We start from the raw sequence: 53,235 nt of genomic DNA, 5'->3' as shown, positions 1-53,235 counted from the left end.
TTCCCTCCCCCGGTTCCTCCTCACTTCCCCGATCACTTCAACGCCAACACCAACCGTATGCAGGAAAGCGGCGCGCCGATGCGGTCCGGGCGGTTGACGGCCGCTTGCCCCAGAGCGTCGTAGCAGCGTTCGAGCAGAAAGCTTTTGAGCAAAAGCAGTCTGGCCCGGCGCGGCGGCAGGATGCGCGAATCGCCGACGGCCGCGGCGTAGGCCCCGAAGAAGGCGCGGGAGACGGCCTCGGCCCAAGGCCAGGCCCAGCCGGCGCATCGGCCGCTGTCTTCGGGGTGGGCGGCGGCGTGGCGACTGACGCCCTCCTCGCCGGCGGCGTAGAAGGAGTAGAACATGCCGGCCACGTCCCGCAGCGCCGAGCGTTTGAGCCGGCGTTCGCCGAGCGTGCGCCTGGGGTCGCCCTCGAAGTCCACGATCACGAAATCCTTGCCCGTAAAAAGCAACTGCTCCAGGCGGTAGTCGCCGTGGATGCGGATTTTGATCGTATCCACCACGCCGGAGAGCAGGCCGGAGATGGCGGCCAGGGCCTCACTTTCCGCCTCGATGATGCGCGTTGCGTCCTCGCGCAGGGCCGCCGGCACCGAGCCGAGGTGCTTGGACAGGAGGTTGGTGGCCTGACGGATGCTGTTGCGGATGGCTTGATAGACCGAGCGTTGGTAGAGTTTGGTAAAAGGCTCCGGTTCGAACGCCCCGCCGCCGCTAGAGAGCGCCAGATGCATTCCGGCCGTGCGCCGGCCGAGAAGCCTGGCCATCTCCAGATAGAACTCGTCGGCCATGCCGGCCAGGGACTTGGCCATGCCGAAATCCAGCATGTTGCCCGGGGCCGGGGTGTCGGCGTCCTCGGGCATGGCCCGGCGCTGCTCGAAATAGCGGGTGAGGTGTTCGAGGCTGTAGCCGTAGGCGTCCCGGGCGTCGGCGATGTATTCCTGCACCGTGGCCACCACCATGGGTTCGGCCCCGGTCTTGGGGCGGTACTCGAGCACGCCGGCCAGGGTCGGAGCATGGTCGAAGCCCACCGCTCCCAGATGGCGCAACAGCTCGGCCTCGGGATGGGCCCCGGAGTCCAGCGCGCCGTAAAATTTGAAGAACAGTTTGCCGTCGTAGGCCATGATGACGTTGTTCTGGCCGTCGCGGAACATATGGGAAGGCGGGCAGGCCCCGTCCGAGCATAGATCGCGGGGAAAGCCCGGCTCGGGCAACGCGGCCAGCACCCCGGCCGGACCGCGAAGCCTGGCCTTGCGCTTAAAGGCCTCGGGCCACCAGGCGCGAAGCTGCGGCAGGGCGAAGCCGTTGACCAAGGTGCCCTCCCGGCCGGCGTGGGTGATGTGGGCCACCACGGCTTGCGGATCCTCCCGGGCCACGACGACGGCATCCTCGCCGGAGGCCAGGGCCAGCAAAAACGGGAGGGTGCGGGCTTCGCCGGTGATGGCGTGGGTTTCGACCAGAAGCAGCCAGGCCAGAAGCCCGCGCGGCCCGACGGGCGCGGCGTCGAGGATGTCCACCCGCTGGGTGGCGGGCAGACGCACGCCGGCAAGCCCGGCCCGGCGGGCGTGGCCGGGCAGCAGATCCTCGGCCAGGATGGCGCGTTCATTGGGCCCCAGGATGCTTTTGAGGGCCTGACCGAATTCCACATGGGGAGCCGGGGCGGCGTCCATGGCCACGGCGGCGTCCTCGCGCGTGAGCCGCAGCCAGTAGTAGTCGTACTGCCCGAGCGGCAGCACGTACGGGGCCTCGGTTATGGTCGGAAACTGCGTGCCGGAAAAGACGTCCACCGGCGACGCCCCGGCGAAGCGGGACAGGTCGAGGGAGGCCACCTGGGAAAAGCGCGACAGGTTGACCACGACCAGGATCGTCTCCTCCTCGTGGCGGCGCAGGAAAACGAGCACCTTGTTGTTGTCCGGACGCAAAAATTCGATTTCGCCGCGTCCCATGGCCGGCAGGCGTTTGCGCAGGGCGATCACCCGGCGCATCCACCACAGAAAGGAGGACAGGTTGGCCTCCTGGTTCTCCACGTTGACGGCTTCGTAGTGGTATTGCGGATCGATGACCACGGGCAGGTAGAGATTCTGGGGATTGGCCCGGGAGAATCCGGCGTTGCGGTCCGGGCTCCACTGCATGGGCGTGCGCACGCCGTCGCGGTCGCCGAGGTGGAAATTGTCGCCCATGCCGATCTCGTCGCCGTAATAGATGATGGGCGTGCCGGGAAAGGAAAAGAGGATGAAGTTTATGAGCTCCATGCGGCGGCGGCTGCCGAGCATCAGCGGCGCGAGCCGGCGGCGGATGCCCAGGTTGATGCGGGCTTTGCGGTCCTTGGCGTAGACCCGGTACATGTAGTCGCGCTCCTCGTCGGAGACCATTTCCAGGGTCAGCTCGTCATGGTTGCGCAAGAACATGGCCCACTGGCAGTTTTGCGGAATGGCCGGCGTCTGCTCCATGATGTCGAGGACGGGAAAGCGGTCCTCCATCATGAGCGCCATGAAGATGCGGGGCATGATCGGGAAGTGGTAGGCCATGTGGCACTCGTCGCCGTCCCCGAAATACGCCACCGCGTCCTCGGGCCATTGGTTGGCCTCGGCCAGGAACATGCGGTTCTTGAACCGCCCGTCCACATGGGCCCGCAGTTTTTTCAGAAACGCGTGGGTCTCGGGCAGGTTTTCGCAGTTGGTGTCCCGGCGCTCGTACAGATAGGGCACGGCGTCCAGGCGCAGCCCGTCCACGCCAAGGCCCAGCCAGAAATCCATGACCCGGGTGATTTCCTTGCGCACGCGCGGGTTGTCGTAGTTGAGGTCGGGCTGGTGCGAATAGAAGCGGTGCCAGTAGTAGGCCCCGGCCTCGTGGTCGTAGGTCCAGTTGGAATATTCGAAATCCTTGAAGATGATGCGGGCCTGCCGATACTTGTCCGGGGTGTCGTTCCAGACGTAGTAGTCGCGCCAGACCGATCCGGGGCTGGCCGCCCTTGAGCGCTGGAACCAGGGATGGTCCTTGGAGGTGTGGTTGACCACGAGTTCGGTGATGACCCGAAGCCCCCGGGCATGGGCCTGGCGCAGGAATTCCTTGAAATCCTTGAGCGTGCCATAGTCGGGGTGGATGCCGTAATAGTCCGCGATATCGTAGCCGTCGTCCCGCAGCGGCGACGGATAAAAGGGCAGAAGCCACAGGGTGTTGACGCCGAGGCTGGCCAGGTAGTCCAGCCGGCTGGTCAGGCCCGGGAAATCGCCGACGCCGTCGCCGTTGCCGTCCATGAAGGCCTTGATGTGGACTTCGTAAATGACGGCGTCCTTGAACCAAAGCGGATCGTCCGCGCCGGGGAAGGGCTTTCGGGGCATGGGTGCTCCTTGTCGTTGACTGCCCCCAGTATACAGGGCGCGGGGGTTTTTTCCAGTCCTTGCCGGACCTAGCGGGCAACCACCACCACATCCACGCGCTCCGCCCCGGCCAGGCGCAAGGCGCGCGCGGCGGTTTCCACGGTGGCCCCGGTGGTCATGACGTCGTCGACGAGCAGCGCGGCCCGGCCGGAGACGATCTCCGGCGCGGCGGCGAAAGCGCCCTGGATGTTGCGCAGTCGCTTTGAGCCGGGCAGCTGGCTTTGGGGGGTGGTGTCGCGGATGCGGGCCAGGGCGTTTACGGCGACGGGCCGGGCCAGCCGGCGGGAGAGCTCCCGGGCCAGTTCCAGGCTCTGGTTGAATCCCCGCCAGGCAAGGCGTCTGGGATAAAGGGGCACGGGCACGATGACATCCGGCCCGGCCGGGTCCATGGCACCGGGACCGGTGCGGGCGGCGGCGCGCGCGTAGGCGTCGGCGGTCAGTTCCGCCAAGACCCGGCCCTGGCCCAGCCGGCCGTGGAATTTGAACCCCAGCACCATGTCCCGCAACAGCCCCTCGTAGGGACCGTGAAAGGCGAAGCCGTCCCATGAGCGGCCCTGGCGCAGACACTCGGGGCAGAGCTGCGGCGGCGCGGCGGGATCGGCGGCAAGCTCGCCGCACCGGGGGCAATAGCCGCCCAGGCGCGGGGTCAGACGCGCGGCGCACAACGGGCATACCGGATGCGGTCCGTCCCGGACCGGCAGCAGGCCCGAACAGGCCTGGCACCGGTCGCAGGCAAAAAGCATGGCCCGGGCGAGCCACCCGGCCAGACGCGGCAGCCCGGCCCTAAAAAGCCCCATGGGCGGCATCCCGGCCGTACCCGGCCGCCTGTTTCACGGCGGCGACGTCGCCGGCCAGATCGCCCGGCGCGTCATAGCCCCGAAACAGGCACGGCTCGGCCAGGGCGCGGTAAAAGGGCCAGAGAAAGTACTTGAGGCTGAGCAGCGTCCCGGCAAAGAGCTTTTCGCCCCGGGGCCGGCCGGCGACCAGCAGGACACGGACGTCCGGCAGGACGGACGGCTCGGCCTCGCCGGCCTCGCCAGCGGAGCGCACGGCCCAGTGGCGCTGGGCCCGGTCGATGAACGCCTTGAAAAGCGCCGGCACGTGGTAAAAGTAGATGGGCGAGGCAAAAGCCAGAAGAGGGGATTCGCGGACATGGGCGAAAAGCGCCTCGGCCGCGTCGCCTTCCGTATCCAGAGGACAGCGGTGGCCGGCAGCGAGGCAGGCGCCGCAGCCCCGGCACGGGGCGATACGTTCGTCGCGCAAGGCCACGACCTGGGCCGCGATGCCTTTCTCCCGAAGCCCCCGGGCAAAGGCCAGCCCGGCCGCGTCGGCATTGCCGCCGGGTCTCGGACCGCACAAAAACACCGTGGCCGCGGGACCGGGCGTCACCGGGCGTACTCCGAAAAAAACGGGTTGTGCCGCATCTCGTCGCCGACGCTCGTGGCCGGACCATGGCCGGGATAGACCAACGTGGCCTCGGGCAGGACGAAGATCTTTTCGCGCACCGAGGCCATGAGCTGGTCATAGTCGCCGCCGGCGAAATCCGTGCGGCCGATGGAGCGGTAAAAAAGCAGGTCCCCGACGAAAACCGTGCCGGCCTCGGGAAAATAATAGGACAGGCTGCCCGGGGAGTGCCCGGGGGTGGCCAGCACCCGGCAGGGTTGGCCGAGAAACGTGCGCTCGCCCGGAGCGATGGGCTCGTAGGAGAACTCGGGCACCTGGGGCAGGCCCATGAATCCGCCCCGGCCGATTTCGATTTCCAGAAGCGACGCGTCGGCGGCCCCGGCGAAAACCGGCGCGCCGAACGCCCCGGCCAGCTCGCCCACGCCGTACAAATGGTCGCAGTGCAGGTGGGTGAGCAGCACCGCCTCAAGGGCAAGCCCTTTTTCCTCAAGAAATTGCGCCACCGCCGTGGGCTTGCCGCCGACATCCACGGCAATGGCCGCGCTGCCCGCGACCGCGATGTAACAGTTGGTCTCCAGGGGACCTATCGGAAACGTCTTGATGTCCATGCCGCATGACCCTCCCGTGCGATTTGCCGCGACTGCCGGCCCGTGGTCGAAAACGGCGACCCGGCCGCCCGCGCCGGACGCCGCCTGCGGCAAGCAGTGCCGTTTCCGGACGCCCCCCGTCAAGAGGCCGCGCCATGCCGCCTGGACCGCGCTTGTTTTCCCGCCGCGTCAACGGTAGAGAAAAGCCCCATCCAGACAGTCAGCAAGGGAGCGGCAATGCCGGCGGCATCCGTCACACAGCGTGACCTCATCGCAAACGAACAGTTTCTCCGGGATGTTTTTTCCCGGTTCCTTTCCTTCAAAACCCACAGCCTTTTTTTCCCCCGCGACGATGACGGGCTTATCGCCGGCTTCGGTCCGGGCCACGACCAGGCCGTGCATCTGCCGGCGGAACGCAAGGTGCTCGTTCCCCTGGCCGCCTCGGACAGGCTGCTCGGTGTGTTCGTGGCCCGAGGGGCGAGCCTTGGCGCGCCGCGTACCATGCTGGCGCTTTTGCCCCGCATCGCGGCCATGGCCCTGGAGGAAATCCGGCTGCGCCATGCCGCCACAAGCGACGCGCTCACCGGCCTTGCCAACGCCGACGCCCTGACCTCGGTCCTCACCCGGGAGATCGAGCTGGTCCAGGACCGCATCCTGCCGGGCTCGGCCAGTCTGGTCGATCCGGGGCTCACCGGGCTTCGGGGCGGATTCGGGCTCGTGGTCCTCGATGTGGACCATTTCAGCCGGCTGGCCGCCCGGCACGGCTTTGTCGCGGCCGAGGGCAATCTGGCCGAAGCCGGCGCGCTGCTGCGCCGCCTGTGCCCCGAAGGCGGGCTGGCCGCCCGGCTCCACGACGACCTTTTCGGGCTTTTTCTGCCCGGGGCCACGGCCTCGCGCTGCCGGGAGGCGGCCGAGGGCATCGTGCGGGAGGTCTCGCGGCTGACCTTCGAGACCCCGGCCACCGGGGAAAGCCACGCCCTGACGGCCAGCGCCGGCTGCGTGGCCTATCCCCAGGACATGCGCGGCGGCCAGTTCGTGGCCCCGCCGGCCGAACAGGCCCGGGTGCTCTTGCGCAAGGCCAAAAAAGCCCTGGCCGTGGCCAAGGACCTCGGCCGCAACCAGGCCATGGCCTTTCACCGCATCCTGGCCGAGGGCGGCGTGGTGCTCGAGGCGCTGCCCCTGTCGCGCTATGCCGTAAGCCTCGGCCGCTTCGTGGACGCCGAGGCCGGACAACGCTTCCTGGTCTGGTCGCCGCGCCACGAAGGGGCCCACGACATCCGCAAGTCCGACGGCGAGCGGGTCTCGGGCCGCTCCCCCACCATGATCAAGGGCGAAATCGCCCTGTTGGAGGTGGGCGAGGACCTGGCTTTCGCCGAAACGCTCCAATGCAACGATCCGGGCTGGGCCATCGAGCCCGGGGACCGGCTCCTGCTCGCGGCCGACTCCGACGAGGCCGGCCATGCCGCCGCGCCGGACGGTCCGCCGAAAAAGGATCCGGCCACCGGCCTTTTCTCCCACGCCGATTTCCTGCGCCAGACCGCCGCCGACCGCGAAAAGCGCCAGACCTTTTCCATGGCCCTGGTGCTGTTGCCCGATCCGGCGTCCGAACCGCGCGCCGGACGGCCGGCCGAGGCGGACGTGGCCGAAGCGGCGGCCGTGTGCCGGGCCCATTTCGGCCAGGCGGCCGTGGGCGGCCGGTTCAGCTCGTCCAAGCTCGTCTTCTACCTCCCCGACCGTGAGCCGGCCGGACTGGCCGAGGCCGCCGAAGCCGTGCTGGCCGGGCTTGGCGAACGCCTCGGCGGCACCGCGGCCGTGGGCGTGGCCGGGTATCCGTTTCTCAACCACACCCGGGCCGATGTGCCGGAAAATTGCCGCAAGGCCCTGGACCACGCCCTGCTTTTGCCGCGCGGCCCCAAGACGGCCGTCTTCGACACTTTGTCGCTGACCGTCAGCGGCGACCGCCATTTCGCCATGGGCGACATCTACGCGGCCATGGAGGAATACAAGCAGGCGCTTTTGGCCGACGAGGGTAATACGCTGGCCCGCAACTCGCTCGGCATCTGCCTGGCCCGGCTCGGCCGGCTGGATACGGCCCGGGCCGAATTCGACCGGGTCATCGGCCGCGACGCCAAAAACACCATGGCCCTGTACAACCTCGGCTGCGTCTGCCGCCGGCTGGGCGAAAACGCCGCCGCGCGCAAGGCCTTCCAGAAATGCCTGCGGGCCAATCCCGGCCACATCTACAGCTTGCTGCGGCTCGGGCGCATGTCCGAGGAGGACAAGCGCTTCACCACGGCGCTCAAATATTACAAGCGGGCCATGGCCGCCCCGGGCGGCGCGCCCCTGACCCTGCGCCACCTGGCCCGGCTGGCTTTCAAGCGAGGCCGCAACGAGGAAGCCCGGGAACACCTGCACCAGGCCCTGCTCCACGACCCCAAGGACGCGGTGTCCCTGCACCTGATGGCCAAGCTCTACCTCAAGGAAGGCCAGGACCCGGCCATCGCCGAGGCCATGGCCCGGCAGGCCGTGGCCCTGCGGCCCGAACGGACGGAATTCTGGCAGGCGCTGGCCCGCGCCCTCACCGCCCAGGGACGCGACGGAGAAGCCCGGGACGCCCTGGCCCGGGCCGAGGGCATCTAATAGGAAAACGCGCGGCCGCAATCCGACCGCGCGTTTCTTTTACAGCCGCCGCGCCACGTTAGCGGGGGCGCGGACCGAAGTGGGGGTGCGGACCGACAGGCCCGGGGCCGATGGGCCGGGGGCCGACCGGCGGCAGCACGGCCACCGGACGCGGCCGAGCCCGATACGGACGCGGCGCGACCCATACCGGCGGCGGCACATAGGCCGGGGCCACGTAGACCGGCGGGGGCGGCGGCACATAGGCCGGAGCCACATACACGGGCGGGGGCGGCGCCACATAAACCGGGGCCGGGGCGACGCCGACATAGAGGGGAACGCTTACGGCAAACCCCGGACCGGCCACGGTCAGGGCCTGGGCGACACCAGCCATGGCGACCAGGGAACAAGTCAGGATAAGGGTGCTCAGAAGACGCTTCATGGCGTGCCTCCTTCAATGCGTTTCCTTTTCCCAAGCCAGAACCATGCCAACCGAGCCGCCTCGCGACACCAATTACAACATACTGTCTTTACAGCATTATCTTTAAATCACTCCAACACTCCGCCGCAACGGACCGCCGGACGTTCCGTTTGTTGCACATCCTGGTTACGTTTGTTGCCCACATCGCCGATATGTCGACAATCCCTTGCCCGGAAGGAAAGAAGGCGTTATGTATCGATCAAGATCATCCGGGAGAAGACCATGTCCATATCGGAGCGCATGTGGGAACGCGCCGCCTACCTGACCCACTACGACGGCAGCTCCACCGCCGACATGGTGGCGGGGCTGGCGAACGCCCACGCCGCCATCGAACGCCTCTCCCCGTCCATGGGCTCCAACGTGCCGGACAACACGCCCCACGCCATCACCACCGGCCCCATCCTCGAAACGGGCCTCGGCGCCATCCTGCGCACGCGTATTTAAAGAGAGAGAAAAAAAGAATGCGAGAGGGGAAACCCTTTAAAAAGGGTTCTCCCCTCTCGCGCTCTCCCCTTCCTAAACTTCCTAACGGTTACAGGGCGTACACATAACATCCTGTAACCGTTAAAAGTCTTTGGAAGGGGGCCCGGGGGAAACCTTTCTACAGAAAGGTTTCCCCCGGTTCTTCCCGCATCCTCAGTCCGTAGCCGCGGCCGGGTCCTTGGCCTTCTTGAAGACGATGAGCGGGCAGTTCTTGCAGATGTCCGCGCCCGGGAACGGGTGGCCGATGCGGGTGATGGCCGCGCCGCCCTCGCGCTCCTTGCGGGCCTTGAGCCGGGCCACCACGCGGCCGATATCCTTGCCGGGAATGGCCACGTTGATCTCGCCGCGCTCGGTCTTGCCGGCGTTGTAGCTGCCGCTGCAGGCCAAAAACACGTTGGCCTCGCCGGAGTTGTAGACGTAGACGTTGCCGGCGCAGGCGGCCGAGTTCATGGTCATGTTGGGGCGCAGGGGATGCTTGTCCATGACGGCCATCCAGTCCACCACGAGGTGGTAGGCCTGCATGTTGTCGCAGTAGAAATGCACCACATCGGGCGGAAAGGCGGCGTCGGCCAGGGGCGAGACAGCGGCGGCGAGCAGTCCTTCCTTCATGCGCGGCTTGCTGCGCACGAAACGTTCGGCCTGTTCCAGGCTCTCGCAGTACTTGATATGGCTTTTGAATTCAGCCGCGTCGATGTCCTTCCAGCCGAACACGCATTTGGCGTTGGAGCAGCCCAGCTGTTCCTTGCCCATGAGCACGGTGATGCCTTCCATGCGCGCGCCGATCTCGGCCTGGCAGAAGGTCAGCGCCTTGGCCGGCAGGTAGTAGGAGACGCGCTCCTTGAAGTCGTCAAGCTCGGCTTGATCGAAAAAATATTTGACGGCGATGGGATAGTGCATGAGCCGCAGCTCGTCCATAAGCACGTGCTGCATTTCCTGATACGAAAGTTCTTCCATGACGACTCCTTTAGTATGGTAATGCAAGGAAAAACGCCCGGGCGTCCGGACTTGCGCCGGCGGCGCCGCGCCATCGGGCGACCGTAACGGCTTTGCGATGCTAGGGGAGGTAGCGATTTGGGCAAGGCACTGTCAACAACAAAGCGGCCTTGCCTGATTTATCACGTGAGGGGTGTTGCTTGAGGCCCGGGTCAGCAGCATACTTGTGAATTTCGGCACAAGCATGCTGCGATTATTGCGTTGCCGGAATACGGACAACCGCTGCTATCTTACGCTGATCCGGCATACACGGACACCATTTATACATAAAGCGTGATTCAGACATTGGGATACCCCACGGTCTGGGCCAGGGTGATGCGACTGGTCGCCGGCAGCCCCATGGCCGAGGCCAGGGCCGCCGTGTCGATGCTGGCCCGCACCACCGTGGCCAGGTCCATGGCCGCGCAGTAGAGGTAGACGTTCTGGCTGACAAAGCCCGTGTCCGTGCCGGCGTAAAAGAGCTTTTCCTCCGGCGTGGAGCCCGCCACCTTGGCCATGTCGGCCACATAGACGAGGTCGACCGGGGCCGTGGCGGCAAAGGCCTGCTTGCCGGTGGCGGCGCGCAGGTCGGCGTCCTTGACGCGGCTTAAGGCATGGTCCTTGGGCTCGTAGAGAAAAAGCCCGTCCGCCTTGGCCACGTAGACGGCGATTTCCTGGCGGTTCATGGCAGTGGGCGCGGTGTGCTTGCCGATTTCCGGGCGGTTGACGCCGTTCGCCGCCCACAAAAGGCCGGACAGCACCGCCTCGGGCAAGGGCCGGGCATCGAACTGCCGCCGGCTCTGCCGTTTTTGGAGCGCCTCCTCCAGGGTCTTGCCCCCGGGGATGGCCGGCGGGGGAAGCGCGACGCCGCTCGCGGCCAGACCCAGGCCGGGCGTGCCGCAACTCGCGGCCATGACGCCCGCCGCCAAGAGAAAGGTTCTGCGATCCATACGGGCACTCCTTGGACGCTTCGCGTCCTTGATTGCCTCTTAACGCCGGAGGTTCCGCCCGGCAATCGGAATCCGGCCCCCTTGCCTGGGCAGGGGAAAAGGACCATACCTTAAACCAGACGGCGAAACCTCCAACACCCGCGACCATCATGCCCGACCAGCCCGCCCCACGCGCCTCCCCTCTCCCTTGCGACGCCGGGTCCATGCTCGCCGCCCTGTGGGAAGCGGCCGGCGATATCGTTGTCGTCATCGACGCCGTGGGCCGTCTGGCGGCCATCAACGAAAGCGGCCTGCGGCTGCTCGGCCAAACCCGCGAACAGGCCGTGGGCAGCGACTGGTTCGATCTGGCCCTGCCGCCCAAGGACAACGACAATGCGCGCATTTTGCATCGCGCCCTTCTCGACGGCGAGTTGTCTCCCAAGGACCTGACGCAAAATCAGACCATCCGCACGGCCCTCGGCTGGCGGCGGTTGCGCTGGGGGCTGGGCCTCATCGACGGCCCGGACGGACAGCCGGCCATGGTGCTCGCCTGCGGGCGGGACGTGGACGCGCAGAGCCAGCTCGAAGCGGCCGTCCGGGAAAAGGAAGCCGAGTACCGCGACATCCTGGATGCGGCCAACGACGCCATTTTCATCCAGGACCCGGCCACGGGCCAAATCCTGGACGCCAACGAGCGCGCCGTGTCCCTTTATGGCTACGGCGTGGACGAACTGCGCCGGATAACGCCCGACGGCTTGAGCGCCGGCACTCCTCCCCACACCGGCGCGGCGGCCCTGGCCAAGCTCGACCAGGCCCGCCGCGGCCAGCCCCAGCTCTTCGAATGGCTGGCCCGCGACAAGACCGGCCGGCTTTTCTGGACCGAGGTCAACCTGCGCCATGCCGTGGTCCGGGGACAGGACCGCATCATCGCCGTGGTGCGCGACATCACCGAGCGCAAAAACGCCGAGCGGGCCTTGCGGGAGAGCGAAAAGAAATTCCGGCAACTGGCCGAAACCATCGGCGAGGTGTTCTGGCTGGCCTCCCCGGACGTAAAGCGCATCTTCTACGTCAGCCCGGCCTACGAAACCCTCTGGGGCAGGCCGCCGGTCAGCCTCTACGCCTCCCCGCAATCCTGGCTCGACAGCGTGCACCCCGAAGACCGGGACAAGGTGCTCGACCACATGACCCGCCTGGCCTCCGGCCCGCCCGCCCGGGGAATTTTCCCCGATTTCCGCGTGGTGCGCGACGACGGCAGCGTGCGCTGGGTCCAGGCCCGCTATTTCCCCGTGATCGGCGACTCCGGTGGGGTCTCCCGGCTCGCCGGCACCCTCGAGGACATCACCGACCGGGTCCAGACCCGCCTCGAGCTGGAGCGCGTCAACGAACGCCTGGAAGACATGGTGCGCAAACGGACCCAGACGCTCAACCGCATGAACGAGGAACTCATCCACGAAGTGCTGGAGCGCCGTGAGGCCGAGGCCTCCATGGCCCGGGCCAAGGAGGCGGCCGAGGCGGCCAGCCGGGCCAAATCGGCGTTTCTGGCCAATATCAGCCACGAAATCCGCACGCCCATGAACGGCATCCTCGGCATGGCCCAGATCCTCGGCCAAACCGGGCTCAGCGACGACCAGAAGGAATTCCTCAAGGATATCGAAGGATCGGCCTCATCGCTACTGGCGCTGATAAACGACCTCCTCGACTTCTCCAGGATCGAGGCCGAGCGCGTGGAGCTGGCCCACGAGGCCTTCGGCCTGCGCGCCGTGCTGGCCTCGGTGGAAGCCGCCATGGGCGCGCCGGCCCGGGAAAAGGGGCTCGAACTCTCCGTGGACATCTCCCCCGACGTGCCGGACATGCTCCTTGGCGACGCCGACCGCCTGCGCCAGGTGCTGACCAATCTCGTCGGCAACGCCATCAAGTTCACCGACCACGGCGGCGTGGTGGTCCAGGCGCAGTGCGTGGAAGCCTGCCGGCCGGCCGAGGCGATCACGCGCGGCATGCGCCAGGAGCTGCTCTTCTCCGTCAGCGACACCGGCATCGGCATCCTCCCCGAGGACACCTCCCGCATTTTCGAGGCCTTCACCCAGGCCGACGGCTCCTACACCCGGCGCTTCGGCGGCACGGGGCTGGGGCTGGCCATCACCCGACGGCTGGTGGCGCTCATGGGCGGGGAACTCGGGGTGGACAGCGTGCCGGACCAGGGCTCGGTGTTCACCTTCTCCCTGACGTTCGAACTGGAACCGCTCTCCCCCCGACATTGACGGGGCGTAGAAAACGTGCGCGAGCGGGGGCCCTTTATAAAGGCCCTTGCCTCGCGCGCGCCTTCCCTCCCCGATCCTGCTTTCCGAAGAATGGTGTCGCGCGGCCGCCTACCGCCGCAGCCGCTCCACGGCGCGCTGGATGAAGCAGTACAGCGCCGGCACGAAATAGACGCCAAGGATGGTGGCCGCGACCATGCCGCCGAAGACCGCCGTGCCGAGGGCATGGCGGCTGGCCGCTCCCGCGCCGGTGGCGACCATCATCGGCACCACGCCGAGGATGAAGGCGAAGGAGGTCATGAGGATCGGCCGAAACCGCAGCCGCGAGGCCGAAACGGCGGCCTCCTCCGGCGCATCCCCGGCCTCCCGGCGCATCTTGGCGAATTCCACGATCAGGATGGCGTTCTTGGCGGCCAGGCCGATGAGCATGACCAGCCCGATCTGGGCGTAGACATTGTTGTCGAGCCCCCGCAGCATCTGCGCGCCCATGGCCCCGAACACCGCCAGCGGCACGGCCAGGATGACCGCGAAGGGCACGGCCCAGGATTCGTACTGGGCGGCCAGGACCAGAAACACCATGACCAGGGCCAGGGCGAAGATGTAGATGGACTGGCTGCCGGAGCGGACTTCCTGGAAGGCGATGCCGGTCCAGTCGTAGCCGAAGCCCTGGGGCAGGTCCTTTTGGGCCAGCCCCGCCATGGCGGCCAGGGACTGGCCCGAGGAGAACCCGGGCGGGGTCGCGCCGGAAATCTCCACGGTCCGGAAAAGGTTGTAGCGGCGGATGTATTCCGGCCCGCGAATGGACTTCGTCCGGCCAAGGGTGCTTAAGGGCACCATCTCCCCCTCGGCGGCGCGCACGTAAAAGCGCTCGATGTCGCGCGGACTGGTGCGGAAACGCGGCTCGGCCTGGAGCATGACCCGGTAGGTGCGGCCGAACTTGTTGAAGTCGTTGACGTAGAGGCCGCCGAGATAGGTCTGGAGCGCCTCGAACACGTCGCTTGGCGGGATGCCGAGGGTCTGCACCTTGTCGCGGTCGAGGTTGTAGAAAAGCTGGGGCACGTCCACGCTGAAGTCGGAAAAGACGCCGGTCACGGACGGCAGCCGCCGGGCCGCGTCCATGAAGCCATAGGCCACCCTGGCCAGCTCCTCCACCTTGCCGCCGGCGCGGTCCTGCAACTCGAACTGAAAGCCGCCGGTGGTGCCGAGGCCGGGAATGGGCGAGGGGTTGAAGGCCATGACCACGGCCTGCTGGATGCCGGCAAAAAAGCGCCTGGCCCGGTCCATGGCCGCTTCCAGGGAGAGCTCCGGCGTTTTCCGCTCGTCCCAGGGCTTTAATATGACGAACAGGGCGCTGGCATAGGAGCTGTAGGTGGCGGTCAGCAGGTTGTAGCCGCCAAGGGACAGGACGTCGGCCACGGCCGGGTCGGCGGCGAGGTGTTCCTCCATGCGCTTGACCACCGCCTCGTTGCGCTCCAGGGACGCGCCCTCGGGCAACTGGGCGTTGACGATGAAATAGCCCTGGTCCTCGTCGGGAACAAACCCCGTGGGCACCGTGGTCAGCAGCCAGTAGGTGCCGCCGACAAGCGCCCCGAGGGTGACGAGCGTGACGAGAAAGAGCCTGATGGCCGCGCGCACCCCGGCCGTGTAGCCGTTGGTGGTGGCGGCAAAGAGGCGGTTGAAGCCGCGGAAAAATGCCCCGAGCGGCCCCTTGGGCGTGCCGGCCGGACGCAGGATCAGCGCGCAAAGCGCCGGCGAAAGGGTCAGGGCGCAGATGGCCGAGAGGGCCACGGACACGGCCAGGGTCAGGGCGAACTGCTGGTAGAGCCGGCCCGTCACCCCGCCCATGAAGGCCACGGGCACGAAGACCGAGATCAAAACCAGCGAGATGGCCACGACCGGCCCGGCCACCTCGGCCATGGCCGCCTTGGTGGCCTCCCGGGCGGGCAGCCCCTCGTGGTCGATCTTGTGCTGCACCGCCTCCACCACCACGATGGCGTCGTCCACGACAATGCCGATGGCCAGCACCAGTCCGAACAGCGTCAGCGTGTTGATGGAAAAGCCGAAGAGCTGCATGAAGGCGAAAGCCCCGACCAGGGACACCGGCACGGTGAGCATGGGGATGAGCGTGGCCCGGGCGTTTTGCAAAAAGACGTAGACCACGAGCAGGACCAGAAAAACGGCTTCGAACAGGGTTTTTATGACCTCGTGGATGGAGGCGTTGACGAACTTGGTCGTGTCGTAGGGAATGGTGTAAGCGACGCCGGAGGGGAAATAGGTCGCCTGCTCGGCCATGATGGCCCGGATCCGCTTGACCACCTCCAGGGCGTTGGCCCCGGGCAGCTGGAAAATCTGGATGGTGCAGGTGGGCTTGCCATTCAGGCGGGTAAAGGCGGTGTAGCTCTGGCTGCCGAGGTCCACCCGGCCCACGTCGCGCACGCGCACGAGCTGCGCCCCCTTGCCCGAGCGCACGATGATGTCGGCGAATTCCTCGGGATCGGCCAGACGTCCCTTGACCTGGACCGTGAGCTGGAACTCCTGGCCCGGCGGAGCCGGGGGCATGCCGATCTGGCCGGCCGGGGCCTGGACGTTTTGCTGGCGGATGGCGTTGGCCACGTCCGAGGCGGTAAGCCCCAGGCGCGCCAGCTTGTCCGGGTCGAGCCAGACCCGCATGCTGTAGTCGCGCTCGCCGAAAACGGCCACATTGCCCACGCCCGGCACCCGGGCCAGGGCATCCGTAATATTTATTTTTGCGTAGTTGTTGAGAAAAAGCGTATCGCGGCTACCGTCCGGGGAATTCAGGTTGATGACCAGCAGCATGTCCGGGGACTGCTTTTTGACCGAGATGCCGCGCCGGACGACTTCGGAGGGCAGGCGGGAATTGGCCAGGGCCACGCGGTTTTGCACGTCCACCGTGGCCAGGTCGAGGTCGCGGCTGATGTCGAAGGTGACGTTTAAGACCATGCGTCCGTCGTTGGAGCTGACGGAATTCATGTAGAGCATGTCCTGGGCGCCGTTGACCTCCTGCTCGATGGGGGTGGCCACGGACTCCTCCACCACCTGGGCGCTGGCGCCGTCGTAGGTGGCCGTCACCTGGACCGTGGGCGGCACGATCTGGGGGTACTGGGCGATGGGCAGGGTCAGGATGCAGATCGCCCCGACCAGGGTGATGACGATGGACAACACGGCCGAAAACACGGGCCGCTCAATGAAGAAATTGACCATGACCGTTCGCCCCCCTCAGGCTTGCGTTCCTGCCACTCCCCCTCTCCCCGGCCCAGGCAATACGCCCCATACTTTTGCAAGCGATCGCCGCATCTTCCCTTCCATCCTCCACCAATCGGCCGTCGACGCATTCCCCTTGAAAAGTTTTTGGGGAGGGTGGGGGTCCGGGGGAGGGAACCCCTTTTTTCAAAAAGGGGTTCCCTCCCCCGGCTCCTTACTCTTTTCCTCCCCCCTCCTTGGCCGGCGGCGGCGCGACCTTGACGACGACGCCGGGGCGAACCTTGGTCACGCCCTCGACCACGACCACATCATCCGGGGTCAGGCCCGAGTCGATGACAAAGGAGCCGTTCTGGCCGCCGCCGATGGTCACGGCCTTGGCCTCGATCTTGTTCTCCGGGCCGACCACGTAGACCGACTTGCTGCCCTGGACGTCGACGATGGCCCGCTGGGGCACGAGCAACGCGCCCTTTCTGTTTTCCAAAAGCACCCGGACCTTGCCGAACTGACCGGGCTTCAGGATGCCGTCGGGGTTGGGGAACACGCCGCGCACGCCGAGGGTGCCGGTCTTGGCGTCCACGGCCCGCTCGGCCATGTCCGCCTCGCCGGCCAGGGGATAGACCGAATCGTCGGCCAGGATGAGCGTCAGCGGAAAATCCTGGGCCTTGCCGCCGTTGCCGGCCTGCATGGCCTTGACCAGCTCCAGGTAATCACGTTCGCTGATGGAGAAATCGACGTAGATGGGGTCGGTGGAGGATATTTCGGCCAGAAGCGTGTTGTCGCCCTTGCCGACCAGGTTGCCGACATTGACGAAGGCCTTGCCGATGCGCCCGGTGATGGGCGCGGCGATCCGGGTGTAGCCGAGGTCGCGCTCGGCCGTTTCCACGGCGCTCTTGGCGCTTGTCACACCCGCTTCGAGCTCGTGCTGCCGGGTGAGCTTGGTATCGTATTCGTCGCGGCTGACCGCGCCCTGCTTATAAAGCTTTTCGAAGCGCGTGAAATCGACCTGCGCCCTGGACAGAAGCGTCTGCTGCCGGGCCAGCTCGGCCCGGGCCTTTTGCAGGCTCTCCTGGTACTGGCGGGGTTCGATGACAAAAAGCAGGTCGCCTTTTTTCACCATGGAGCCTTCGGTGAAGAGCCGCTCCTTGAGATAGCCCTCCACCCGGGCCCGGATGTCCACGTTCTCCTTGGCCGCCAGCCGTCCCACATATTCGGCGTAAACCGGCACGTCGGCCACGACCGGCTTTTGGGCCGCGACCATGACGGCCACGGCTTGCGGCGCGGCGGCCTTCGTCTTGTCGGCGTCCCCGTTGCCGCAGCCCCAAAGCAGGAAAAGACCCAACACCGCCGGCAACAGACAGGCAGGAAACGGGACCGGAATGCGACGCGGGCTCGGGGGCATGCGCAACTCCTTGTTTCGAAAATACCAGGAAAGAGACTTTATGCTTCGAATACGGCATTTTTCCGTATTCCGGCAACCCCCGGCCGCAACTGTTTCCAACATCGCCGAAAATGCCCTTCGCGGCATGGGCCGGCCTGGGCGTTTCCCCGGCGGCAAGATCGCGCATTTTCCCCTCCATCGTGGGAAACGACGCGCGCGCGACGAGGTCGTCACGGATAAACCGCCTCCCGTGACGGTTTACTCTATCGGGGAAAAAACATAGAAAATGAACGCAACCCATAACCCGGGAGACAACCATGCGTCGCATCATCGGCATCGCCTGCATCGCGGCCCTGACCCTGTGTCTTTGCGCCTGCAACGGCCTCAACGCCATCGGCCCCAAGGAAGCCACAGGAAAGCCCTCGGTCTACGCCAAGGTCGTCAAAGCCCCCGACCCGCTGCTTGTCGGCTGCTACGTCAGAAGCCGGCCCAGCGAGTACAACCGGCCCAACAAATACGAGTTCTGCCTGGTGAAGGAAGGCGACGGCTACGCCATGCTCTACTACGTGATGGACGGCAAGACGCTGGCGACGTTCAAGGATTGGACCGGGGCCGTCATCAACGGCGACTCGGTCACGGCGGAGTACGACGGCTCACGTTATTTCGTCAAAGACGGCAAGGTGTGGCAGATGACCACCACCGGCGGACCGCACCGCATGCTGCGTATGGACTAAGCGGCGCGAAAAGGCGAGGATGATCGGACGAACTGCCGGTGTGCCTGACCTCCAGGCAAAGGGGAAAACATGTCCGGACGGATGTGGGTGTTTTTGGGCGGCGTGGCTTGTTCCCTGCTCCTGGGCGTTTTGGCCGGCTGGCTTTTGGACGCGCCGGGGACGGCCCTGCTCGGCGGGGCCTTTCCGGCCGCCGTGGCCGTTGCCGGCGGACTCGTCGCCGCGCGGGAACGGCGCAAGACCCTGGTGGGCCTGGAAAACGTGCTGGCCGACATCGAGGCCGGACGCACGCCGGCCGAAGAGGCCGCGCCGCCCGAACTGGCCGGGGCAATCGCCGCCCTGGCCCTGTCCTCCCGCACCACGCGGGGCTTTTTAAACGGCATCACGAGCGGCCTGCCCATCCCCTTCCTGCTCGTCGACCCCGACGAACGCACGCTTTACACCAACGAAGCAACCATGCGCATGCTCGAGATCGACGCGCCGCCGTCGAGCCAGACCGGGCGCACCCTGGCCGAGGTCTTTTACAACGAAACAGGCCGTGAAACCGTGGTCGGCAAGGCCATGCGCCAGGACATGGTCTTCTCCAACAAGGAAGTGACCATCACCGGGCACAAGGGCGGCCGGCGCAACGTCTTCTACAACGTCTTTCCCCTCAAGGACGCGGCCGGGACGGTCATCGGCGGGCTGTGCCTCTACCTCGACGTCACCGAGCTGCGGACCAAGGAGGACACCCTCTGCCGGCAAAACGAGCGCACGACGGCCCGGGCGGCGAGGGCCGGCGAACTGGCCGGCGACCTGGCGGGCACGGCCAAGATCCTGACCGAGCGGGTGGACCAGGCCAGCCGGGCCGCCCGCGACCAGCGCGAACGCCTGGAGCGTGTGGGCGAGGCCGTGGAGCAACTCGGCCGCTCCTCCCGCGACATTGCCGAACAGGCCGGCCAGACCGCCGCCGCGGCCGGCCAGACCCGGGAACGCGCGGCCGCGGCGGCGGACGTCATGGGCAAGGTGCTCGCGGGCATGCGGCAACTGTCCGAAAAGGCCGGCGACCTCGGCGGCCACATGGAAACCCTCTCCGGCCAAGCCAAGGAGGTCGGCGGCATCCTGGACGTCATCTCCGACATCGCCGACCAGACCAACCTGCTGGCCCTAAACGCCGCCATCGAGGCGGCCCGGGCCGGCGAATCCGGCCGGGGCTTCGCCGTGGTCGCCGACGAGGTCAGGAAGCTGGCTGAAAAGACCATGGCCGCCACCAAGGAGGTCGGGCGCAACGTCACGGCCATCCGCGACAGCGCCGAGACCAACAACCGGGTCACCGGCGAGGCTGTGGCCCTGGTCGCGGCGACCACCGGCATCGCCGGCGAGGCCGGAGAGGCGCTCAACGCCATCCTGGGACTGGCGGATACGACCTCGACCCATGTGCGCGCCATTGCCGAAGCGGCCGCGTCGCAGACCGCCGCCGGCGACGAGGCCGGTCGCCATGGCGGGGAAATCGCCGGCGCGGCCGCCGACACCAGCCAGGCCATGGACGCCTCGGCCCGGGCCGTGGCCGACCTGGCCCGCGTGGCGGCCGACCTGGAAGCGCTTTTCATCGAGAACGACGCCATCGGATGACACTCGCCTCCTTTCAGGCTATGAGGCTCCCATGTGGGAGACCATTCTTGCTTTCGTCCTGCTTTTCCTGATTCTAAGCGTATGTTTATGGTTTTTTATCCGCCAAAGCGTACGCAAGCGCCATGACGTCATCGCCCCGGGCAAATTCGATTTCGACGCGTTCAAAGCCCGCGAGATCAACCGCCGGGGCATCCACGACAGGACCCGTTTCGGCAACAAGCATTAACCGTAAAGGGGCCGTCCACACACACGGCCAGGGCCGAGGCCGGCGCGCCCGGGCAAGGCCGTGTTCCAAGGAGTCCGCCATGTTTCGCTGCCGCGCCTTCGTCCTTTTCGCCCTGCTGCTTTTGGCCGCGCCGACCGCCGTCCGGGCCGAAGCGCCGTCCAACCTGGCCGGCGTCACCCTCGGCGACACGGCCAAAAGCTACAGGGGCCGCCTCACCATCGCCCGGGAACGCCCGGTCAAAAACGCCCCCTGGGTGCGCCGCATTCCCCTGAGACCCGACAAGTATTTCGCCTCGGGCTACGTCCTGGTCGGCACCTGCGCCGCGCCGGGGCGGGTGGCCAGGATCAAGGCCCGCTACCGGGACGGGAACCTGGATTTCTTCCGCCGGATCAGCGGCGATCTGCTTGCGCGCTACGGCGACCCGACCGAATACAAGGGCGAACTCGACGGCCGCATCATGGGCAACAAATGGGGCTTCACCGATCCCTGGACCCGCCCGGTCAGCCTCATCGTGCAGCACGTGGAGGGCGAGGACCCGGAAACCGGCGCCGGCAACACCATCAAGCTCACCAACTGGGGACTGCTCGAAGCCGAGCGAGCCTGCTGGCAGGAGCGCCACCCCGCGCCAACCCGCAAAAAAAAGGCCACCGGCAAGGACCACGGCTATATTCCCCGATAAGCTTCCCCGGACTTGCCAAACCGGGACGAAACGTGTTTACCATGTCGCCAAACCACTACGAGGTGCAGCATGAGCATGGTCGACTTGTTTCAAACGGCTGACTGGAAAAAGGAAAAGCACGTTCCGGTGATCGAATGCCCGGCGCAGGTCCCAGGGGACGGCTTTTTCGACGTGCGCGTCTCTCTGGGCAAGGAAATCGCCCACCCCAACACCACCGAGCACCACATCCGCTGGATACGGGTCTATTTCAAGCCCGAAGGCGGAAAGTTCGCCTACGAGGTGGGCAGCTTCGAGTTCACCGCCCACGGCGAGGCCGTCGAAGGCCCCAACACCGGCCCCGTCCACACCTTCCACGGCGTGACCTTCTCCATGAAGACCACCGCCCCCGGCACCCTGACCGCCGCCGCCTACTGCAACATCCACGGCCTGTGGGAAGCCTCCCAGGTCATCAGCCTGGCCTAAGCCTAGCAGCCTGGGGGAGGCCCTTTCTGAAGAAAGGGCCTCCCCCAGCCCCCCCAAAGATTTTTAATAGTAACAGTATGTTACCCGTACAACATCCATAAAGGCATAACATTGGGAAAGGGAGCGCGCGCAAGGGGAGATCCCGTTGTAAAGGGTTTCCCTTCGCTCGTCCTGACAGGAGTATCGCCATGGAATACGTACACATTCCGGATACGGATCTGACGGTTTCCCGGGTGGCGCTCGGCACCTGGGCCATCGGCGGCTGGATGTGGGGCGGCAGCGACGAGCGGGAGGGCATCGCCACCATCCACGCCGCCCTGGACGCCGGGGTCACCCTGATCGACACCGCCCCGGTCTACGGCTTCGGCCGGTCCGAGGAAATCGTGGGCAAGGCCCTCAAGGAATACGGGCGCCGCGATAAGGTGCGCATCTCCACCAAGGTCGCCCTGGCCTGGAAGGACGGCCAGGTCAGCCGCGACGCCAGCCCCGCCCGCATCGAGGCCGAGGTCGAGGATTCGTTGCGTCGGCTTGGCGTCGAGACCATCGACATCTATTTCGTGCACTGGCCGGACGGCAAGGTGCCCTTCGAGGAAACGGCGGCCGCCCTGGAGCGGCTGCGGCTGTCGGGCAAGGTGCGCTGCGTCGGGGTGAGCAACTACGACCCGGCCCAGATGGAGGCCTTTCGCGGCCGGGGCAGGCTGTCGTTTTGCCAGCCGCCCTACAACCTGTTCGAGCGGGACATGGAAACCGCCATCCTGCCCTACTGCAAGCGGCACGGCGTGGCGCTCATGACCTACGGAGCGCTTTGCCGGGGGCTTTTGTCCGGGACCATGGGGCCGGACCGGGAATTTACCGGCGACGACCTGCGCCGGTTCGACCCCAAATTCGCCATGCCCCGGTTCGGGCAATACCTCGGCGCGGCCGAGGCCCTGGCCGCCTGGGCCAGGCAGCGCCACGGCAAGGAACTCCTCCCCTTCGCCGTGCGCTGGGTCCTGGACCAGGGCGTCGAGGTGGCCCTGTGGGGCGGCCGCCGGCCGGCCCAGATGGCCCCCATCGGCGACATCTTCGACTTTGCGCTCACGGCCGCCGATTTCGAGGCCGTCAACCGCATCCTGGCCGAACACGTGACCGACCCCGTCGGCCCGCAGTTCATGGCCCCGCCGGAATAATCCCCGGTTCGCCGGCAGGCCGCCCCGGGCTCCGCGCGGCCTGCCCCACCAGCTTGAAGGATGAGGATTCTCCATGCAGCCCAGCATCTTCGACGACAGCCTGAGGACCGGCTTTGAGGTCATCGACGAGCAACACCGGATGTTTTTGGACATGCTTTCCGAACTGGGGGAGCAGATACAGGCGGGGCACCATCGGCAGGGCGTGCTGAACGCCTTCCAGGGCATGCAGGCCTATGCCGACGGGCATTTTACCGACGAGGAAGCCACCATGGCCGGCTACGACTACCCGGATCTCGCGGACCATCGCCGCCAGCACGACACCTTCCGTCGCATGACGCGGGACCTGGGAAAGCGCACCGGCGAGGGCCCGGGACTTTTGTCCCTGGAAACGCTCGAATACCTGGGAACCTGGTTCGTCGGCCACATCCGCAACGACGACCAGCGCTTCGCCGCCTTCGCCCGGGAACACGGGCCGCGTGCCTGACGCCGGGAGGCGCTTTCGCGCTAAGGCGATTTACCGAAACGCGTCCATGCCGTACCATGCCGTGGCCCCGCCTTTCCGCCACAGCCAAGGAGGACGCGCATGGCCGCAGACCGGGTCGCCGAGGAAAAACGCTACGAGCACCTCAGTCCCTTCGAGCTGAAAAACAAGCTGGCCGATCTGGCCAAAACCAACCATGAGAAGATGATGATCAACGCCGGCCGGGGCAATCCCAACTGGATCGCCACCGCCCCGCGCGAAGCCTATTTCCTGTTCGGCGGCTTCGCCCTGGAGGAAGGCCGGCGCGTCATGACCCGGCCGGGCATGGCCGGCGTCCCCGAGCGGGGCGGCTGCGGGAAAAGGCTTTTGGCCTACTGCGACGCCAACGCGGACAAGCCCGGGGCGCGCTTTCTCGCCGACGCCTGCCGCTTTGCCACCGACCGGCTCGGCCTTGACGGCGACGCCTTCGCCTACGAGATGGCCGACGCCATCCTGGGCGACCACTATCCGAGCCCGGACCGGGCCCTGCCCCTGACCGAAAAAATCGTCCGGGCCTATCTCGACACCGTGCTCTTCGACGGCCGTCCCCCGGCCGGCGGCATGGACCTCTTTCTCACCGAAGGGGGCACGGCCGCCATCAGCTACCTTTTCAATACGCTCAAGGAAAATGGCCTGCTCACGCCCGGCGACACCCTGGCCATCGCCACGCCCATCTTTTCCCCCTACCTCGAGATTCCGCCCCTGGCCGACTACGCCCTGACCAGCGTGCGCGTCGCCATGGACGAAAACCTCGGCTGGCAGTTCCCGGAAGCCGAACTGGAAAAGCTGGCCGATCCGGCGGTCAAGGCGTTTTTCCTGGTCAACCCGTCCAACCCGCCCTCGGTCAGCCTTTCAAGGGAGTCCCTGGAGCGCATCGCCGACCTCGTGGCCACCCGTCGCAAGGACCTCGTGATCCTCACCGACGACGTCTACGGTTCCTTTGTCGACGGGTTTACCTCCCTGGCCGCCCTGGCTCCCCGAAACACCATCCTGGTCTATTCCTACTCCAAGTATTTCGGTTGCACCGGCTGGCGGCTCGGGGTCATCGGCATCGCCCGGGACAACGCCCTCGACCCCATGATCGCCGCCCAGCCCGAAGCCAGGCGCAAGGCCCTGCGGCAACGCTACGCCTCCATCACCACCGATCCGGACGGCTTGCGGCTCATCGACCGACTGGTGGCCGACAGCCGGGCCGTGGCCCTAAACCACACCGCCGGCCTGTCCACGCCCCAGCAGGCCATGATGGTCTTTTTCTCCCTGGCCGAACTGCTTGACGCCGGGGCGCGCTATAAAAAGGAGGCCCAGGGGCTCCTGGCCGAACGCTACGCCGCGCTCTACCGGGGCCTCGGCGTCGCGCCGCCGGCCGACGGCCCCGGCTGCGCCCGCTACTACGCCACCATCGACATCCACAAGCTGGCGGCCTCGCGCTACGGCCGGGACTTCGACGACTGGCTGCGCGAGACCCACGAGCCCATCGACTTCGTCTGGCGGTTGGCCCGGGAAAAGGACGTGGTGCTCATGGACGGCGGCGGCTTCGCCGGCCCCACCATGTCCGTGCGCGTGTCCCAGGCCAACCTGGACACGCCGCAGTACGAACGGATCGGCCAGGCCGTAAGCGAGCTGCTCGAGGACTACAAACGCGAGTGGGACGCGAGGTAAGAAATGAAAAGAAGAGAAATGCGAGAGGGGAAACCCTTTAAAAAGGGTTTCCCCTCTCGCGCTCTCCCCTTCCGAAATTTTTTACCGGAAATCCATGTTGGGAAGAGGCACACCGGGGAGACACAAGGCACACGATTTTACAACCCCGCGTGATGGATTGCTTTTTTTCCGCACCCCTGGGACAAGACGCGCCAAGGGAGGAAGCGGTATGGACACGACGCAATCCGAAACCTACGCCCGTCTGCTCGAAGAGGCGGGCCGCTTTCACGGCGACGTCTGCCGGGGGATCAGGATCGGCACCCGCATGACCATGGCCGGCCTGCGGGAGATCGGCATCGCCGACCCCAAGGGCGCGGACCGCAAGAATCTGATCGTCTTCGTGGAGATCGACCGCTGCGCCACGGACGCCATCATGGCCCTGACCGGCTGCCGGCCCGGCAAGCGCACCATGAAGGTGCTCGATTACGGCAAGATGGCGGCCACGTTCGTCAACCTGCGCACCGGGGCCGCCGTGCGCGTGACCGAGCGCGAGGACGGCCCGGACAAGGACGCCGCCCCGGCGCTTTTGGCCACGATCCCTGACGAGGCGCTTTTCCGCCTGACCCCGGTCGCCGTTCCCCTACGCCCCGAGGACCTGCCCGGCCGGCCGGTGCGGGCCTGCCTGTGCGCGCGCTGCGGCGAATCGGTCCTCGACGGCCGCGAAATCGTTTTCGGCGGGGAGACGCTGTGTCGGGCCTGCTTCGAGGGACGCAGCTATTATTCCCCCTCGGCCTGACGCCGGGTTGCCAAAGCCTCCCTCCGTACCCCTTGTGACATTTGCGTCCGCATTATTGCGATTCCGGTGATTATACGTTACGGCCCGGAGGTCCGCTGCCACGGACGTTTGTTCATTTTTTCACAGGGGGAATCATGAAACGTCCGCTGTTGTTCGCCGTCATCGTCGTCAACGCCGTCCTCCTCATCGCAAGTGCCTTGGCCGGCGGCATTCTTTCCTATTGCCTCCTGGCTCTTGCCTTCATCCTCGTCTCGGGCTTTTTGTTGTGGGTCCAGGGACGATTGGAAGCGACGTTCACCCGCATCGGCCACATGTTCGCCTCGGTCGCGTCGGCCACTTTCGACTACGATCTGGAGGACGACCCCGTGCTTCGCGTCGACGCCCTGCGCGAGACCGTCGAGCCTCATGAAAAGGCCATCAAGGAACGCCTGAGCAAGGACGAGGCCATGCTCGGCAACATCATCACGCCCATGGCCATTGTCGGGGAAGACGGCAAGATCAAATGGGTCAACGAGCATATGGTGCGCCTGACGGAAAACGAGGGCACGCCGGAGAGCCACGTGGGCAAGAGCTTTTCCCGTTTCTTCTACAACGAGGAATGCGATACCGTGGCCGACAAGGCCATCCGCGAACGCTCCCGCCAGAGCTCCAAGACGGAATTCGACACCCACAAGGGCAACCGCAAATACATCAGCATTTTCGCCACCCCGATCCTGGACTTCGACGGCAACCTCATCGGCGGCTTCGTGTCCGTGGCCGACTTCACGGGCGTGGTGCTCAAGGAACGCACCATCACCGAACAAAACCACCGCATCGCCCAGGGCGTGTCCGAAGCCACGGCCGTGGCCGAGTCCCTGGCCGAAGCGGCCGAACAGATGACCAGCCACATCGCCCAGTCCACCGAGGGCATGGAAGAGCAGCGCGCCCGCACGGCCGAAGTGGCCACGGCCATCGAAGAGATGAACGCCACCATTCTCGAGGTGGCCAGAAACGCCGGCGACGCCGCCGCGACGGCCAGCAAGGCCAACGCCATGGCCACCACCGGCTCGGATCTCGTGGCCAAGGTCATAAGCGTGATGGAGTCGGTCAACGTCAAGGCGGCCGGGCTCAAATCCGAAATGCAGGACCTCGGCGGCCAGGCCCAGGGCATCGGCCAGATCATGCAGGTCATCTCCGACATCGCCGATCAGACCAACCTGCTGGCGCTCAATGCCGCCATCGAAGCGGCCCGGGCCGGCGAGGCCGGACGTGGTTTCGCGGTCGTGGCCGACGAAGTGCGAAAACTCGCCGAAAAGACCATGACCGCCACCAAGGAAGTGAGCAGCTACATCCAGGCCATTCAGGAAAGCGCCCGGCGCAACATGTCCGCCACCGACGAGACCACCCAGGGCATCGAGGACGCCGACAATCTGGCCCACGAAGCCGGCGACGCGCTGCACCAGATCCTCAATTTCGTGGAAAAAACCTCGGATCAGGTGCGTGGCATCGCCACCGCCGCCGAACAGCAGTCCGCCACCTCCGAGGAGATCAACCGCTCCACCGACCACATCAACCGCATCGCCGGGGATACCGCCGGGTCCATGACCCAGACCTCCTCCGCCGTGACCAGCCTGGCCCATCTGGCGGCGGACCTCAAAACGTCCATGACGCGCATGCGTTTGGAATAGCCGTTTTCCTTCCGGATGGACCCGGTCGGCGCGGCCGTCCGGGCCATCGGATGCCATGACGATATCAGGGGCGCGGGAAACCGCGTCCTTTTCTTGCGCGGCCCGGCCAAAACGTGCACAATGCCCGGAAATATGGGCGGCTTGCGTCGGCGCTGCCTCGCCACAGGAACCACACTGCCAAGGAGTCCCCATGCCCAAAGCCACCAGCTTCACGCTTTTCAGCGGCGGCGCCCAGGGCGCCGAAGCCGAGTTCGGCCGCCAGGCCGAGAGCTACGGCGTCCAGGAAGTCAACTACACGTTCGAAGGGCACCGCATCGAACGCACCCGCGGCATCCGCGTCCTGACCCAGGAGGAACTGGCCAAGAAGGACGTGAGCCTCACCTACGTGTCCAAGCTTTTGGCGCGCAAATTTTCCAACGGCCCGCAGATCCGCATGGTCCTGCGCACCATCATGCACCAGGTCGACGCCGGCCTGGAGATTTTCGTGGTGGGAAGCATCCAGGAGGACGGCACGGTCAAGGGCGGCACCGGCTGGGGCGCGGAATTCGCCAAGATCTGCAACAAGCCGCTTTACGTCTTCTGCCAGCAAAAGGCCGGCTGGTTCACCTGGGAAAACGACGCCTGGACCGCAGTGGCCGCGCCGACCATCACCCAGACCCATTTCACGGGCACCGGCACCCGCTTTCTCGAGGAGTCCGGCAAGACGGCCATCGCCGACCTGTTCGCCCGCTCCTTCGCCTAAAATCGCGCATCCCGGGGGAGGCGGACGCGTCCGTTTCCCCCGGGACGAAAAGAGCCCTGCCCCCCACCTCGCCGGCGGCGTCGAAGGCCCTGCCGACAAGCCGATCAGCGTCCGTCGAACGCGTCGAGATGCGCGAAAAAACGCGCGGCGTCCGTTGCGTCGTTGTAGCAGTGCGGCGACAGGCGGATGCGCCCGTTTCGAAGCGACACGGCAACATTGGCGCCCATCAGCGCCTTGTACAGGCCCGGGGCGTCGGGATGCTCGAACACGAGAATGCCCGAGCGCTCCCCGGGCGTCAGGGGCGAGGGGACGCAAAGCCCCCTTTCGGCGAGCCCGGCGGCCAGGATGTCGGCGATGGCGAAAATGCGGCGGGCGACCTCTTCCCGGCCGAGCTCCTCGAACAAGGCAAGCGACGCGCCGTAGGCGGCGATACCGGCGATGTCCTGGGTCCCGGCCTCGAAACGGCCGGCCCCGGCCTTCAGGCGAAAGGTCATGCCGAGTTCCTCGGCGTCGCGCATGGAGCGCCAGCCGGCCATGACCGTACCGAGGGCGGCATCGGCCCCCGGCGCCACGTAGAAGATGCCGAGCCCCATGGGTCCGAGCTGCCATTTGTGGCAGCCGGCGGCCAGAAAATCCACGCCCAGCTCGGCCACGTCCGTGGGCAGCGCCCCCAGGCTCTGAATGGCGTCCAGACAATAAAGCGCCCCCGCCTCCCGGCAAAGCGCTCCAAGTTCCGCCGCCGGCAGGCGCACGCCCGTGGTCCAGTCCACCGTCGCCGCCACCACCAGTTTACACCCCGGGATCAGCTTTCGCACCGCGTCCATGTCCAGGCGGCCGTCGTGCTTGGGCAGTTCCACGACGCCCACGCCGTGATCGGCCAGATTGTCGAAGGGAAAGCGCACGGTGGGAAAATCCGGCCAGGTCACGGCCACCTTGTCCCCCGGCTTCCAGTCGAGGCCGCCGGCCACGAGCGACAACCCGTGGGAGGTGTTACCGGTAAAGGCCACCCGGTCGGGCGTGGTCCGAAGGAGCCGCGCCGCCCCTTCCCTGGCCGCGGCCACAGCCGCCTGCCAACGGAAATAATCGGCCGAGCCCCGCCGCCACCGGTCCTCGTACACGGCCTGTCCGGCGGCGCAGGCGCGCCCGGGCAGAGGCGAGACGGCCGCATGGTTGAAATAGACCGCTTCGGCCACAACCGGAAACTCCTCACGCAACCGGGCCTGATCCATGACGCCTCCTTGAAACAAAAAAAGGAAAGAGCATGCGAAAGGGGAAACCCTTTAAAAAGGGTTCTCCCCTCTGCGCTCTCCCCTTCCTAAATTCCTTCATTCTTGCGGCGCGGTACTCAATTAAACCGCCAACCACAATAAAAAAAATGAAATAGCGGCAGGTTACTATGAAAAGTCTTTGAAAAGGGGTTTGGGGGAAACCTTTCTGAAGAAAGGTTTCCCCCAGCTTCTTCCCTAAAAACGCTCGAAATCGTCGTCCTTGTCGTCGAGGTCGATGCCGACGCCGCCCGAGGCCTTCTTGGCGCCGGCTGCGGGCGCCGGCTTCTTGGCGGCCGATCGGTGGGCGGCGGGCAGCGCCTTGACCGTCCGGACCTGCCGGCGTCCCGTGCCGTCCACCCGGAAGAAGGCCATGGTGCTTTGGAGCTGCTCGGCCTGGCTCGAAAGCTCTTCGGAGGTGGAGGCCATCTCCTCGGAGGCCGAGGCGTTTTGCTGCACCACTTGGTCGAGCTGCTGGATGGCCTTGTTGATCTGGTCGGCCCCGGAGTTCTGTTCCTGGCTGGCGGCGGCGATTTCCTGCACAAGGTCGGCCGTGCGCTGGATGTCGGGCACCATCTTGGTCAGCATGGAGCCGGCCTGTTCGGCCACCTGGACGCTGGAAGAGGACAGCTCGGAGATTTCGGCCGCGGCCGAGCCGCTGCGTTCGGCGAGTTTTCTCACCTCGGCCGCCACCACGGCGAAGCCCTTGCCGTGTTCGCCGGCCCTTGCGGCCTCGATGGCGGCGTTTAAGGCCAGCAGGTTGGTCTGGCGGGCGATCTCCTCGATGATGGAGATCTTTTCGGCAATGTTTTTCATGGCCGCCACGGCCGAGATAACGGCCTCGCCGCCCTCACGGGCGTCCTGGGCCGCCTTGACCGCGATGGACTGGGTCTGCTGGGCGTTTTCGGCGTTCTGCTTGATGTTGGAACTCATCTGTTCCATGGACGAGGAGATCTCCTCGACGCTGGCCGCCTGTTCCGTGGCGCCCTGGGACATGCTCTGGGCCGAGGCGGAAAGCTCCTCCGACCCGGAGGCCACATTTTCCGAAGCCGACTGCACCTCGGCCACCACTTCGCGCAATTTGCTCACCATCTCGTTGAGCGAGGCGGCCAGAATGCCGATTTCGTCCTTCTGGTCGATGTCGAGCAGGCGGGTGAAGTCCCCCTGGGCCATGGCCTTGGCGAAATCCACGCCCTTGACCACCGGGCCGGTGATGGCCTTGGTCAGGAAAATGGCGATGAGAATGCCGAGCACAAGCGCCACGGCCAATCCGCCGAGCATGATCGTGGAGGCGGTGGACAGGCTGGCGACAGCCTCGTTGGCGATATGCTGGGTAGCGTCGAGGGCCGCCTTGGCCGTTGTCACGGCCGCTTCCTGCACGGCGTTGCCGGCTTCGAGGCGCTTGACGGCCAGCTCCTGCAACACCTTGTAGATATCCAGAAAATCGCTGAGCGCCTGCCGGTATTTCGCGGAAGCGTCCTTGATGGCCGCCAGTTGCCGCAGGTTGGCGTCTGCGCGGGTCTTGGCCCGAAGCGTTTCGACGGCCTGATCGAGGGGCGTAAATCCTTTGATGGCGTCGTCGATGAAGCGCGGCTCCCGGTAGAGCTGGCCCCGGTAGTTGTTGACCCGGATGGCCGTGACCTGGGTAAGAATGCCGTCGATGCCGGCCACCTTGTTGGCGCGGTCGCGCAGGGCATCGGCGGGCATTCCCCGGGCGATCTCGTCAAGCAGCGCCTTGGCCTGGCTCTCCTGATAGGCTCCGGTATTGCGCACGAACTCGCCGGCCGCCGCATCCAGGTTGCGCCGCACCCCGGCCAACGCCTCCAGGCGCGACGACGTGTCCGTAATGAGTTTTTCGTATTCCGCCACCTTGACCTGGGCCTTGCCCACGTCCTCGCGCAGCTTGGTCAGGTCCGGGTACTTCTCCGAATGCGCTTTGGCCTCGGCCAGCGCGCGCTTCAATTCGGCGAAACTGCGCAGGCCGGCGTCGAGATCCTTTTTATCCTCACTATATCCGTACGCACGGATATCCAACATCACCTGCGCGGCGGCCCGTTCGAGCTGGTTGGCGATGGCGACTTCCGGGACATATTCCTGGGCCAGCCGCGTGGACTGTTTTTCGACACTGTTCATGTTGACCACGGCCATGCCGCCGAGCACGCAGGCAATGAGGATCAACAGTCCGAAGCCGATGGTGATCTTGACGCCAAGTTTCATGTTTTTCACGATCATTCCCCCGATGCTTGCGTTTCCCGAATCCCCGACGGACATGAACCGCGCCTCCCTTCAACGGGCGCGGGCGCTGTGAACCGCGCATCTTCAGTATTTGTCTTATTTCGTTGCTTGTTGCAATGCCAATCGCATCTTTTTCGAAGCTGTGGACCACCTCCGCAATTTGCCGTACTGTTCCAAATAGGACTGAGATATGCGTTTTCCCAAAGAGATAGGGCTGGCCTTTCGTCTGGCGGGACGGGAATTGCGGGCCGGTTTCCGGGGATTCGGCATTTTTCTGGCCTGTCTGGCCCTGGGTGTCGCCGCCGTGGCCGGGGTCAAAAGCCTGGCCGCCTCCTACCAGGCCGGGCTGGCCGAGGACGCGGCGTCGCTTCTGGGCGGCGACCTGGAAGCGGCCCTGTCCCAACGGCCGGCGACCGCCGAAGAGCGGGCCGCGCTTTCCCGGCTGGGACGCGTCTCCCACCTCGTGTCCATGCAGATCATGGCCCGGCGCGAGACGGCGGCCGGCCCGGCCGCCCGGACGCTCGCCACCCTGCGGGCCGTGGACGGGGCGTATCCGCTCTATGGGAGCGTGGAATTGCGCCCGCCCATGCCCCTGGCCTCGGCCTTGGCCGTACGCGACGGGCGGCCCGGCGCGGTCGTCGCGCCGGAACTGCTCTCACGCCTTCGCCTCAAAGTCGGGGACACGATCCTTGTGGCCGATGCGGCCTATGCCGTGCGGGCCGTGCTCGAACGCACGCCCGACGCCGCCGGCGGCCTGACCGCCCTGGGGCCGCCCCTGCTCGTGGCCGCGTCCAGCCTGCATGCCGCCGGCCTGGACGGCCCGGGAAGCCTCACCCGCCACTTTTACCGCCTCCGTCTCCCGGCCGGGGAATCCGCCAAAAGCGCCATGGCCGCCCTGCGCCGGGAATTCCCCATGGCCGGTTGGCGGCTGCGCGACGCCGCCGCGGCCCAGCCCGGGCTCACGCGCTTCATGGACCGGCTGGCCGCCGTCACCGCCCTGGTCGGCCTGGCCGCGCTGCTTTTGGGCGGCATCGGCATCTCCCAGGCCGTCTCCGGCTATCTCGACGGCCGCACGGCCTCCATCGCGGCCATGAAATGCCTGGGCGCGCCCCGCCGTCTGGTCGTGACCACCTATCTGCTCGTGATCGCGGGGCAAGCCGCCTGCGGCATCGCCGTGGGCCTGCTTGTCGGGGCCCTGGTTCCGGTCGCGCTCGGCCCGCTGCTCGGCGCGCTCGTGCCCGTGCGCTTTCCGCCCGGCCCCTATCCCGGCGCGCTGGCCCTGGCCGGAGGCTGCGGAGCGCTGACCGCCCTGGCCTTTTCCCTGCCCCAGCTGGCCGCCGCCGGCCGCGTGCCGCCCCTGCTCCTTTTTCGCGGCTACGACGCCCCGGACCGCCCGCGCCTCGGACTCACCGCCCGTCTGCCGGGCCTTTTGTGCCTGGCCGGGCTTTTCGCCCTGGCCGTCGTGTCCACCCCGGACCGGCGGCTGGGGCTCGGGTTCGTCGTGGCGGCCGTGGCGGCAACGGCCCTGTTCTGGCTTTTCGCCGGACTGGCGGTCTTTCTGGCCGGACGCATCCCGCGCCGCCCCGGAATCCGGGGACTGGCCCTTCGCGCCATATCCCGGCCGGACAACCAGGTGGGCCGGGTGCTGGCGGCGCTCGGACTCGGTCTTTCCACCCTGTGCGCCATGATTCTGGTGGAAGCCAATTTTCGCGCCGCCTTCACCGAAGACATTCCCCGCACGGCCCCGGCCTTTTTCTTCGTGGACATCCAGCCGGACCAGCTGCCGTCGTTTTTGCAAACAGCCCGGTCCGTGCCGGGCGTCAGCCGCGTCGAGACCTCGCCCATGGCCCGGGGACGCATCGCCGAACTGCGCGGCGCGCCCGTGGCCGAGGCCCGCGTGGACCCGGACGCCCGCTGGGCGGTGCAGGGCGATCGCGGACTCACCTATGCCGCGACCATGCCCGAGGGCACGCGCATCGTGGCCGGGAGCTGGTGGCCAAAGGACTATGCCGGGCCGCCGCTCGTGTCGGTGGATGAAAAAATCGCCGCCGGGCTGGGGCTTTCCCTGGGCGACACGGTGACCGTCAACGCGCTCGGCCGCGAGATCACGGCCACGGTGGCGAGCCTGCGACGCATCAACTGGCTGTCGCTCGGCATCAACTATGTCTTCGTCTTCTCGCCCGGGGCGCTCGACGGCATTCCCATGACCTGGCTGGCCACAGCCTATGTGGACAACAAGGCTTCCGGCGATCCGGCCGAGGCGCTTTTCAATGCCGTGACCGGGCGCTTCGCCAACGTGACCGCCATCGGCACCGGCGACGCCTTAAACGCGGTGCTGGGCGTGGCGGACAAGGTCGCGGCCGCCGTGACCGTCGCGGCCGGAACCACCTTATGCATCGGCATGCTGGTGCTGTTGCAGACCATGGCCGTGGGCATGCGGCGCAAAACCTACGAAGCGGCCATCTACAAGGCCTGCGGCGCGAAGCGGCGGGATATTCTGGCGGTCTTTCTGGGGGAAAACGCCCTGCTCGGGACGTTGGCCGGGTGCATGGCCCTGGCGATCGGCGGCGGACTGGCCTGGGCTTTTGTGGCCTTTTTCATGGACCTGCCGTTTCGCTTCTTCGCCGTGCCGGCGCTCCTGACGGTCGCCACGGCGGCGGGAGTCACGCTGACCCTCGGCATGGCCGGCCTGTGGCGCGCCCTGGCGGGCAAGGCCTGGCCGTATCTGCGCAACGAATGATCGGTCGGCCGCGCCCCGGCCGCTCAATCATGTTCCTTCTCTTCCAGGTAGGCCTTGAGCTTGCGCCGGGCGCGAAAGGCCCGAACCTTGACGTTGACCTGGGTCATGCCGGTCATGCCCGCCACTTCTTCCACGCTTTTTCCCTCGAGTCCCAAAAGCGCCACCAGCAGCCGGTCCTTGGGACCAAGCACGGCCATGGCCGCCTTGAGCCGACGCCTTGCGTCGCGGGCCTCGATCCTGGCCTGGTCGCGCTCGTCGGGCAGCGATTCCTCGATCCCGGCCACCATATCCACGTCGGATTTGCGCCGCCGCAACCAGTCGATGCAGGTGTTGGCTGCGATACGGTGCAGCCAGCCGCGAAAAACCGCTCCGTTGCGCAGCGTTCCCAGATTCAGGTAGGCTTTGACGAAGATCTCCTGGGCAAGATCCTCCATGCCGTCGGGGTCGTCGCAAAAGCGCGAGACGAGATGCAGGACGCCGGGCTGGTGCCGGGACACCAGGACCGCGAACGCCCGCTGATCCCCTTGGGCGGCGGCGGCGGCCAGGGAGCCGTCGTCGATCCCCTCGAGTTTCGTCAGAAATTGTCCCATGCCCGCCAGCCGTCAGCACGACCGGCTGTGGGCCGAGGCCGCACCCGTCACCCCGTCCATGCCGCAAGTCCCTCCTCGATGGCGCGGACAGAAGCCCGCACTGCCGTCTTTGGCGCGGCAAAGAGGCCTTCGGTTACACCCCGGCTCGACAGAAAGGCCCCGGAACGCTATTTCCCGGGCGCGGCGGACCATTTTTCCCGCCAGCATCCTTCACGGAGGCCGCCAATGCCCCTTGCCGACGACCGCAACATCTACCTCATCGGCCCCCGGGCCTCGGGCAAAACCACCCTGGGCAAACGCCTGGCCGAACGCCTCGAACGGCCGTTTACCGACCTCGACGCGGCATTTTGCGAAAAATACGGGGAAACCATCGCCGACATGGTCGGCCGCGACGGCTGGGACGCCTTCCGCAAGGCCGAAGCCGCCATCCTGGCCGAAACCGCCGGGCAAACGGGACAGGTGGTGGCCACGGGCGGCGGCGTCGTCCTGCTGCCGGAAAACCGCGACCTGCTGGGCAAGGGGCTGGTCTTCTACCTCCAGGCAGATCCGGAGCGCCTGGCCGAACGGCTCATGGCCGACTTAAACGAGGAACAACGCCCCAAATTGACGCAGCTCGGGCTGCGCGAGGAAATCACCGCCACCCTGGCCGAACGCGAACCGCTCTACCTGGCCTGCGCCCACGCCAGCCTGCCCGAACGCCCCGTGGACGAGCTCCTCGAATTCGCCCTGCGCGCCCTAACGGCCTGGGAGAGGGAATAGGGGATAGGGGGAGAGGAAAGAGACTTCCCGGGGGGACCCTTTTCTGAAGAAAAGGGTCCCCCCGGACCCCCCCTCCAAAAGACTTTTAATAGTTACAGACAATTACCGTCACAGCGTCTGTAACCGTTGAAAGTTTTTGGGAGGGGAGAGCGCGAGAGGGGAACCCTTTTTTCAAAAAGGGTTCCCCTCTCGCACACTCTTCTCTCTTCCCCCCAATTACCTGGCGCAGAAAATGGCGGGGTCGTCGATGAAGGGCGTCACCGTGTACTGGCCTGTGGATTCGATCACCGAGCGCCAGTAGTCCGAGGCGATGTTGAGCTTCTTGCGCCGCAGCGTCACGAGGTCGAGGGGCAGGTGGACGTAGCGGCCGTAGAGCTTGGACACCACCATCCCCGTCTTGCCGGCCATGGCCGCGTGCACCGCGTTTTGCCCCAGAAAGCCGCAGTAGACCCGGTCGTTGGCATTGGCCGGGACCGACCGGACGATATAGCTCGGGTCGATGAATTTGAGCGTCATGGGGATGTCGCGGTCGCGGAAATACGACTCGATCCTGCCGGAAAGGAATTCGGCGATGTCGCCGAGCACCGGGTTGCCCGAGGCGTCACGCAGCCCCGTGTCCGGGAGCAGGTCCTGCCCGGCGCCCTCGGCCACGACGATCACGGCGTGACCGCGCCGGGCCAGACGACTCTCCAGGGACGGCAAGAGCCCATGCTCCCCCTCCAGGGCAAAGGGGTATTCCGGCACCAGCACGTAGTTGACTTCCTTGAGCGCGAGCGTCGCCTGGGCGGCGATAAACCCGGATTCCCGGCCCATGAGCTTGACCAGGCCCACGCCGTTTAGGGCTCCGATGGCCTCGGTATGGGCGCAACGGATGGCCTTGGCGGCCTTCTCCACGGCCGTGTCGAAGCCGAAGGACTGGGTGACGAGGTTGATGTCGTTGTCGATGGTCTTGGGCACGCCGATGATGCTGATTTTCGAACCGCGCCGGCTGATTTCCTCCTGGATGCGCCGGGCCGCCTTCATGGACCCGTCGCCGCCGATGACGAAAAGCATGGCGATGTTGAGGCGCTCCAGGGCGTCGGCGATATCCTCGGGACGCTGGGGGCCTCGGCTCGAGCCCAGGGTGGTGCCGCCGAACTGGTGGATGTCGGCCACGTTGGCCGAAGTCAGTTCCACGGGCTCGTGGCCGTAGGATTCGATGAAGCCTTGCAGGCCGAAACGGATGCCGAGCACGCCGGCCACGTGGTAGTTGTGGTGGGCCTCCATGACGATGGCCCGGATGACGTCGTTTAAGCCCGGGCACAGTCCGCCGCAGGTGACGATGGCCGCCTTGACCTTGGACGAATCATAATAAATGCGGCTGCGCGGCCCGGCCAGCTCGAAATCGGCGAAGCACGGCCCCGAGCCCGAGCCGAATTCGCTGGCGTCGAGCTCCATCCTGGCGCGGCTGTCGTCGGCGAAGCGGCAATAAGGCAGCGGCGAAGGAATCTTGGCCGGCCCGAGAACCGGAATGGACGTGTCGATGGGGGCGATCGGACAGCTTTCTTCCATGCGGCAGGCTCCTTGCTGTCCTGGCGATAGCAGGTTGCGCCAAGCCCGGCAACACGATCCGGCGGCAACCGCGTTGCGCCTCGCCGACGAAAGGCGTCAGTCCCAGCACACCCGCACTTCCGACGCGTCGCCCCGCCCGGAAACCACCACCTTGCCGCCCCGGGAATAGCTCGCCCGCTGCCCTGGGGTCAGCACCCTGTCCCGGCCGTCGCCCGCCGCCGTCACCCAGACCGCGCCGCGCCGGCATTCCACCCGGCAAAACCGCGTGCCCGAGAGGCTCAGATATTTGCCCTGGCCCAGGCGTGCGGTGAGCTGCCGCCCCGGCGTGAAAAGCCGTTCCCCGGCCTCGGCCGCCACCCGCACGAACCGGTTGTCCCGAAAGCGGGAAATCCAGGCGTCCAAAAGCCCCGGTCGGGCCGCCGCAAGCTGTCTGTCTTCCTTGATGCGATCCGCGAACATGGCGTCCTCCTCAGGTTAGACCCGGCGGAACCGCCGCCGGCGCCCTTCCCTTAGACCAGAACGTCTGTTACCATGACAGATACAGTTCAAAGAAAAAATAGGCATAACAGATCACAAAAAAAGGAAACGCCATGCCCCTGCCCCAGACCGACGACGGCATCTTCCGCTACGTCAGCGTGGAGCGCCATATCCTGGAGCGCATCGAATCCGGGGAGCTGCTCCCCGGCGAACGCATTCCGTCCCTGCGCGCCCTGGGGACCCGACTTGGCGTCAGCGTGTCCACGGTCAACCAGGCCTACATGGCCCTCGAACGACGCGGCGTGGTGGAGGCACGGCCCAAATCGGGATTCTTCGTGCGCTCCCGGCCGGACCGCCCGCCCGCTCCCCGGCCGTCGCGCCTGCCGGCCAAGCCGCCCACGGCCATCAACCGGGGAGCGCTCATCCGGGAGGTGCTCGGCGGCATGGGCCGGCGCGACATGGTGCCCCTCAATGTGGCCCAGACCGACGAATCGCTTTTGCCCACGCGCCAGCTGTCCCGGCTTCTGGCCAAGGTGGCGACGGCCGGCGGCGAGTCGGTGGTGGGCTACGAGGGCGTGTTCGGGAATCTGGGACTTCGCCGCCAGATCGCCTGGCGTCTGGTCGAGGCCGGCATCGAGGCGCGGCCCGAGGACATCATGATCACCTCCGGGGCCATGGAGGCGCTGTACATCGCCCTGCGCTCGGTCACCCGGCCGGGCGACAACGTGGCCATCGCCGCCCCCTCCTATTACTGCTTCCTCCAGTTGCTGGAGAATTTCGGCCTGCGGGCCGTGGAGCTGCCCTCCCATCCCGACGGCGGCGTGCGCCCGGCCGACCTGGCCGCGGCGCTGGACCGCTTCGACATCAAGGTCGTGATCCTCACCCCCAATTTCAACAATCCCGACGGCGCGCGCATCCCCGACCCGGCCAAGGCCGAAATGACGGCCATGCTCACCGCCCGGGGGGTGCCGGTCATCGAGGACGACGTCTACGGCGACCTGTATTTCGACGGCGGCCGGCCGCGCTGCCTGGCCTCCTCCGACACCGAAGGCTACGTGCTTCACTGCTCGTCGTTTTCCAAGACCCTGGCCCCGGGTTTTCGTGTCGGCTACCTGCTCCCCGGGCGCTATGCGGCCAAGGCCTTCGAGATAAAGGCCACCACCAACGTCTGCTGCGCCACGCCCACCCAGATCGCCGTGGCCGAATACCTTTCCCAGGGCGGCTTCGAGCGCCACCTGCGCAAGATCCGGGCCGTGCTCGAACGGCAGGCCCGCATCATGGAGGAACGTATCCTGCGCAGCTTCCCGCCGGGAACGCGGGTCACCCATCCCGGCGGCGGCACGGTGTTGTGGGTCCAGCTCCCCGAGGCCGTGGACTCCATCGCCCTCTTCTACGAGGCCAAGGCCAAAGGCATCGGCGTGGCCCCGGGCAACATCTTTTCCAGCTGCGACCAGTTCAGCCGTTTCTTGCGCCTAAGCTACGGCAATGTCTGGACGCCGGTCGTGGACGAGGCGCTGACCACCCTGGGGCGTCTGGCCGCGGCCCAGGCGGAAGGAGCGGGCTTGCCTAAGGATGATGATTGCCCTAAGCACAACCCGTAAGCGTCATCCGAACACCATCCGCGTCCCCAACGCCGTGCGCCACATGGATTTTCGCGGCGCGCGGCAGACGCCGCCAAAGGGGAACGCGCGTCGCGGCCGCATCCCAGGGAGATTCCCCATGGAAAAGCCCCTTTATACGGAAACCGATCAGGCGTTGGTCATCCGCCTTTCCGGCGAAATCGTCATGGACCTGGCCGCCAACCTCAAAGCCGAGCTGACGCTCCTTATCGACGCCACGCAAAAGCCCGAGGTCGTGTGCAACATGCGCCGGGTGGACTTCATGGACAGCTCCGGCGTGGGCCTTCTCATCGGCATTCGCCGCCTGTGCCAGGACAAGGGCAAGGCCTTCAGCGTGGCCGACCCCAGCCCGGCCATCCGCAAGCTTATTTCCGTGCTGCGCCTGACGGAATTTTTCGCCATCGCTCCGGCCGACGCCTCCTGACCCCGCGCGGCCGCCATGCGCCTCGCCATCGTCCGCGCGAGGACGTGAGCCCGCGCGGCCCGGAATGCGTCCGCCCCAAAATCCGACGTCTTTCCCCGGCTTGCCTCGCGCCGGCCGGCGGCCTATGATATTTGGCCTTCAAATCCCTTATCCGGTGCCACCCCATGTCCTTTGCCGTCTACCATGCCGCCCCGGGCCTTCTGCCCGAGCTTGTCGCCGAACTCGGCGACGCCGTCACCGCCGTGCGCGATCCGCTGGTCACAGCCGACGGCCCGGCCAGGCAGGCCGCCTTCGCCGCCAACGTCTGGACCGAGCCGGTCTTTATCCCCGTGGAGTCCATCGGCGACGCGGCCAAAAAGCTCAAAGCCATCCAGCGCAACTGGGCGCTGGTCCCCTCGGGCCATTTCCGCCGGGCGGCGCTTGTCGCCGAGAAGCTGCCCAAGGTGGCGGCAAAGCCCCTCGTTTTCGGCGCGCCGCTTCCCACCGCGCCCCTTGGCGCGTTCACCCTCTGGGAGGAAAACCTGCTTCTGGCCTCGCCCGCGACCAGCGAACCCGTGCCGGCCGGGGAATACCGCTTCGTCGAGGACAAGGAAGGGCCGCCGAGCCGGGCCTATCTCAAGCTGTGGGAATTTTTCACGCGAACGGGCGTGCGCCCCGCGCCGGGGGAACTGTGCCTGGACATGGGCGGCAGCCCCGGCGGCTGGGATTACGTCCTGGCGGACCTCGGGGCGCGGGTTTTCTGCATCGACAAAGCGCCGCTCGCGCCGCACGTGGCCCATCACCCGCTGGTCTCCTGGTGCCAGGGCAGCGCCTTCGGCCTCGATCCGCGCCACGCCGGGGCCGTGGACTGGCTCTTTTCCGACGTGATCTGCTACCCCGACCGACTCTACGAATGGCTCTCGCGCTGGCTGGAACTGGGCGAATGCCGCCGCTTCGTGCTGACGGTCAAACTGCAAGGCGAAACCGATTCCGCCCTGCTGGACAAATTCCGCGCCATCCCCGGCTCCCGCCTGCTCCACCTTTCCCACAACAAGCACGAACTGACGTTCGCGCTGTTGGGGGAGGAGAAGGAGCCCTCCGGCGGCCAGGGGGAAACTTTTTGAAAAAAGTTTCCCCCTGGACCCCCTTCAAAAACTGTTGACGGGATCGGCGGGGGGAGCAGGTGTTGCGGGCAGCGCCTCTGCGATATGCCCTCACGCTATGCGCGCATGCGTGGACCCGAAAAAGCGGGCTGTTTTTTCGAAAACTATCGCCATTAAAATAAGGGGATGCGAGGCAACGAGACGATGATTCCAAATATAACGTAAAGTTTCCCACATAAAAGACGATAGGAGAGTAACGGCAGGAGGGAACCAAATGGGTACGACTGGAATTTCCGGGATGGGCAGCAAATTGGCTGATTATCTCTCGCAATTTCAGGAAAAACAGCAAGGGTCGCTCACCGCCGGCGACGCGACGTCGCCGTCCGGCGCGACATCGAGCCTGCTCTCCACGCTGCAAAACGATTCCGTGGCGATCTCCAGCGCGGGCTATACCAAAAGCCAGGATATCCTGTCGCTAAACGATGTCGGGAAAAGCACCGCCGCGGACGCGTCCTACCTCGATGCCTACATGGCCGGCACGTCCTCCCGGCTGTCCCTCCAGAATTCCATGAACAGCTCCCTGGAGTCGGAAATGGAATCGACGATGGATAAAGTGAACAAGGCGGCCTTCTGGAACAAACCCGGCCTGCGCACCGCCTCGATGCTGCAAAGCCTGGGCACTTCCTTCAAGGAAGTCTTCGACGATCTCCAGGAAATGGTCGAGGAGGGGATCGCCAAGGCCCAGGAAGCCAAGACGCAACCCGCCGCCGGCGAAGAAGGCGCAACGGACGCCTCGACCGATACCGCCCAGACGCAGGCCGCCGACGCGCAAAGCGCGACGCCCACGTCCACGCCTACGTCCACGGAAAGCGCTTCCGCCGACACGGGGCAAGCGTCCGATGCAAGCGCCGCCGCCAACGCGCAAGCCCAGGCGGCGGCGGCCCTCGCCGCCGCAGCAGCAGCGGTCGCCGGCGGAGAAGCCCCGGCGACAAGCGACAAGCCGTCCATCTCGCTTACCGTCTGACGATCACCCCGCACAGCGAAAAGGGGGCCGCACCGCCGGCCCCCTTTTTCGACGCCGCTTCTCGTCCCTACGCCGCTCCCCCCCAAAAAAAACGACTCTCCCCTTACGCCCCCATCAAGAGTTTTTGGGGAGGGAGGGGGTCTGGGGGAGGGGACCCCTTTTTGCAAAAAGGGGTCCCCTCCCCCAGCAGCGCAACCTATCCAAGTACAAATAGATCACAGGCGTCGTATAGAGGGTCATGGCCTGGCTGACGAGCAGTCCGCCGGCGATGGCGATGCCGAGCGGCCGGCGCAGTTCCGCTCCCGATCCCGTGCCAAGCGCCAGGGGCAGCGCGCCCAGAAAGGCGGCCATGGTGGTCATCATGATGGGCCTGAAACGCTTGAGGCAGGCTTCGTAGATGGCGTCGCGCGGGGAAAGGTCGCGCTCGCGCTCGGCGGAAAGGGCGAAATCCACCAGCATGATGCCGTTTTTCTTCACGATGCCGATCAGCAGGATGATGCCGATGACGGCAATGATGGTCAGGTCCATGCGAAAGGCCATGAGCGCCGCCACGGCCCCGAGTCCGGCCGAGGGCAGGGTCGAGAGGATGGTCAGGGGGTGGATGGTGCTTTCGTAAAGGATGCCGAGCACGATGTAGACCGCGATGAGCGCGGCGAGCAGAAGCAGCGGCTGGGTCGACAGCGAACTTTTGAACGCCTCGGCCGTGCCGGCGAAGCTGCCGCGCACCGACGACGGCAGATGCAGCGCCCGGGTCGCCGCTTCGATGGCCTGGGCCGCCTGGGACAGGGCCACGCCCGGGGCCAGGTTGAAGGAGATGGTGGCGGCCGGGAACTGCCCCTGGTGGTTGACCGAAAGCGCCGCCTCGCTCTGGCGGAACCTGGCCACCGACGCCAGGGGAATCTGCTTGCCGTCCGTACCGGCCACGTAGATCTTGCGCAGCCCCTCCGGGCTTTGCCAGATGCGCGGCGAGACCTCGAGCACCACATGGTACTGGTTCTGGTCGGTGTAGGACACGCCGACCAGGCTCTGGCCGAAGGCGCTGTAGAGCGCCGCGTCCACGGCCGCGCTCGTCACGCCCAGGCGCGAGGCCGTATCCCGGTCGACGTCGACAAAGGTCATCAGCCCGTTGTCCTGCTGGTCGGCGCTGACGTCGGTGAGGCCGGGCAGCTTCTTCATGGCCGCCTCGACCTTGGGCGAAGCCGCCACCAGATCGGGATAACTGTCCGAGAGCAGCGTGTACTGGTAGAGCGCCTTGCCTGGCCGGCCGCCCATGCGCAGCTCCTGGGCCGGCATGAGAAAGGCCGGCGTGCCGGGAACGGCGGCCAAGGCCTTGCGCAGCCGCCCCATGGTCACGGCCAGGGGCGGACGCTTGTTTTTGGGGCGAAGCGTAATGAACATCTGGGCCGAGTTGGTGCCGCCGCCGCCGGGTCCCCCGCCGCCCCCGGTAAAGCCCGTCACCGAGGCAACGTCCGGGTTGGCCCCGATGACCTTGATCACGGTCCGCAGCTTTTTCTCCATGGCCTGGAACGAGGTGTCCGGCGCGGCCTGGATGAAGCCCATGACCCGGCCGGTGTCCTGTTCCGGGAAAAAGCCCTTGGGGATGGCCACGTAGAGCCAGATCGCGCCGGCCAGCGCCCCCACCGTGGCCGTGAGCATGAGCCTCGGGTGGGACAGGGCGAAAGCGAGGCTGCGCTCGTAGCCGCGGTGGAGCCAGGCAAAGGCCCGGGCCGTAAGCCACGGCCGGCCGGAAGCCTTTTTGGCGACCGGGCGCAGCAGCACGGCGCACAGGGTCGGGGTGGAGGTGAGCGAGAGCAAAAGCGAGATGAGAATGGCGATGGAAAGCACCATGGCGAATTCGCGGAAAAGCCGGCCCACCATGCCGCCCATGAGCAGAATCGGGATAAAAACCGCCACCAGGGACACGCTCATGGAGACCACGGTGAAGGCCACTTCCTTGGAGCCCAGAAGCGAGGCCGCGCGCGGGGCCATGCCCTGCTCCATGTGCCGGGCCACGTTTTCCACCACCACGATGGCGTCGTCGACCACGAAGCCGGTGGCGATGGTCAGGGCCATCAGCGACAGGTTGTCCAGGGAGTAGCCCAGCAGGTACATGACCGCGAAGGTGCCGACGAGGGAGGCCACCGTGGCCACGGCCGGGATCAGCGTGGCCCGGGCGCTGCCGAGAAACACGAACACCACCAGGATGACCAGCAGGCAGGAGATGATCAGGGTGCGCTCCACCTCGGCCAGGGAGGCCCGGATCGGCGGGCTGCGGTCCATCTCCACCGAAATGTCCACATCGCCGGGCAGGGAGGCCCGCAGCTGGGGGATCAGCGCTTTGACGTTGTCCACCGTCTCGATGATGTTGGCCCCGGGCTGGCGAAAAACGATGACCATGACCGACGGCTTGCCATTGACGAAGCCGGCCGTGCGCACGTCCTCCACCGAGGGCGTGATGGTGGCCACGTCGGTCAGGCGCACGGCCGCGCCGTTTTTATAGGACAGGATCAGCGGCTGGTACTGCCAGGCCTCGTGGAGTTGGTCGTTGGTCTCCACCTCGTAGGAGCGATCCCCCGCCTCGATGCCGCCCTTGGGCTTGTTGACCGTGGTCTTGGTCAGCATGCTTTTGACGTCGGCGAGGCTCAGCCCCTTGGCGGCCAGGGCGGCGGGATCGACGTTGACCCGCACCGCCGGCAGCGCGCCGCCGCCCACGAACACCTGCCCCACGCCGTCGACCTGGGAGAGCTTTTGCTGCAGCACGGTGGAGGCCACGTCGTACATCTTGGTCCGCGACACCGTGTCCGAAGTGAGCGCCAGGACCATGACCGGCGCGTCGGCGGGGTTCATCTTCCGGTAGGTGGGGTTCTGGCGCAGCGTGGAGGGAAGATAGCCCATGGCGGCGTTTATCGCCGACTGGACATCGCGGGCCGCGCCGTTGATGTCGCGGTCGAGGTCGAAAATCAGGTTGATGCGCGTCGATCCCCGGCTGCTTTGGGAGGTCATTTCGCTGAGGCCGGCGATACGGGCGAACTGGCGTTCCAGCGGCGCGGCGACCGAGGTGGCCATGGTCTGGGGCTCGGCCCCGGGCAGTTGGGCCGAAACCGAGATGGCGGGGAAATCCACCTGGGGCAAAGCCGCCGCAGGCAGGAGCCGAAACGCGATGGCCCCGGCCAGGATCAGGGCCATGGTAAGAAGCGTGGTGCCGACGGGGCGGCGGATGCACAGCTCGGGAAGGGTCATGACGCGCGCACCGTCTCTTCCCGCGACGCCGTTTCGCGGCGGCGCCGGGCCAGGCGCTCGAAGAAAAGGTAGATCACGGGCGTGGTGTAAAGGGTCAACACCTGGCTCACGATCAAGCCGCCGACGATGACGATGCCCATGGGCCGGCGCAGCTCGGAGCCGACGCCGGTGCCGAGGGCCAGGGGCAAGGCGCCGAGGAGGGCGGCAAAGGTGGTCATCATGATAGGCCGGAAGCGCAGCAGACAGGCGTCGTAGATGGCGTCGCGCGGGGACTTGCCCTCCTCGCGCTCGGCGGAGAGCGCGAAATCCACCATCATGATGCCGTTTTTCTTCACGATGCCGATGAGAAGGATGATGCCGATGACGGCCATGATCCCCAGGTCCTCGTGAAAAAGAAGCAAGGCCCACAAGCCGCCGATGCCGGCCGAAGGCAGCGTGGACAGGATCGTCACCGGATGGATAAAGCTCTCGTACATGACGCCGAGCACGATATAGACCGTGACCAGGGCGGCGAGGATCAAAAGCGGCTCGTTTTTGAGCGAATCCATGAACGCCCTGGCCGCGCCCTGAAACGAGCCGACGATGCTGGCCGGCATGCCGAGTTCCGCCTTGACCGCGTCGACCGCCTTCACGGCGTCGCCGAGCGAATGCCCCGGGGCCACGTCGAAGCTTACGGTCGCGGCCGGAAACTGGCCCTGCCTGTTTATGACCAGCGGTCCCGTGCCTTCGGTCACCTTGGCCACGGCCGAAAGCGGCACCTGGGCGTCGCCCGCGCCGGGGAGACGGATGCGCGAGAGCGCGTCCGCGCCCTGCCCCATGTCGGTCGCGAGCCCGATCACCACCTTGTATTGGCTGAGCTCCGTGAACATGGTCGATATCTGGCGCTGGCCGAAAGCGTCGTAGAGGATGTTGTCCACGTCCGAGGGCGTGATGCCGTAGCGGGCGGCGGCCACCCGGTCGATGTCGATATTGTAGCGTAGCCCGCCCTCGGCCAGGTTGCTGCCGACGTTGCGCACGGCCGGCATCTTGGACAGCGCCGCCACGAACCTCGGCGTCCAGACCGAAAGCTCGGAGGAACTCGGCGTGTCCAGGGTGTACTGGTACTGGGCCCGGGCGGTGCGCACGTCCACGGTCAAATCCTGCACCGGCATCAGGGTCACGGTGATGCCGGCAACGGACCGGGCCTGTTCCTCGAGACGCCTGGCCACGGCCGAGGCCGAGGCGGCGCGATCGGCCTTGGGCTTAAGCACAACGGACAACCGGCCGGTGTTGAGGCTGGCATTGATCCCGTCCACCCCGACGTAGGAAGCGACCGACACCACGGCCGGGTCCTTGGAGAACAGGTTGGCCAATTCCTGCTGGCGCTCGCCCATGGCCTTAAACGAGATCGTGGGCGGGGCCACGGTCACGCCCGAGATGATGCCCGTGTCCTGGACCGGGAAGAAGCCCTTGGGCACGTAGATGTAGAGCACGACGGTCAGGACCACCGTGCCCAGGGCCACGAGCAGGGTCAGGGGCTGGTGGCGCAGCACCACGGTCAGCGTGCGGCCGTAGCCGGCGATGGCCCGATCGAAAAAGACCTGGGTGGCCCGGAAAAAGCGGCCGCCGCCGGCTCCGGTGTGGCCGAGCATGCGGCCGCACATCATGGGGGTGAGCGTCAGCGACACCACGGCCGAGAAAAGGATCGTCACGCCGAGGGTCACGGCGAATTCGCGGAAAAGCCGCCCCACCACGTCGCCCATGAAAAGAAGCGGAATGAGCACGGCCACAAGGGAGACGGTCAGCGACAGGATGGTGAAGCCGATTTGGCCGGCCCCGTCGAGGGCCGCCCGCATGGGCGAAGCCCCGTCCTCCACGTGGCGGGCCACGTTTTCGATCATGACGATGGCGTCGTCCACCACGAAGCCTGTGGAGATGGTCAGCGCCATGAGCGTCAGGTTGTTCAGGCCATAGCCGAGCAGGTACATGACGCCGAAGGTGCCGACAAGCGACAGCGGCACGGCCACGGCCGGAATGAGCGTGGCCCGGGCGTCGCGCAAAAAGACGAAGATGACGCCGACGACCAGGACCACGGCCAAAAGCAGTTCGAGCTGCACGTCCTCGATGGAGGCGCGGATGGTCACGGTGCGGTCGGCCATGGTGGCGAGATCGACGGAGGCCGGCAGCGAGGCGCGAAGGCTCGGCAGGATGGCCTTGACCCGGTCCACCACGGCGATGACGTTGGCCCCGGGCTGGCGCTGGATGTTGAGCACGATGGCCGGCTTGCCGTTCACCCAGGCGGCCTGCCGCACGTCCTCGGCCCCGTCGGTCACCGTGGCCACGTCGGACAGACGCACCGGCCGGCCGTTTTTGTAGGAGACGATCAGCGGCCGGTAGTCCTTGCTGGTCAGAAGCTGGTCGTTGGCCCCGAGGATGGAGGACTGGTAGGGACCGTCGAAGCCGCCCTTGGCCTGGTTGACGTTGGCCGCGGCAACAGCCGTGCGCACCGCCTCCAGGGTGATGCCATAGGCGGCCAGGGCCGTCGGGTTGGCGGCGATGCGCACGGCCGGGCGCTGGCCGCCGGCCACGCTCACGAGCCCCACGCCCGAAAGCTGGGAAATCTTCTGGGCAAGCCGCGTGTCGGCCAGGTCCTGGACCTCGGTGAGGGGCAGGGAATCCGAGGTCAGCGCCAGCGACAGGATGGGCGCGTCGGCCGGGTTGACCTTGCTGTAGACCGGCGGCGAGGGCAGGTCGTCGGGGAGCAGGGTCGAGGCCGTGTTGATCGAGGCCTGCACCTCCTGCTCGGCCACGTCCAGGGACAGGGACAGGGCGAATTGCAGGGTGATGATCGAGGCCCCGCTGGAGCTGGCCGAGGTCATCTGGGTAAGCCCCGGCATCTGGCCGAACTGGCGCTCCAGGGGCGCGGTCACCGCCGAGGCCATGACGTCGGGACTGGCCCCGGGGTAGAGCGTGCGGACCTGGATGGTGGGATAATCCACCTGGGGCAGGGCCGAGACCGGAAGCTGGAAATAGGCGACGGCGCCGGCCAGGATCACCGCCACCATGATGAGCGTGGTGGCGACCGGCCGCACGATGAACGGGCGGGAGAGGTTCATGATTTGTCGGCCGCCGCGCTGCCCGGATTCTTGATGACCACTTTCGCGCCGTCGCGCAGCCTGTCCGCGCCCTCGACCACGACCGTCTCGCCCGCGCTGAGCCCGGAAGCGATCACGAGGTTCGTGCCCACGGTCATGTCCGTGGTCACGGCGCGGTCGCTGACGGTATTGTCCTTGCCGACCACGAACACATGCGCCCCCTTGGGGCCGCGCAGTACGGCCGAAGCCGGCAGCAGGACCACGCCCTGCTTCTTTTCCAGGAGCAGCTCGGCGTTGACGAACTGGTTGGGAAAAAGCGTCTCGTCGGCATTGGGGAATATGGCCCGCAGCTTGACCGTGCCCGTGGCGGTGTCGATCTGGTTGTCCGTGGTCTCGAGCGTGCCCTCGGCCAGCTTCTCGCTCATGGTGCGGTCATAGGCGGCCACGGACAGCTTTTCCCCGGCGCGCAGGCGCTTGCGCACGGCCGGAAGCTGGTCCTCGGGCAGGGTGAACAGCACGCTTATGGGCGTCATCTGGGTGATGACGCAAAGCCCGGAGGAATCCGTGGCATGGATCATGTTGCCGGGGTCGATCTGGCGCAGGCCCACCCGGCCGGAAATCGGGGCCGTGATGCGACTGTACTCGATCTGGAGATTGACGTTGTCGATCTGGGCCTTGTCCGAGCGCACCGCGCCCTCGTACTGGCGCACCAGCGACGCCTGGGTGTCCTTGGTCTGGCCGGCCAGCATGTCCTTTTGGACCAGATTGGTGTAGCGCGCCAGATCGGCCCGGGCGTTTTGCAGCAGGGCCGTGTCCTTGGCCAACTGGCCTTCGTACTGATCGCGCTGGGCGATAAAGGGGCGCGGGTCGATCTGGGCCAGCAATTCGCCGGCCTTGACCTGCTGGCCTTCCTTGAACAGCACCTTGGTCAGCTCGCCGTCCACCCGGCTTTTGACCGTGACGGTTCTAAGCGGCGTGACCGTGCCGATGCCGGAGAGGGTCACGGGCGCGTCGCCGAGCCTGGCCGCGGCCGTGGTCACGGTCACCGCCATGGACATCCCGGGCGGCGGTCCCGGAGGCCTGGCCTCGCCCGAGCCTTCGTCCAGGCGCCAAAGCGCCCCCGCGGCCAGCGCCAGAAGCGCGACCAGAGCCAGCAATTTGAGGGGCCCGCGCGCGGCCCGACCGTCGGTACGTAGAGGCATGACGGACATCCTTGTCGTTTAGGCAATCGCCCGTAAAATACCCGAAAAAATGCGGTTGCCTCACCCACGTCGTAATCGGGAGGCGAGAGGTTACATGAGCGTGTCGCGGGAAGCCAGCGACAACCCGGCCGCTTTCAAAATCGTCAGGAAGATCGGGGGATAGTGACGTGCACAATACGGCTTACACCCGATTTTCGCAGGCCGTCGCTCCGCCCGGCCAGATAGCGCCGCGTCAGTTCCGCGCCGCCAAGGTCTTCGATAACCACGAACCCCATCCGGGCAAGCCTGTCGGCCAGGTCCGCCGGTTCGAAACAGGATTTCCACGGCTCTCCCCCGGCCGCAGCCCGGTCCATGATCGCCTCGCGGCCCTTACGTTCGGCCTCGGACAGCGTCTCCGGGTCGGCCGCGTAGTCGAAGAGAACCTCGGAGCCCGCCACCATCACGGAAAGGACGGCCAATGTTTCGAGCACCGTCGCTTCGGGCAGGTACATGGTGACGCCCGGCCAGGAAAAAAAAGCCGGCTCGTCCCGGCGAAACCCGGCCGCGTCCAGGGCCTCGGCCAAGGTTCGCCGCTCGAAATCCAGGGGAACGAACACGAGATTTTCCGGCGCGGCGATGCCCGCCTCGGCCAACCGTTGGCGTTTTTTCGCCTGGGTCCCGGGATGGTCAACTTCGAAAATCCGGCTGTCCCGGTCCGCCGTGCGGTAGGCGAAGGTGTCGAACCCGGCCCCGAGAATCACGTATTGGCCCAATCCCCGGGCCCTGGCCGCCGCCCAGGCGTCCTCGACGCAGCGGGCGCGCACCGCGACCGAGGCCCGAAGCCCGGGCAGAGTCCCGGCCGCGAACCGTGCCGGATCGTTGCGGATGACCGCCTCCCGCCCCGGCCCCACCATGGCCAGGGCGAGAGGATCGACAAAGACCGGCGGATCGTCGAGCAGCTGATGCGCCGCCCGCAGCGTGGCCACGCCCAGGGCCGTACCCGAGGGCACGGCGGGCCGGCAGTCGCGGCGATAGGCGGCCACGGCCGCGTCGATCCAGGCCAAGGCGGCCTGCGAAAACCCCACCGTCGCCCGCACCCGCTCCTCGCGGTCGAGCAGGCCGCGCATTTTGACCAGCAGCACCGGATCGCCCTCGGCCGTCCTGCCGGCCTGGCCAATGATGTCCCGAACCAGCTCCCGGGCCTCGGCCGCATCCGGCTCCTGCCCAGCGGACACGGCCGCATCGACCCGGCCGGCCAGTTCCCGCCAGGCGTCCTTGTCCCGTCCCTGTCGCAGCCGCATAAGCTCCTCCTCGGAAAAATATTGGCGATACACATGCAGCATCCCGAGCGCCTCCAGCCAGTCGTCGACGTCCGTGCCTTCCTTGTTGCGCATCCGTTCCCGCAGCCGCGCCAGCCGGTCCTTAAGCGCGATCGCCCGCCTGGCCTGGGCGTCGAGGGCCCGTACCTGCCGATCCAGGATGTCGGGCAGCTCCGGTTTGCCCCGGGACAACGCCTGGCCGATCTCGGCCAGGGAACAGCCGAACGACTTGAGCGCCTGGATGGCATGCAGGCGCATGACGTCCTTCCTGTCATAAAGGCGATAACCCGCGTCGCTGCGGCCCGACGGGGTCAAAAGCCCGATGGCGTCGTAGTGGTGCAGGGTGCGCACGGTCAGTCCCGATTTCCTGGCGAGTTCGCCGATGCGAAGCGACATGGGGTGCACCTCCATTTCCGCCGAACATAAACCCTGACGTTACGTCAGGCTCAAGGGAAAAATGGGCGGTCCGGAAAACGACGTTTTTGCAGCTTCGGGCCGGCAAAAATGTCAGGCCCATGACGCGGGATAGGGGGTGCGGCGGATGCGGGATCAATTAAAAAGACTGGGCGTGGCGGCAGGTTCCGCCCGAAAGGACGCGGCATGGGGCGGCGACGGTTGCAAAAGGCGGTCGGCCTCCTGCAACCCGCCGGATGAAGGGTCCCGGTCTACAAGGCCCCGCTGAAGCGCGCGAAGCTCATGCATTCGAAGCGGTTGGAAAACGGGCATGGTTCCTTGGAAAACCACTTCCGCTTCGGGCACCAGTAGGCCTTCTTGAAAGGCTCGTTGCACCCGGAGGGAGTGATTGCCTTGCGTGAGTGGGAACCGATGCGCATCCTGCCATCCGTGTGGGCGAAGCTGATGACGGCCATGACGTCACCTCCGTTTCCTTTCCCCATGCATAAGGCGGGCCAAACACAACAAAATGTACGCCAACTCGTTTATATAACAACAGATCCTCCCAGACGCCCTCCCCGCTTCCCCGACCCTGGCGCGCCGGCCGGATTTGATCTATTGAGCCACACAACCCACTCGCCGCGCCGGAAATACCGGCCGGCAAAGGAGGACGCCTTGGGACTTTTGGCTGCCAGCGGCGGATTCACCCGCTACAGGATCGTCGGCGACGTGAAGGACGACATCCTGCGGGAAGCCCCCGACCGCCTCAAAAAATACGCTTTCGTGGACATTGACGGCACCGCCGACGAACGCTCCTTCGGCTGGGTCGCCTTCGAAGACTACCTGGACACCGAATGGCGCACCGCGCCGCCGGAAAAAGGCCACTACCTCGCCTTCTCCCTGCGCCTGGACACGCGCCGCGTCTCGCCGGCCGTGCTCAAAAAACACCTGCGCCTCGCCCTCGACCAGGAAAAGGAACACAACCAGGCCGCAGGCAAAAACTTCGTCTCCAAGGACCGCAAAAAAGAAATCGCCGAACGGGTCAAGCTCCACCTCATGTCCCGGTCCCTGCCCATCCCGGCCGTGTTCGAGGCCATCTGGAACACCATGGACCACGTCATCTGGCTGTGCACCACCAACGGCAAGGTCCAAACGCTCTTCGAAGACCTCTTCACCATGACCTTCGAACTGCACCTCGAACCGCAAACCCCGGCCTTCCTCGCCGAACGCATCCTCGGCGTCGAACGCGGCCTGGCCATCGAACACGTCGAACCCAGCGCGTTCGGAGGAAATGGATAGAGAGGAAGAGAGAAAAGATGCCTCCGGCGGCCAGGGGGAAACTTTTTGAAAAAAGTTTCCCCCTGGACCCCCTTCAACAACTTTCAATAGGGGGTTGAGGCTCATGCCGCGCGGCCATGCCGGGATCGCTCCCGGGCAAAGGGCGCGTGGCCGACCAGCCAACCGCACACCATACCTAAAGCATACCGATGCCGGGAGGGCATGCGTATGGATATAAACATGGCGGAAGCCAAAAATCCGGTGCTCGGCCAGGACTTCCTGACCTGGCTCTGGTTCAAAAGCGAAAAAAGCGGCTGGCTCTTCAAGCTGCCCGACGGCTCCGAGGTCAACGTCTACCTGGAGCAGAAAATATCGGTGCGCGGCGGCTCCGGCGAGGAAGCCGAAACCGCCACCGTCTCCGGCCCCCATGCCCAGTTCGCCGAAGCGCGCCTGGGCGTCAAAAGCGGCAAACGCGTGGACCGCGCGCTCATCCGCTTCGAACAGGACGGCGAAACCTGGACCGTTGTGGCCAAGGCCGACGACTTCACGCTAAACGCCCTGCGCCCCCCCAAAACGGAAACCCGCTCCGAAGAAGGCGACGACCCCGACGCCAAGGTGCTGGAAAAGATGTACCTGATCGAAAAATGCGCCGGCTTCTTCGACGCGCTCTATACGCAGTTCCTCAATGTCCGCCTGAGCCAGGGCTGGACCGGCGAACTCTCCGATTTCGCCGAATGGCTGCGCGAAGGCGTGTAGCGGTAGCGGGAAGCGTGCCTCCGGCGGCCAGGAGAGGCGCTGCCTCTCCTGGACCTCACCGCCGGGGGGCGGGCGCGCCCCCCGGTCCCCCCGATTCGCTCTGGCCAGCGGAAGGCGTGGCCGGCTTGCGAAGGGTCGGAGCCCTGAAAGATGGTGCCTGCATTTCGCCCGACGATGCCGCCGCTTCGCGGCAGGCGCGCCGGGCGAAATGCAGGCACCACCAGCCGTCGCCCCTGCGGGGCGAAAGGATTGCACAGCGAATTTTAACAAATCGCCCCCATTAGAA

General features: G+C 66.3%; 41 protein-coding genes. 22 read left to right on the top strand and 19 right to left on the bottom strand.

Going from position 1 to position 53,235, the window contains the following annotated elements:
- Nucleotides 1–32: 32 nt before the first annotated feature.
- The 4 genes from treS to DESFRDRAFT_RS16210 form a co-directional block, all read right to left on the bottom strand.
- Complete coding sequence (gene treS, locus DESFRDRAFT_RS16225; RefSeq protein ID WP_005995717.1) at nucleotides 33–3,335, bottom strand: maltose alpha-D-glucosyltransferase; 3,303 nt, start codon at nucleotides 3,333–3,335, stop codon at nucleotides 33–35.
- 68 nt (nucleotides 3,336–3,403) lie between these two features.
- Nucleotides 3,404–4,171 (bottom strand): ComF family protein, encoded by a 768-nt coding sequence (locus DESFRDRAFT_RS16220; RefSeq protein WP_005995716.1) that lies wholly within the window; start codon nucleotides 4,169–4,171, stop codon nucleotides 3,404–3,406.
- Complete coding sequence (locus tag DESFRDRAFT_RS16215; RefSeq protein WP_005995715.1) at nucleotides 4,158–4,763, bottom strand: flavodoxin family protein; 606 nt, start codon at nucleotides 4,761–4,763, stop codon at nucleotides 4,158–4,160. Before DESFRDRAFT_RS16215 ends, DESFRDRAFT_RS16220 begins: the two co-directional genes overlap by 14 nt.
- On the bottom strand, nucleotides 4,760–5,386 hold the full coding sequence (locus DESFRDRAFT_RS16210) for an MBL fold metallo-hydrolase (protein ID WP_005995714.1): 627 nt from the start codon (nucleotides 5,384–5,386) through the stop codon (nucleotides 4,760–4,762). Before DESFRDRAFT_RS16210 ends, DESFRDRAFT_RS16215 begins: the two co-directional genes overlap by 4 nt.
- 216 nt (nucleotides 5,387–5,602) lie before the next feature.
- On the opposite strand from DESFRDRAFT_RS16210, the gene DESFRDRAFT_RS16205 reads away from it, so the two are divergent.
- Nucleotides 5,603–8,005 carry a tetratricopeptide repeat-containing diguanylate cyclase gene (locus tag DESFRDRAFT_RS16205; protein ID WP_005995713.1) on the top strand — a complete coding sequence of 801 codons (2,403 nt, stop codon included), beginning with the start codon at nucleotides 5,603–5,605 and terminating at the stop codon, nucleotides 8,003–8,005.
- Nucleotides 8,006–8,063: 58 nt separating this feature from the next.
- Here DESFRDRAFT_RS16205 and DESFRDRAFT_RS22750 read toward each other — a convergent pair whose 3' ends face one another.
- Nucleotides 8,064–8,423 (bottom strand): hypothetical protein, encoded by a 360-nt coding sequence (locus tag DESFRDRAFT_RS22750; RefSeq protein ID WP_005995712.1) that lies wholly within the window; start codon nucleotides 8,421–8,423, stop codon nucleotides 8,064–8,066.
- Between the two features lie 261 nt (nucleotides 8,424–8,684).
- Here DESFRDRAFT_RS22750 and DESFRDRAFT_RS16195 point away from each other — a divergent pair, with 261 nt between their 5' ends.
- Nucleotides 8,685–8,906 carry a hypothetical protein gene (locus DESFRDRAFT_RS16195; protein WP_005995711.1) on the top strand — a complete coding sequence of 74 codons (222 nt, stop codon included), beginning with the start codon at nucleotides 8,685–8,687 and terminating at the stop codon, nucleotides 8,904–8,906.
- A 192-nt stretch (nucleotides 8,907–9,098) separates the two neighbouring features.
- Here the strand turns inward: DESFRDRAFT_RS16195 and DESFRDRAFT_RS16190 are convergent, their stop codons facing one another.
- Nucleotides 9,099–9,899, bottom strand: a complete 801-nt coding sequence (locus DESFRDRAFT_RS16190) for a DUF169 domain-containing protein (protein WP_005995710.1) — start codon at nucleotides 9,897–9,899, stop codon at nucleotides 9,099–9,101.
- A 317-nt stretch (nucleotides 9,900–10,216) separates the two neighbouring features.
- Nucleotides 10,217–10,867 (bottom strand): SagB/ThcOx family dehydrogenase, encoded by a 651-nt coding sequence (locus tag DESFRDRAFT_RS16185; RefSeq protein WP_005995709.1) that lies wholly within the window; start codon nucleotides 10,865–10,867, stop codon nucleotides 10,217–10,219.
- Nucleotides 10,868–11,070: 203 nt separating this feature from the next.
- Here DESFRDRAFT_RS16185 and DESFRDRAFT_RS16180 point away from each other — a divergent pair, with 203 nt between their 5' ends.
- Nucleotides 11,071–13,104, top strand: coding sequence for a PAS domain-containing protein (locus tag DESFRDRAFT_RS16180; protein WP_233489631.1), 2,034 nt, complete (start codon nucleotides 11,071–11,073; stop codon nucleotides 13,102–13,104).
- A gap of 108 nt (nucleotides 13,105–13,212) precedes the next feature.
- On the opposite strand, the gene DESFRDRAFT_RS16175 is transcribed toward DESFRDRAFT_RS16180, so the two are convergent.
- On the bottom strand, nucleotides 13,213–16,323 hold the full coding sequence (locus tag DESFRDRAFT_RS16175) for an efflux RND transporter permease subunit (RefSeq protein WP_005995705.1): 3,111 nt from the start codon (nucleotides 16,321–16,323) through the stop codon (nucleotides 13,213–13,215).
- 214 nt (nucleotides 16,324–16,537) lie between these two features.
- The gene (locus DESFRDRAFT_RS16170; protein ID WP_005995703.1) at nucleotides 16,538–17,722 is read right to left on the bottom strand and encodes an efflux RND transporter periplasmic adaptor subunit; all 1,185 of its coding nucleotides are present in this window, start codon (nucleotides 17,720–17,722) and stop codon (nucleotides 16,538–16,540) included.
- Between the two features lie 296 nt (nucleotides 17,723–18,018).
- Here DESFRDRAFT_RS16170 and DESFRDRAFT_RS16165 point away from each other — a divergent pair, with 296 nt between their 5' ends.
- The 11 genes from DESFRDRAFT_RS16165 to DESFRDRAFT_RS16115 all read left to right on the top strand — a co-directional run bounded on the left by DESFRDRAFT_RS16165 (nucleotide 18,019) and on the right by DESFRDRAFT_RS16115 (nucleotide 27,942).
- Nucleotides 18,019–18,435 (top strand): hypothetical protein, encoded by a 417-nt coding sequence (locus DESFRDRAFT_RS16165; protein ID WP_005995700.1) that lies wholly within the window; start codon nucleotides 18,019–18,021, stop codon nucleotides 18,433–18,435.
- 69 nt (nucleotides 18,436–18,504) lie between these two features.
- On the top strand, nucleotides 18,505–20,043 hold the full coding sequence (locus DESFRDRAFT_RS16160) for a methyl-accepting chemotaxis protein (RefSeq protein WP_005995698.1): 1,539 nt from the start codon (nucleotides 18,505–18,507) through the stop codon (nucleotides 20,041–20,043).
- 31 nt (nucleotides 20,044–20,074) lie between these two features.
- Nucleotides 20,075–20,269 (top strand): hypothetical protein, encoded by a 195-nt coding sequence (locus DESFRDRAFT_RS16155; protein WP_005995696.1) that lies wholly within the window; start codon nucleotides 20,075–20,077, stop codon nucleotides 20,267–20,269.
- Nucleotides 20,270–20,348: 79 nt separating this feature from the next.
- Complete coding sequence (locus DESFRDRAFT_RS16150) at nucleotides 20,349–20,948, top strand: hypothetical protein (protein ID WP_005995695.1); 600 nt, start codon at nucleotides 20,349–20,351, stop codon at nucleotides 20,946–20,948.
- Between the two features lie 69 nt (nucleotides 20,949–21,017).
- On the top strand, nucleotides 21,018–21,410 hold the full coding sequence (locus tag DESFRDRAFT_RS16145) for a class II SORL domain-containing protein (RefSeq protein ID WP_005995693.1): 393 nt from the start codon (nucleotides 21,018–21,020) through the stop codon (nucleotides 21,408–21,410).
- Between the two features lie 188 nt (nucleotides 21,411–21,598).
- Nucleotides 21,599–22,579 (top strand): aldo/keto reductase, encoded by a 981-nt coding sequence (locus tag DESFRDRAFT_RS16140; RefSeq protein WP_005995692.1) that lies wholly within the window; start codon nucleotides 21,599–21,601, stop codon nucleotides 22,577–22,579.
- A gap of 73 nt (nucleotides 22,580–22,652) precedes the next feature.
- Nucleotides 22,653–23,063 (top strand): bacteriohemerythrin, encoded by a 411-nt coding sequence (locus DESFRDRAFT_RS16135; protein WP_005995691.1) that lies wholly within the window; start codon nucleotides 22,653–22,655, stop codon nucleotides 23,061–23,063.
- Nucleotides 23,064–23,162: 99 nt separating this feature from the next.
- Entirely contained in the window at nucleotides 23,163–24,758 is a 1,596-nt protein-coding gene (locus DESFRDRAFT_RS16130) for a bifunctional aspartate transaminase/aspartate 4-decarboxylase (RefSeq protein WP_005995690.1), read from the top strand.
- A gap of 208 nt (nucleotides 24,759–24,966) precedes the next feature.
- A complete protein-coding gene (locus DESFRDRAFT_RS16125) occupies nucleotides 24,967–25,533 on the top strand; it encodes an FmdE family protein (RefSeq protein WP_005995689.1) in 567 nt (188 codons plus the stop codon).
- 134 nt (nucleotides 25,534–25,667) lie between these two features.
- A complete protein-coding gene (locus tag DESFRDRAFT_RS16120) occupies nucleotides 25,668–27,200 on the top strand; it encodes a methyl-accepting chemotaxis protein (protein WP_005995688.1) in 1,533 nt (510 codons plus the stop codon).
- A gap of 190 nt (nucleotides 27,201–27,390) precedes the next feature.
- Nucleotides 27,391–27,942: a hypothetical protein gene (locus DESFRDRAFT_RS16115; protein ID WP_005995687.1), complete on the top strand. Its 552-nt coding sequence runs from the start codon at nucleotides 27,391–27,393 to the stop codon at nucleotides 27,940–27,942.
- A gap of 104 nt (nucleotides 27,943–28,046) precedes the next feature.
- On the opposite strand, the gene DESFRDRAFT_RS16110 is transcribed toward DESFRDRAFT_RS16115, so the two are convergent.
- Nucleotides 28,047–29,171, bottom strand: a complete 1,125-nt coding sequence (locus DESFRDRAFT_RS16110) for an aminotransferase class V-fold PLP-dependent enzyme (protein ID WP_005995686.1) — start codon at nucleotides 29,169–29,171, stop codon at nucleotides 28,047–28,049.
- Between the two features lie 234 nt (nucleotides 29,172–29,405).
- Nucleotides 29,406–31,433 (bottom strand): HAMP domain-containing methyl-accepting chemotaxis protein, encoded by a 2,028-nt coding sequence (locus tag DESFRDRAFT_RS16105; protein WP_043795069.1) that lies wholly within the window; start codon nucleotides 31,431–31,433, stop codon nucleotides 29,406–29,408.
- A gap of 199 nt (nucleotides 31,434–31,632) precedes the next feature.
- Here DESFRDRAFT_RS16105 and DESFRDRAFT_RS16100 point away from each other — a divergent pair, with 199 nt between their 5' ends.
- A complete protein-coding gene (locus DESFRDRAFT_RS16100) occupies nucleotides 31,633–34,182 on the top strand; it encodes an ABC transporter permease (RefSeq protein ID WP_005995684.1) in 2,550 nt (849 codons plus the stop codon).
- A 23-nt stretch (nucleotides 34,183–34,205) separates the two neighbouring features.
- Here the strand turns inward: DESFRDRAFT_RS16100 and DESFRDRAFT_RS16095 are convergent, their stop codons facing one another.
- Entirely contained in the window at nucleotides 34,206–34,772 is a 567-nt protein-coding gene (locus DESFRDRAFT_RS16095; RefSeq protein ID WP_005995683.1) for an RNA polymerase sigma factor, read from the bottom strand.
- Nucleotides 34,773–34,997: 225 nt separating this feature from the next.
- Between DESFRDRAFT_RS16095 and DESFRDRAFT_RS16090 the strand changes: the two genes are divergently transcribed.
- Nucleotides 34,998–35,531, top strand: a complete 534-nt coding sequence (locus DESFRDRAFT_RS16090; protein WP_005995681.1) for a shikimate kinase — start codon at nucleotides 34,998–35,000, stop codon at nucleotides 35,529–35,531.
- Nucleotides 35,532–35,747: 216 nt separating this feature from the next.
- Here DESFRDRAFT_RS16090 and DESFRDRAFT_RS16085 read toward each other — a convergent pair whose 3' ends face one another.
- Together DESFRDRAFT_RS16085 and DESFRDRAFT_RS16080 are read right to left on the bottom strand one after the other, a co-directional pair.
- Nucleotides 35,748–37,082 (bottom strand): ATP-dependent 6-phosphofructokinase, encoded by a 1,335-nt coding sequence (locus DESFRDRAFT_RS16085; protein WP_005995680.1) that lies wholly within the window; start codon nucleotides 37,080–37,082, stop codon nucleotides 35,748–35,750.
- Between the two features lie 96 nt (nucleotides 37,083–37,178).
- Nucleotides 37,179–37,541 carry a DUF2917 domain-containing protein gene (locus DESFRDRAFT_RS16080; protein WP_005995677.1) on the bottom strand — a complete coding sequence of 121 codons (363 nt, stop codon included), beginning with the start codon at nucleotides 37,539–37,541 and terminating at the stop codon, nucleotides 37,179–37,181.
- A gap of 131 nt (nucleotides 37,542–37,672) precedes the next feature.
- Between DESFRDRAFT_RS16080 and DESFRDRAFT_RS16075 the strand changes: the two genes are divergently transcribed.
- From DESFRDRAFT_RS16075 to DESFRDRAFT_RS20850, 4 genes are all read left to right on the top strand, one after another.
- A complete protein-coding gene (locus DESFRDRAFT_RS16075) occupies nucleotides 37,673–39,160 on the top strand; it encodes an aminotransferase-like domain-containing protein (protein ID WP_005995675.1) in 1,488 nt (495 codons plus the stop codon).
- Between the two features lie 118 nt (nucleotides 39,161–39,278).
- Complete coding sequence (locus DESFRDRAFT_RS16070) at nucleotides 39,279–39,602, top strand: STAS domain-containing protein (protein ID WP_005995672.1); 324 nt, start codon at nucleotides 39,279–39,281, stop codon at nucleotides 39,600–39,602.
- A gap of 164 nt (nucleotides 39,603–39,766) precedes the next feature.
- The gene (locus tag DESFRDRAFT_RS16065) at nucleotides 39,767–40,705 is read left to right on the top strand and encodes an SAM-dependent methyltransferase (protein WP_005995670.1); all 939 of its coding nucleotides are present in this window, start codon (nucleotides 39,767–39,769) and stop codon (nucleotides 40,703–40,705) included.
- Between the two features lie 253 nt (nucleotides 40,706–40,958).
- Nucleotides 40,959–41,708, top strand: coding sequence for a hypothetical protein (locus DESFRDRAFT_RS20850; RefSeq protein ID WP_005995668.1), 750 nt, complete (start codon nucleotides 40,959–40,961; stop codon nucleotides 41,706–41,708).
- A 114-nt stretch (nucleotides 41,709–41,822) separates the two neighbouring features.
- On the opposite strand, the gene DESFRDRAFT_RS16055 is transcribed toward DESFRDRAFT_RS20850, so the two are convergent.
- The 5 genes from DESFRDRAFT_RS16055 to DESFRDRAFT_RS16035 all read right to left on the bottom strand — a co-directional run bounded on the left by DESFRDRAFT_RS16055 (nucleotide 41,823) and on the right by DESFRDRAFT_RS16035 (nucleotide 51,391).
- Nucleotides 41,823–44,948, bottom strand: coding sequence for an efflux RND transporter permease subunit (locus tag DESFRDRAFT_RS16055; RefSeq protein WP_005995666.1), 3,126 nt, complete (start codon nucleotides 44,946–44,948; stop codon nucleotides 41,823–41,825).
- The gene (locus DESFRDRAFT_RS16050) at nucleotides 44,945–48,043 is read right to left on the bottom strand and encodes a multidrug efflux RND transporter permease subunit (RefSeq protein ID WP_005995664.1); all 3,099 of its coding nucleotides are present in this window, start codon (nucleotides 48,041–48,043) and stop codon (nucleotides 44,945–44,947) included. Before DESFRDRAFT_RS16050 ends, DESFRDRAFT_RS16055 begins: the two co-directional genes overlap by 4 nt.
- The gene (locus DESFRDRAFT_RS16045; protein WP_005995662.1) at nucleotides 48,040–49,224 is read right to left on the bottom strand and encodes an MdtA/MuxA family multidrug efflux RND transporter periplasmic adaptor subunit; all 1,185 of its coding nucleotides are present in this window, start codon (nucleotides 49,222–49,224) and stop codon (nucleotides 48,040–48,042) included. The genes DESFRDRAFT_RS16050 and DESFRDRAFT_RS16045 overlap by 4 nt, the downstream gene beginning before the upstream one ends.
- A 143-nt stretch (nucleotides 49,225–49,367) precedes the next feature.
- A complete protein-coding gene (locus DESFRDRAFT_RS16040; protein ID WP_005995660.1) occupies nucleotides 49,368–50,918 on the bottom strand; it encodes an SAM-dependent methyltransferase in 1,551 nt (516 codons plus the stop codon).
- A gap of 269 nt (nucleotides 50,919–51,187) precedes the next feature.
- Entirely contained in the window at nucleotides 51,188–51,391 is a 204-nt protein-coding gene (locus DESFRDRAFT_RS16035) for a hypothetical protein (protein WP_005995658.1), read from the bottom strand.
- 199 nt (nucleotides 51,392–51,590) lie between these two features.
- Here DESFRDRAFT_RS16035 and DESFRDRAFT_RS16030 point away from each other — a divergent pair, with 199 nt between their 5' ends.
- Together DESFRDRAFT_RS16030 and DESFRDRAFT_RS16025 are read left to right on the top strand one after the other, a co-directional pair.
- Entirely contained in the window at nucleotides 51,591–52,214 is a 624-nt protein-coding gene (locus DESFRDRAFT_RS16030) for a hypothetical protein (RefSeq protein WP_005995656.1), read from the top strand.
- Nucleotides 52,215–52,421: 207 nt separating this feature from the next.
- Entirely contained in the window at nucleotides 52,422–52,949 is a 528-nt protein-coding gene (locus DESFRDRAFT_RS16025; RefSeq protein ID WP_005995653.1) for a hypothetical protein, read from the top strand.
- Nucleotides 52,950–53,235 lie beyond the last annotated feature (286 nt).

The organism is Solidesulfovibrio fructosivorans JJ], assembly GCF_000179555.1.
Classification (GTDB): domain Bacteria; phylum Desulfobacterota; class Desulfovibrionia; order Desulfovibrionales; family Desulfovibrionaceae; genus Solidesulfovibrio; species Solidesulfovibrio fructosivorans.
Note: the sequence above shows the minus strand (reverse complement) of the source record. Positions and strands in the feature narration are given on the sequence as shown.

Coding starts and splice junctions, on each gene's coding strand:
- DESFRDRAFT_RS16095 (WP_005995683.1), bottom strand. CDS start 34,772: ATGGGACAATTTCTGACGAAACTCGAGGGGATCGACGACGGCTCCCTG.
- DESFRDRAFT_RS16090 (WP_005995681.1), top strand. CDS start 34,998: ATGCCCCTTGCCGACGACCGCAACATCTACCTCATCGGCCCCCGGGCC.
- DESFRDRAFT_RS16045 (WP_005995662.1), bottom strand. CDS start 49,224: ATGCCTCTACGTACCGACGGTCGGGCCGCGCGCGGGCCCCTCAAATTG.
- DESFRDRAFT_RS20850 (WP_005995668.1), top strand. CDS start 40,959: ATGGGTACGACTGGAATTTCCGGGATGGGCAGCAAATTGGCTGATTAT.
- DESFRDRAFT_RS16190 (WP_005995710.1), bottom strand. CDS start 9,899: ATGGAAGAACTTTCGTATCAGGAAATGCAGCACGTGCTTATGGACGAG.
- DESFRDRAFT_RS16080 (WP_005995677.1), bottom strand. CDS start 37,541: ATGTTCGCGGATCGCATCAAGGAAGACAGACAGCTTGCGGCGGCCCGA.
- DESFRDRAFT_RS16180 (WP_233489631.1), top strand. CDS start 11,071: ATGCTCGCCGCCCTGTGGGAAGCGGCCGGCGATATCGTTGTCGTCATC.
- DESFRDRAFT_RS16115 (WP_005995687.1), top strand. CDS start 27,391: ATGCCCAAAGCCACCAGCTTCACGCTTTTCAGCGGCGGCGCCCAGGGC.
- DESFRDRAFT_RS16185 (WP_005995709.1), bottom strand. CDS start 10,867: ATGGATCGCAGAACCTTTCTCTTGGCGGCGGGCGTCATGGCCGCGAGT.
- DESFRDRAFT_RS16195 (WP_005995711.1), top strand. CDS start 8,685: ATGTCCATATCGGAGCGCATGTGGGAACGCGCCGCCTACCTGACCCAC.
- DESFRDRAFT_RS16085 (WP_005995680.1), bottom strand. CDS start 37,082: ATGGAAGAAAGCTGTCCGATCGCCCCCATCGACACGTCCATTCCGGTT.
- DESFRDRAFT_RS16100 (WP_005995684.1), top strand. CDS start 31,633: ATGCGTTTTCCCAAAGAGATAGGGCTGGCCTTTCGTCTGGCGGGACGG.
- DESFRDRAFT_RS16145 (WP_005995693.1), top strand. CDS start 21,018: ATGAGCATGGTCGACTTGTTTCAAACGGCTGACTGGAAAAAGGAAAAG.
- DESFRDRAFT_RS16035 (WP_005995658.1), bottom strand. CDS start 51,391: ATGGCCGTCATCAGCTTCGCCCACACGGATGGCAGGATGCGCATCGGT.
- DESFRDRAFT_RS22750 (WP_005995712.1), bottom strand. CDS start 8,423: ATGAAGCGTCTTCTGAGCACCCTTATCCTGACTTGTTCCCTGGTCGCC.
- DESFRDRAFT_RS16065 (WP_005995670.1), top strand. CDS start 39,767: ATGTCCTTTGCCGTCTACCATGCCGCCCCGGGCCTTCTGCCCGAGCTT.
- DESFRDRAFT_RS16205 (WP_005995713.1), top strand. CDS start 5,603: ATGCCGGCGGCATCCGTCACACAGCGTGACCTCATCGCAAACGAACAG.
- DESFRDRAFT_RS16050 (WP_005995664.1), bottom strand. CDS start 48,043: ATGAACCTCTCCCGCCCGTTCATCGTGCGGCCGGTCGCCACCACGCTC.
- DESFRDRAFT_RS16025 (WP_005995653.1), top strand. CDS start 52,422: ATGGATATAAACATGGCGGAAGCCAAAAATCCGGTGCTCGGCCAGGAC.
- DESFRDRAFT_RS16175 (WP_005995705.1), bottom strand. CDS start 16,323: ATGGTCAATTTCTTCATTGAGCGGCCCGTGTTTTCGGCCGTGTTGTCC.
- DESFRDRAFT_RS16160 (WP_005995698.1), top strand. CDS start 18,505: ATGTCCGGACGGATGTGGGTGTTTTTGGGCGGCGTGGCTTGTTCCCTG.
- treS (WP_005995717.1), bottom strand. CDS start 3,335: ATGCCCCGAAAGCCCTTCCCCGGCGCGGACGATCCGCTTTGGTTCAAG.
- DESFRDRAFT_RS16165 (WP_005995700.1), top strand. CDS start 18,019: ATGCGTCGCATCATCGGCATCGCCTGCATCGCGGCCCTGACCCTGTGT.
- DESFRDRAFT_RS16120 (WP_005995688.1), top strand. CDS start 25,668: ATGAAACGTCCGCTGTTGTTCGCCGTCATCGTCGTCAACGCCGTCCTC.
- DESFRDRAFT_RS16220 (WP_005995716.1), bottom strand. CDS start 4,171: ATGGGGCTTTTTAGGGCCGGGCTGCCGCGTCTGGCCGGGTGGCTCGCC.
- DESFRDRAFT_RS16210 (WP_005995714.1), bottom strand. CDS start 5,386: ATGGACATCAAGACGTTTCCGATAGGTCCCCTGGAGACCAACTGTTAC.
- DESFRDRAFT_RS16150 (WP_005995695.1), top strand. CDS start 20,349: ATGTTTCGCTGCCGCGCCTTCGTCCTTTTCGCCCTGCTGCTTTTGGCC.
- DESFRDRAFT_RS16110 (WP_005995686.1), bottom strand. CDS start 29,171: ATGGATCAGGCCCGGTTGCGTGAGGAGTTTCCGGTTGTGGCCGAAGCG.
- DESFRDRAFT_RS16070 (WP_005995672.1), top strand. CDS start 39,279: ATGGAAAAGCCCCTTTATACGGAAACCGATCAGGCGTTGGTCATCCGC.
- DESFRDRAFT_RS16125 (WP_005995689.1), top strand. CDS start 24,967: ATGGACACGACGCAATCCGAAACCTACGCCCGTCTGCTCGAAGAGGCG.
- DESFRDRAFT_RS16140 (WP_005995692.1), top strand. CDS start 21,599: ATGGAATACGTACACATTCCGGATACGGATCTGACGGTTTCCCGGGTG.
- DESFRDRAFT_RS16130 (WP_005995690.1), top strand. CDS start 23,163: ATGGCCGCAGACCGGGTCGCCGAGGAAAAACGCTACGAGCACCTCAGT.
- DESFRDRAFT_RS16155 (WP_005995696.1), top strand. CDS start 20,075: ATGTGGGAGACCATTCTTGCTTTCGTCCTGCTTTTCCTGATTCTAAGC.
- DESFRDRAFT_RS16075 (WP_005995675.1), top strand. CDS start 37,673: ATGCCCCTGCCCCAGACCGACGACGGCATCTTCCGCTACGTCAGCGTG.
- DESFRDRAFT_RS16055 (WP_005995666.1), bottom strand. CDS start 44,948: ATGACCCTTCCCGAGCTGTGCATCCGCCGCCCCGTCGGCACCACGCTT.
- DESFRDRAFT_RS16135 (WP_005995691.1), top strand. CDS start 22,653: ATGCAGCCCAGCATCTTCGACGACAGCCTGAGGACCGGCTTTGAGGTC.
- DESFRDRAFT_RS16040 (WP_005995660.1), bottom strand. CDS start 50,918: ATGTCGCTTCGCATCGGCGAACTCGCCAGGAAATCGGGACTGACCGTG.
- DESFRDRAFT_RS16170 (WP_005995703.1), bottom strand. CDS start 17,722: ATGCCCCCGAGCCCGCGTCGCATTCCGGTCCCGTTTCCTGCCTGTCTG.